Consider the following 57,671-nt stretch of genomic DNA (forward strand, 5'->3'; position numbering starts at 1 on the left):
ATGTCGTGGAACAGGCCGGCCAGCAACAGCAGCTCCGGCTTGCGCAGGCGCGGCCACACCTCGTGCGCCATGCTGAAGCGTTCGTCGGCGATGCCCGACGCGAAACGCGCCAGGTTGCGCAGCACCGCCAGCGTGTGCTGGTCGACCGTGAACACATGGAACAGGTCGAACTGCATGCGCCCGGACACCTTGGCGAACGCCGGAATCCAGCGTCCGAGCACGCCCAGCCTTGCCATGCGTTCGAGTGCGTGGACGGGATGCGGCCCGCGCAACAGCGACATGAAGCGGTCGCGCAACGGTTGCTCCGCCTGCTGGAAGGCCGGCACCCGCGACAACGACTCGGCCAGCGCGCGTGCCGTCTGCGAATGCAGCCCGCGCACGGCATCGTGCGAGGCCCACACCGCGAACAGCGCGAATACGTCGAATGCATCGCGCGGCCAGTTCGGGTCGCGCGCGGCCAGGTAATCGCGCCGCAGCTCGAAGGCATGGTCGATGGCGATCGGCGTCGCCTCGCCCTCGATCTGCTCCTCGAAACGCTGCAGCAGCCGCTCGCCGATGCGCAGCACCAGCGCGGCGCTGCGGTAGAAGCCCTGCATCATCTGCTCGACGGCCAGGTTGTCGGCGTTGTCGACGTGGCCCAGACGTTGTGCGAGCAGCTTCTGGTAGTCGAAGCGCAGGCGTTCCTCGCGCTTGCCGGCCACCAGGTGCAGGCCGAAACGAAGGCGCGACAGCGCGCGGCGTTCGCGTTCGAGCGTAGCCAGTTCGTCCGCGCCGAACTGGCCGATGGCCACCAGCGATTCCAGGTCGCCCGTGCCGACGATCCGCAACGCCATCCAGCGCAACGTCTGCACGTCGCGCAGGCCGCCCGGCCCTTCCTTGAGGTTGGGTTCCAGGTTGTCGGCGGTGTCCTCGTAGCGCGCGTGGCGCAGGCGCAGCTCCTCGCGCTTGGCGAGGAAGAACTCGCGTGCCGGCCACACCAGGCTGGGCGCGACGGCCGCCTGCAACGCATGCAGGTGCTCGACCTGCGCGATCAGCGGGCGTGCCTCCAGCATCGCGGTGAGCACGGTGATGTCCGATGCGGCTTCGGTGCATTGCACCGACGAGCGCACGGCGTGACCCACCGGCAGGCCGGCATCCCACAGCAAGGCGACGAACGCCGACAGCGCTTCCGCATGCGCGGCCTGTGCGTCGGGTTCGGCGAGGATCAGCAGGTCGATGTCGGACTGCGGGAAAAGCTCGGCGCGCCCGTAACCGCCGACGGCGAACAACGCGAGCGGCGCACCCGACGGAATGCAGGCGCTCCAGGCGTTGCGCACCTGGGCGTCGATCGCGCCGGCACGCGCCAGCAGCAGGCGGTCGATGTCGGCATTGGGGTCGGCGTCGAACGCCTTGGCCAGCCCCGCATCGACCGTGGCGATGGCTTCGCGGATCGCAGCCGCCCGCCCGGCACCGTCCTGCACCGCCGAAGCTTCATCGACGGCGGACGGAGGAGTCATAGGTCGTTGTCGTCGCCCGGCAGCCGCGTGAGGATTTCCACGCCGTCCTCGGTGACCGCCACGGTGTGTTCCCACTGCGCCGAGAGCTTGCGGTCCTTGGTCACCACGGTCCAACCGTCGGGCAACAGCTTGGTGTGGCGCGCGCCCTCGTTGATCATCGGCTCGATGGTGAAGGTCATGCCTGGCTTCAGCACCAAGCCCTCGCCGGCGCGGCCGTAATGCAGCACCTGCGGGTCCTCGTGGTAGATGCGGCCGATGCCGTGACCGCAGTACTCGCGCACAACGCTGAAGCGCTCGGCCTCGGCGTACTGCTGGATCGCATGGCCGATGTCGCCCAGGGTCGCGCCCGGCTTCACCGTGCGAATGCCGCGGAACATCGCCTCGCGCGTCACGTCTACCAGCCGTTTGGCCATCACCGAGGGCGTGCCGACCACGTACATGCGGCTGGTGTCGCCGTGCCAGCCGTCCTTGATGACGGTGACGTCGATGTTGATGATGTCGCCGTCCTTGAGGACCTTGCCGGGGCTCGGGATGCCGTGGCAGATCACGTTGTTGACCGAGGTGCACACGGTCTTGGGGAAGCCCTTGTAGCCCACGTTGGCCGGAATGGCCTGCTGCACGTTGACGATGTGGTCATGGCAGATGCGGTCCAGTTCCTCGGTCGTCACGCCCGCCTTGACGTGCGGGGCCACGACCTGGAGCACCTCGGCGGCCAGGCGGCCGGCGACGCGCATCTTCTCGATCTCTTCTGGGGTCTTGATGGTGATCGGCATCGGGCCATTATGGGCCAAGCCCGGCCCATTCAGCGTCCACGGGGCCCTCAGGTTGCCCGTAACGGTCTGTTGCGGCTACAATTCCGCGGCTCTGCGGCCGGCCCCGTGCCTGTCGCGCCGCCCACGCCAGGGCGAGAGCATCCGGCTCCCATGCCGGATGCAGGCGAATACACACCCGCAGCCACCCTCCGTGCCGGGGTGCCCATGCCGTCTGGAGCCAAGGCTCCATTACAAGAGACGGCGTCGGTTCGGTCACGGAAGCTGCGGGGAGGCCCAACCCCGGAACCACCGCCCCGGCCCCGCCGCGGCACCGCCATCACCTATCCGGCGGCCGGTTCCACTGCCTGGAGTTACAAGCAATGCCCCAGATCACCATGCGCCAGATGCTGGAAGCCGGCGTCCATTTCGGCCACCAGACCCGCTACTGGAACCCCAAGATGGGTCCGTACATCTTCGGCGCGCGCGGCAAGATCCACATCATCAACCTCGAGAAGACGGTTCCGCTGTTCAACGACGCGATGAACTTCATCTCGGGCATCGCCCAGAAGCGCGGCATGATCCTGTTCCTGGGCACCAAGCGCAGCGCGCGCGAGGCGATCAAGGAAGAGGCCGAGCGTTGCGGCATGCCGTACATGAACCAGCGTTGGCTGGGCGGCACCCTGACCAACTTCCGCACGGTCAAGCAGTCGGTGCAGCGCCTGAAGGAGCTGGAAGCCGCCGAGACCGACGGCACGTTCCAGAAGCTGGTCAAGCACGAAGTGCTGGGCCTGCGCCGTGAACGCGACAAGCTGGAAGCCTCGCTGGGCGGCATCAAGGACATGAACCGCCTGCCCGACGCCCTGTTCGTGATCGACATCGGCCACGAAGACATCGCGATCAAGGAAGCCAAGAAGCTGGGCATCCCGGTCATCGCCGTGGTCGACACCAACTACGATCCGGAGCTTGTGGACTACGCGATCCCGGGCAACGACGACGCCATCCGCGCCGTTCAGCTGTACGCCCGCGCCGCCGCCGACGCCGTGCTGGAAGGCAAGGCCGCTGCGCCGACGCCGGCTGGCGTGCGCGAAGAGGACTTCGCCGAGGCCGCCGAAGGCGAAGAGGCCGGCGACCGCAAGGGTCCGCGCCGCGCCCCGGCCAAGAAGGGCGCCCGCAAGGCCGAAGCGGCCGAGTAAGACCCGCGTCACGCGGCCGCGCCATGCTGCGTGCCCGCATCGACGTCCTGCGCGGGGCCTGTCCGCCCCGCGTCTCCGGAACAGCAAGGCGGGCCCGCGCCCGCCCTACACCATTCGAGGTACCCCATGGCAGAAATCACCGCTTCCCTGGTCAAGGAACTGCGCGAGCGCACCGGCGCCGGCATGATGGAGTGCAAGAAGGCTCTGACCGAAAACAACGGCGACATCGACGCCGCGGCCGAGTGGCTGCGCAAGTCGGGTCTGGCCAAGGCCGACAAGAAGGCCGACCGCGTGGCCGCCGAAGGCCGTATCGCGGTCGCCCAGAACGGCGGCAACGCCGTGCTGGTGGAGATCAACTCCGAGACCGACTTCGTCGCCAAGGACGAGAACTTCATCAAGTTCGCCAATACCGTCGCCGAGACTGCGCTGGCGTCCGGCGCCGCTGACGTCGAAGCCCTGAAGGCCGCCAAGCTGGCCTCCGGCGAGACTGTCGAGGAATCGCGCGCTGCCGCCATTGCCAAGCTCGGCGAGAACATCCAGATCCGTCGCCTCGCCCGCATCAGCAGCAACGACAACGTCGCTGCCTATGTGCATGGCGGCAAGATCGGCGTGCTGGTCGAGCTGAAGGGCGGCGACGCCGACCTGGCCCGCGGCATCGCGATGCACGTGGCCGCGATGAACCCGCCGTACGTCAAGGCGGCCGACGTTCCGGCTTCCTTCGTCGAGAAGGAAAAGGAAATCGAGCTGGCCAAGATGAGCGACAAGGACAAGGCCAAGCCGGCCGACATCCTCGAGAAGATCATCAGCGGCAAGATCAACAAGATCGTCAACGAAGTCACCCTGTACGGCCAGCCGTACGTGCTCAACACCGACCAGACCGTCGAGCAGGCCGCCAAGGCCGCTGGCGCCGAAGTGGTCGGCTTCACCCGCCTGGTGGTGGGCGAAGGCATCGAGAAGGTGGTCGAGGATTACGCCGCCGAGGTCATGAAGCAGGCGGGCCTGGCGTAAGCCACCCTCCCCTTCGCACCAAAGGAAAAGGCCGCGAGCGATCGCGGCCTTTTCGCTTTTTGGCGGCGCCGAGGATGGTGCGCCGCCTGGGGGAGGGTCTGGAGAAGCCGTCCGGGGCTTCTCCAGAATGGGTCGAGGCAGCAGGGTCTGCATCGATCCGGTCGGCAGGTCCCGTGGTTCCCGCCGCGAACGCACCGTCCTGGTACGTGTTCCTTGTGGGCCGATCCCTGGCCCCTTCCGGAAAGTGCGCCGTCCGTGGCGCGTGACCTTCCTTCCGGAAGTACATGGCTCATAACGCGGCCTTGCGGCCTCCCCCCTACCTCCAGAAAAACTTTTTTCCGACAGGCAGCCGCCGGCCGCCCCGGCCAGCCCTGGTCAGAGTGCGAAGTTCCGGTCGCGCTCGGTGCGCGCGTTTCAGAAGCGGTACGCGGCGCTGAGCAGGTAGTAGCGTCCGCGGGGATCGTCGTAGGCGATGTCGTAGCCGCCCTTGCCGACCGCGTAATTGACCGGCTCGTGGTCGGTCAGGTTGTTGACGTTCAGCGAGAGGCGCCAGTTGCGCAAGCCCGCGTAGGCCACGTACAGATCAGCGGTGGTGAACGACGGCGTCGTGCAGCGGCCGGCCTCGACGTTCCACACCGGACACGGCTGTCCGGGTGCGGCGACCTTCGCGGGCCCCAGCTCATGCAGGTTCAGTGCGGTCACCCACGGGCCCATGGCCCATTCCACCGAGCCCAGCACCGAGCGCTTCGGCGCGCCATGGCCCGCGAAGTCCAGCGCGGGGCTCTGCGCGTCCGCCTGGCGCTCCAGGCGGGACAGGTAGCTGGCCGCCAGGCGGAAGGTGAAACGCCCGGCGCTGCCGGCATCCAGCCGGTATTCGGACTGGAGCTCCCATCCCTCCACCTCGGTGCGGCCGACGTTGGTGAAGTAATCGTTGATGGCGACCAGCCGGCCCTGTTCGTCCCGCTCCCACGCGTCCGGGAAGGCCTCCGGGTCGGCGAAGGCATCGGTGGTGACGATCTCGTTGCGACGCCGGATGCGGAACCGGTCCAGGCTGACGTCGAAGTTCGACACCGGCGACCACACCACCCCCAGCGTGTAGCTGCGCGAGGTTTCAGGTTCCAGATCCGGATTCTCGACCGCGCCATGTTCGAGCAGGCAGTAGGTGATGCCGTTCTCGAGTGTGGCGGTGAACAGGCACGGCGTCATCGCCGGCGTCATTTCGACCGCATCGATCGCGCCGGACACGGTGGGACGGCGCAGTTCGAACAGCGACGGCGCGCGATAGCCCGTCGCGGCCGTGCCCCGCACGGTGAGCGACTGCGTGGGCATCCACTTCACGCCGAACATCGGTGAGTCGTCGCTGCCGTAGTCCTGGCGATGATCGATGCGCCACGCCGTGTCCACGTGCAGCCACGACGTCAACGGCATGGTCAGCTCGGCATAGAACGACGCACTGTTGCGGCGATCGTCGATGCGGCTCTTCTGTGCGCCCAGGGCAATGTCGCCATTGAGCATGCGTTCATCGGGATCGTTGCGCAACGCATCGGTCGACCACTCCATACCCAGCGCGACCTGGCTGTCGCCGCCCGGCAGCGTGAACCACGGACCGTTCACGTCCAGCGACAGCTGGTCCATGCTCGCTTCGCCTTCCGCCTCGACGCGCGGCGACAACGCGCGCAGCACGCTGGCCGGATTGTCAGGGGAATTGAAGCGGTAACTCTGGTCGGCCAACGCCTGCGACAGGGCGCTATTGCTCACCATGCCGTCGATCAGGTTGTCGACGCTGTTGCGATGGTGCGAGAGGTACGCGCGCCACTGCCACGCGCCGCGATACCCAGTCAGACCGACGCCTGCGTCCACACTGTCCGTGGTGCTGCGGCTGCGCACGGGCCCGATGTCGAAGAAGGCGTAGTCGAGCAGCGTGGGCACGCCGTTCACCACCAGATCGTCGGGATGTCCGAACGGCAACAGCACCGCGCCGTGGAATGGCGCGCCCTGCAACTGCTGCTTCACCTGGCCCAGGCGCAGCATGGCGTCGAGTTCCACCCCGGACGACACCGGCTGCAGCACGCGCGCATACAGCGCGCCACTTTCCATCTCCGGCTGCAGGCTCAGGTACTTCGGCGTATCCAGGTGACAGCCGCCGTCGACGTCGCGAACGTCGTCGGGACACACGTCGCGCACCAGCGACACGTCAAGCAGGCTGAAATACCCCAATGGCGTGCGCCAATCGCGGAGGCCGAAACGGCGCAGGTCCGCCGTTCGCCAGCTGCGATCCGCGCCCGACAGCGCGTCGCGATGCAGGTAGTCCGCCGCGAGGAACACGCTGCCGCCGCGCTCCGTCGTCATGCCGTAGCTCGCCGACAGCCGTTGCTGCTCTGCGTCGCCGCGCTCGGACAGGCCATAGCGCGCGATGACGTCCCCACCGTTCTGTTCGCGCTTGAGGATGATGTTGATCACACCCGCCATGGCGTCGGCGCCGTAGATCGCCGAGGCGCCGCCGCGCATGATCTCGATGCGATCGACCATGCTCAACGGGATGCCGTTGAGATCGGTCAGGCCACCCAGGTCCGCGGATGCCAGCCCGTAATTCGCCACGCGACGCCCGTCGACCAGGATCAGGGTGGCGCGCGGGCCCAGTCCGTACAGGCTGGTGGTAGCGGCCGCGGCGAAGGGCTGCTGCGACTGGAATCCGCCGTCGGTGGCCACGTCCACCGGATGATGGCTGATGACGCCCGGTTGGTGGCTGAGCAGTTCGAGCAGGGTCTCGTAGCCGCTGGCTTCGATCTGTGCGCGGTTGATGCGGGTCAGCGGCGCCGGCGTGACCACGTCGATCGACGCGCGCGGAATGTGCGTGCCGGTGACTTCCACGGAGGCCAGTTCGACAGGCTCTTCGCGCGGCTGCGTGGCTGCCGGCTGCGCCACGGTCGCGGCGGCTGCCGGCGCTGGCGCGCGCTCGATCAGATAAGTGTTGGCGTTGATCTGCACGGCGCGCAGGCCGGCGTCACGCAACACGAGTTCCAGCGCCTGCTCCGCCGACATGCGGGCCTGCAGGCCGGGCGAGCGGCGCTGTTCGACCAGTTCCGGGGCGTAGAGGATCTGCACGCGGCTCTGGGTCGCCAGCGCCTGCAGGGCGCGATCCAGAGAACCCGCCGGAATGGCGAAGCGAACCGAAGACGCGGGGGGTTCAGCCGCGCAGGCCGGGTGGGAAGACCAGGCCCAGCACAGTGCTCCGACGATGGCGAGGGTGTGGCGGAACGGCCTGGCCATTCGTGCGGCAATGTCGACCCGAGACGCTCACGATACGAGAGCGCGCAGTCGGCATGCAATGCACCCACGCCGCGCAAGGCGCGGCAGCTCGTCAGGATTAGCGTCCGCGCGGATGCAGCACGATTTCGTCTTCGCCGGTACGGATGGCGCGCACCGGCCAACCGCGTTCCAGCGCGGCGACCAGCGCTTCCTGGTCTCCGGCGTGGAACACGCCGCTGACGGTCAGGGCGCCCAGTTCCGGATCGGCCAACCGCACCTGCCTGGCGGAATAGCGGTTCATCTCGCTCAGCAGTTCGTCGAGCCGGCGCTGCCTGAAGACCAGGTCACCCTGCGGCCAGGCGCGCGCCGCGGCCACGTCCAGTGGCGCCCGCTCGCTGACCGTTCCGTCCGCGGCCACCGTGACCTGCTCACCGGGTGCGAGGGTCGTCGCCTGGCCCGTCGCCGGCGTGGACACGTCGACCCGCCCCTCGAGCAACCCGACGTTGACCAGCTCGCCGCGGCGGCTGACCTGGAACGTCGTGCCGATGTCGCGCACCAGGCTGTCTCCGGCACGCACGAGGAACGGCCGCGTCGGATCTTCGCCGACCACGAACTGCGCGCGGCCCTGGCGGAGTTCCACCAGCCGCTGCTCGCCGTCGAAGCGGGTGCTCAGCGTCGAACCGGTATCCAGGCGCACCACCGTGCCGTCCGGCAGAGTGACTTCGTGCTGCTCGCCCATCGCGGTCGCGAAATGCTCGACCGTCGCCGGTGCCTGCTGTACCTGCGGCCACCATTGAAGCGCGGCGACCGCGGCCACCAGCATCGCCGCGGCGGCCGGGATCCACACGCGCCACGGTCGGCGGGCGACGGCGGCCCCCTCGCGACGCGATGAGCGCGCGGCGGCCCGAAGCATCGGATCGCTGGCGACGGCGTGGGTCAGCGCCAGCATGCGTTCGACCTCCAGCCAGGCCTCGATGTGCTCGGGCGACTCGGCCAGCCAGTCCTCGAAGGCGGCACGTTCGGCCGGGCTGCAGTCCGGCGCCATCAGGCGAGCCATCCACGCCTCGGCCGCGCCATCTGCGGGCGGCGACATCCTTGTGTTCATGAGCGTTCCTCGCGGTCCAGGCCGCCTTCTTTCAGCTTCTGGCGCAGCAATGCCAGCGCCTTGCCTATGTGTTTCTCCACGGCCTTCACCGATATGTCGCAGTGCTGCGCGATCTGGCTGTAGCTCAGGCCTTCGATGCGGTTGAGCAGGTACACCTGCCGGCAACGGGTCGGCAGTTGCAGGATGGCCTGCCGGACCAGGCCGAGCTCCTGCTCGCGCTCGATGCGCAGGTCCTGCGACGGTTCCGAGGAAGGCAGCGCCGCGAAGTCCTCGTCCAGGCTGACGTGCAGGCCCGCCTGCCGGGTCGAATCGCGACGGCCGCGGTCGTGGATCACGTTGATGGCGATGCGGTACATCAGCGGCCGCAGCTGGTCGGCTGGCTGCGCGTGATAGCGCATCAGCCGCATGAAGGTTTCCTGGGCGATGTCCTGCGCATCGTCCTCGCCGACGCGGCGGCCCAGGAACGCCACCAGCGGCGCGCGATGCTCCCGCAGGAACCGGTTGAACCCGGAACCGTCCTGTCCGGAAAGGTCATCAGCCACGGGAGGCAGGGGTGTCATGCGCGCCAGGGGGTTCACGCGGTGCGACTCCGGCAGCTCGGCGTTCCGGCGACGGGTCGAAGGCTCCAATGCATGGCGGGGACCGGCGGCTCCTGCGCTCTTTGGGCTGCCGGCGCCTTCCGAGGGGCCGTCCGGAAGAAAGAGAGCAGATTCGGGGCCCGGTTCGCGCGGCAGTGGCAAGTTGTAGCACGCGCGCAGCGCGGATGCGTCGGCCGGCTCCCAGCCGCCCTGCTCCATAGCGATCGCGTGATACGTCCGCCCGTCCATGCCCTCATCAACGCACCGGGCGGACGCTCCCCCACCCGGCGCCTGAACGTCGGGTTCAGGGGTGCCAACGGGGTCACACCGCAGTGCCTCGTCCGGCGTGCCACGGTTCCGTGAGATGAGGCGCCGGCCAAAAAAAGGCCGCCCGGAGGCGGCCAGAGATACAGCACCTGGAGACGGACTTACCAGTTGTACTGGACCATGAAGCGAACCGCCCGCGGCGCCTGGTAGACGGTCGGGGTCAGGTAGGTGATGCCGCGCAGCGGGTTGCCCGTGCTGTCCTCGCCGAACTCGTCCACGGCCAGGTCTTCCTGGCGGTTGAAGACATTGAAGACGTCCATCTTCAGCACCAGGCGACCATCGGCGAACGACGGGCGATAGGCGACGTTGAGGTCGACGTTGTAGATGTTGGACGTGCGACCTGCCGAGCCGCGGTTGACGATGGTCGTGCCGTTGCTGCCCGTGTCCGGGTCCACCGGGCCGGCGTCGCACGAGAAGTAGCTCGCGCCATAGCCGGTTGGATCGTCGGCGTACACGCCGAAGCAGTTGATCGGGCGGCCGCTCTGGTAAAGGAAGTTCGCGCCCACCGACCACTGCTCGCTGAACTCGTAATTGCCGAACAGCTTCAACGTGTGGCGACGATCGTTCGGCGGGTAGCCGTCGGCACCGACCATCAGCTCGGGGTAGTCGAAGTCCTGCGTGACGCCGGTGTCGTCCTGGCCGATGTCGGACTTCACGCCACCTTCCGCGTTGCCCTTGTTCTTCGACCAGGTGTAGGAGCCCTGCAGGAAGAACTTGTCGGTGAGCTGCCCTTCGGCGAACACTTCGATGGCCTTGTACGTGCGTTTGGCCTTCGGACCGATCTTGTCGGCCGGGATGAAGACGCTCTCCAGCGTTCCATCGCCATCGATGTCGATCTCGACGTCCAGGTCGCTGCCGGGGTTGTAGATATGGCAATAAGTGAAGGCCGGGTTGTAGTCGTTGTAGTCGTACCCGTTATCTTCGGCCCACTCCATCAGCACATGGTAGTCGCACTGATCGTCGATGCCGCGCTTGAGGTCACGGTAGATGGCGCGGACGCCGCCGGCAAAGTTGTCCGTGATCTGCTTCTGGAAGCCCAGGATGTACTCGTCCTGGTACTGCGGATCGAGGTTCTTCGACGCTACCGTGCGCGGATCCTTGGCCGTTCCGAACTCGTTGTTGAGATAGACCAGGTCACTGGCAGCAGTAAGCCCCAACGGCACGCCAGTCACCGGATCGACACCGGTGAAGTCGAAGTACTGCTGGCTGTAGAGCGAGGGACTGGAACCGCGCACGGCCACATTGGCCGCAATCGGAAGCGCATAGCGACCGGCATTACCAAAGATCTTGAGCGAGGAATCGCCGTTGACGTCCCACGAGAAACCGAGCCGCGGGCCGAACTGGTCGTCCTGTTTGACGTACGTCTGGCCCAGGCCGTTCTTGTTCTCGAAGCTGTCCCAGCGCAGGCCGACGTAGGCTATGAAGTTGTCGGTGATGCTCCAGTTGTCCTCGACATAGAACGCTTCGGAATCGACTTCCACATCGGCGCCTGTCTGGAAGACGCGGCGGCGCACCTGGTCACGACCGTTGCGGACGACATAGCGCCACGCCACGCCGCCCTCGCTCGCCTCGCCATCGCGGGACTTGAAGGTATCCGTGTCGTAACCGAAGCGCAGCAGGTGATCGCCCAGTTGCCACTCGGCATCGATGCGGAACTGCTCGCGCTTGTCGCGTGCATCGGCCAGGCCGAGGTTGCGCGCCGAATCCGAGGAGCCGGTGAGGAACGCACACGAACTCGTATAGGCCGGAATGAGGCCGGCGACCGCATCCGGGCGCCCGTCCGTCACCACTGGGCAACCTGCTGCACCGATGATGCCCGTCGCGTTGTCCGGGCTCACGCGCCCGTCGTATGCCAGGCGCTCGCCGGCCGCGTTCACCGCGTAGTTGTTGCGCTTGTATTCGCCCATGCCGTACAGCGCGCTGAGCGTGAAGCTGTCGCTCAGATAGCCGGTGTACTTGAGCACATAGTTCTCGCCGCCGGTTTCGTCATGCACGGTGCCCAGGAAGTTCTGCCGCTCGCTAACGCCCTGCGGATTGGCGTACACGTCCCGCTCGCTCTCCTCCTTGTCGGAGAAGGCGGTGAACTCCAGCAGGTTGGCGTCGTTGATGTTCCAGTCCAGCTTGACCAGCCAGTTGGGATTCTTCGACGTAGTGCTGTCGTTGGCCACGCTGAGGTGGTTGCCGAAACTGCGCTCGCCGCTTTCGCGTCCGTACTGCACCAGCGCGTAACCGAACAGGGTGTCCTTCACCAGGGCGCCGCTGGCCCAGGCGGAGACGATGGTCTCGCTCGGGTCCTTGTCGCGCGAGTTGTCCTCGATCAACTAGCCGTCGGGCGAAACCCTGTCGCGTTCCGTCGCACGCAGGCTGCTCGCCGTATAGAAGATGTTTCCGCCCGCATGGAACTCGTTGGTGCCGCGCTTGGTGATCAGGTTGACCACGCCGCCCAGCGCGCGGCCGAATTCGGCACCGTAGCCACCGGTCTTGATCTGCTGCTCGCCGATGGCTTCGAACGGAATCGTCGCGAAGTTCAGGCCCTTGAACGAGTTGGTGATGTTGAAGCCGTTGACGAAGTAGGCGTTCTCGGCGACCGAGGCGCCACCGAACGAGGCCAGGTTGCCGAACGCCGCATCGCCCTTGACCGTGCCCGGCGCGAGCAGCGCCACGCTGGTGACATCACGGGGCACAGGGATCTTCGCGATCTGTTCTGCGGTCAGGATGGTGGTCGATTCCACCGACGACACGTCGATCGGATTCACCATCGCCGCAGCGGTGACCTGGACCGCGTCCAGCGTCGTCGCGGAGCCGCCCCCTGCGGCCGCGAAATTCACCGAGGTGCCGGTGCCCACGTTGACGGTGACGTTCTCCCTCACCGAACTGGTGCCATCGGCACGCTGCAACGTGACGCGGTAAGTGCCGGTCGGCAGCGCGGACGCACGGTACTGTCCGTCGCTGCCGACGCGGATCTCGCGTTTGAAACCGGTCGAAGGATTTTCGACCAATACGGTGTCGCCCGCCGCCGCCTGGCCGAAGACGGCACCGGCGGTGTTGGACTGGGCGTGGACGTTCGAGGCAAAACACAGGCCAAGCGCTACCGTCAGCGCACTGCGTCGCAGTGCGCGATTCATTGTTCTTGACACGTTGTAACCCCCAAAGTTGGTGGAATGCCCTTCCCCCCGAAGGGCAGCCCGAATATGACTTTCGTCATGGAGGGGGTTCAATGCAGGCGGCGTGAATTCGTCTCAATCGAGCAATACACGCCCATCGAAGAAAATTTTGAGGGCAAACAAAGCAAAGCTTTGAGGCGAATCCGGCAGAGTCGGCCCTTGCTCCTTTCGCCGGAGCTCGACTAGGCCCCGCCCACGAGCCTTCAGGATGGTGGCCGGGCCGCCCACGGGGCCGAGCGGCCCGATCCCGTACAATTCCGCCGTTTGCCCCGCCATCCACCACGAGGTCCACATGTCCCAGCTCGCCTATCGCCGTGTCCTGCTCAAACTGTCCGGCGAGGCGCTGATGGGGGATGAGGACTACGGCATCGATCCGAAGATGATCGGCCGCCTCGCCCGCGAGGTCATCGAGGCCCAGCAGGCCGGCGCCGAAGTGGCGCTGGTCATCGGCGGCGGCAACATCTTCCGCGGCGCCGGACTGGCCGCTGGCGGCATGGACCGGGTGACCGGCGACCAGATGGGCATGCTGGCCACCGTGATCAACGCGCTGGCGATGCAGGACGCGCTGGAGAAGCTCGGCGCCCGCTGCCGGGTGATGAGTGCCATCAAGATCAACGACGTGTGCGAGGACTACATCCGCCGTCGCGCCATCCGCCATCTGGAGAAAGGTCGCATCGCGATCTTTGCCGCCGGCACCGGCAACCCCTTCTTCACCACCGACTCGGGCGCGGCGCTGCGCGCGATCGAGATCGGCGCCGATCTGCTGCTCAAGGCGACCAAGGTCGACGGCGTGTACGACAAGGATCCAAAGAAGCACGCCGACGCGGTCCGCTTCGACAAGCTCAGCTACGACGAGGTCATCGCGCGAGACCTGCAGGTGATGGACACCGCGGCGTTCGCCCTGTGCCGCGACAGCGACCTGCCGCTGCGCATCTTCGACATGGGCCAGCCGGGCCAGCTGCTGCGGATCCTGCGCGGCGAGCCGATCGGCACGCTGGTCCAGGGCCGCAACGGCGGTTGATGCCACGCGGAGCGCGGCCCGGACGTAATAGTGTTCGCCGGAAGCCGCGTGAGACCATGCGGCGATGGGACACGGACACCATCACGGCCAGCTCAATACGACGCGAGCATTCGCCACGGTCACGCTGATCAACCTGGCGTACACCGCGCTGGAAGCGGGCTATGGCTTCGCCACCAATTCGCTGGCCCTTCTGTCCGACGCCCTGCACAACCTGGGCGACGTACTGGGCCTGGCGCTGGCCTGGGGCGCAGCGGCCTTGGCGCGTCGGCCGCCCACCGAGCGCCACACCTACGGCTGGCGCCGCGCCACCCTGCTCTCGCCGCTGGCCAACTCGCTGCTGCTGGTGGCCTTTTCCGGCGCTCTGGCGTGGGAAGCGGTGCGCCGCTTCAGTGCGCCGCCCGAGATTCCGGCGCTCCCCGTGATGCTGGTGGCCGCGCTGGGCATCGTGGTGAACCTGGGCGCGGCCTGGCTGGTGCGCGAAGGCCATGAGCACGACCTCAACCGGCGCGGCGCGTTCCTCCACCTGGTCGCGGATGCGGCCGTGTCCCTGGCCGCGGTTCTGGCCGGCGTGGGCATGTGGTGGCTGGGATGGGAGTGGCTGGACCCGGCCATCGCGTTGCTGATCGGCGTGGTCGTGGCGGTCGGCGCATTCGGCCTGCTTCGCGATGCGTTCAACGCGGCGATGGATGCGGTGCCGCGCAACATCGACCGCGCACAGGTGCAGGCCTTCCTGTCCGAACAGCCCGGCGTGCGCGCCGTGCACCACCTGCACATCTGGTCGCTGGGCGCGGGCGAGATCGCGATGACCGCGCACCTGGTGCGTCCGGACCACAGCGACCATGACGCCTTCATCGACCGGCTCAACCACGAACTCGACCACCGGTTCGGCATCAACCACCCGACCCTGCAGATCGAGCAGGGCCGCGCCTGCGAGCACGATCGCCACGACCGTGCGCCCCACGGCGGGCACCACCTGCACCGCCACGAGCATCCGCACTGAGCGGTTCGCCCGGGGCGGCCCCTGCCGGATACCACCGCCCGGCGCCGCGCGCCCGGAGCGGGGAAACACGGCCTGCCTATATAATCCCGCGATTACCGCAACAGGACCGGAGCCGGCGATGCTCAACGAGATCAAGAAAGACGCCCAGACCCGCATGGCCAAGAGCGTCGAAGCGTTTCGCCACGACCTGATCAAGATCCGCACCGGCCGCGCGTCGACCGCGCTGGTCGACCACCTCAAGGTGAACTACTACGGCTCGGACATGCCGCTGTCGCAGGTGGCCACCGTCGCCGTGTCCGACGCCCGCTCGTTGACCATCACGCCGTGGGAGAAGCAGATGGTCGGCGCGGTCGAGAAGGCGATCCTTGCCTCGGACCTGGGCCTGACGCCCAACACGGCCGGCACGGTGATCCGCCTCAACCTGCCGGCGCTGACCGAGGAGCGGCGCCGCGAGCTGTCTAAGCTGGTGCACTCCGAAAGCGAGAACGCCAAGGTCGCCATCCGCAACATCCGTCGCGATGCCAACCACCAGGTCAAGGAACTGCTCAAGGAAAAGCAGATCACCGAGGACGATGCCAGCCGCACGGAAACCGAGATCCAGAAGATCACGGACGCGGCCATCAAGGATGTCGACGAGGTGGTGAAGGCGAAAGAGCAGGAACTCATGGCGGTTTGACGGGTCCGACCGTCCCGTCATGCCGTCCGAACCTGCCATCGCCAGCCCGCGCCTGCCGCGCCACCTTGCCGTCATCATGGACGGCAATGGCCGCTGGGCCGAGCGCCGCCGCCGGCCGCGCGTCATCGGCCATCGCGCCGGCGCGCGGGCCGTCAACGTGTGCATCGACTTCTGCCTGGAGCGCGGCATCGAGGCGCTGACCCTGTTCGCGTTTTCCAGCGAGAACTGGGGCCGCCCGGAAGACGAAGTCGGCGCGTTGATGAAGCTGTTCCTTGGCGCGCTGGAGCGCGAGGTGGACGAGCTGGACCGCCGCGGCGTGCGCGTGCGCTTCATCGGCGAGCGCGAACGTTTCAGCGAGGCGATCCGCGCGCAGATGCAGTCCGCCGAGGACCGCACCCGCGCAAACAACGCCCTGCACCTGACCATCGCCGCCAGCTATGGCGGTCGCTGGGACATCGCCCAGGCGGCGCGTTCGCTCGCGCAGGACGTGGCGGCCGGGCATCTGGATCCCGAAGAGATCGACGAGCGCGCCATCGCCTCGCGGATCTGCCTGGCCGAACTGCCACCGCCGGACCTGTTCATCCGCACCGGCGGCGAGACCCGCATCAGCAACTTCCTGCTCTGGCAACTGGCCTACACCGAGCTGTGGTTCACCGACCTGTTGTGGCCCGAATTGGATGCCGCCACACTGCAGCGCGCCCTGGACGACTATGCCGGCCGCCAGCGCCGCTTCGGCCTGACCGGCGCCCAGGTGGCGCCGGCCCCGACCAACGAGATTCCTGAATGACCCAAACCCGCCTGCTTGCCGCGCTGGTCATGGCGCCGCTCGCGATCGTCGCGATCCTGCTGCTGCCTACGCCGTGGATGGTCGCGCTGGCCGCAGTGGTGTTCCTGGCCGGACTGTGGGAGTGGTTCGACCTGGCCGAGATCGAGGACACGCTGGCCCGCACGGTGCTGCTGGTGGCCAACCTCGCGGTGATGGTGGCGCTGGTCTGGGCCTCCCGCTCGAGCACGGGCTACAGCATGGTGCTGTTCCAGCTGGCATCGGTGATCGGCGTGGTCTGGTGGCTGCTCGCCTTGCTGTGGCTGGGCCGCTTCGACTTCGCCAGCGACCACAACACGCACGCGCGCATCTTCAAGCTCGCCGCAGGCGCGCTCAGCATGATTCCGGCGTGGTGCGCGCTGGCCTGGATCCACGCCAGCCAACCCGCGGGGCACCGCTGGCTGCTGACCGCACTCGCCATCGTCTGGGCTGCCGACACCGGCGCCTATTTCGCCGGCCGCAAGCTGGGCGGCCGCCTGTTCGGCCCGCGCAAGCTCGCGCCGCGCATCAGTCCCAACAAGACCTTGGAAGGCCTGGGTGGCGGCATGATTGCCGGCGTGATCGTCGGCGTGGTGTTCGCGCTGATCTCGGGCGCAACGCCGGCACAGCTGCCCGCCGTCGCGCTGGTTGCGCTGGTCACCGTGCTGTTCTCGGTCATCGGCGACCTGTTCGAGAGCCTGCTCAAGCGCCACGTGGGCGTGAAGGATTCGGGCAACCTGATCCCCGGCCACGGCGGCATCCTCGACCGAGTGGACGGCGTGCTCGCGGCACTGCCGGTGTTCGCGGTCGGCAAGGCGATGTTCGGGTTCTGACAATGCGTCGCGTCGCCGTACTGGGTGCCACGGGTTCGATCGGCGCATCGGCGCTGGACGTCGTCGCGCGTCATCCCGACCGCCTGCGCGCGAGCGTGCTCGCCGCGGGCAGCAATGTCGCTGCGCTGCTCGAACTGTGCCGCCGGCACACGCCGGATCATGCGGTGATCGCCGACATCAACGGGTTTGCCGCGCTGCGTGACGGATTGCGGGACGCCGGCTTGTCCACGCAGGCGCATTGCGGAGACGACGCGCTCGAAGCCTTGGTCTCCAGCGACGCCTGCGACACCGTCGTCGCCGCCATCGTCGGTGCGGCGGGACTGCCGTCCACGCTCGCGGCCGCGAATGCCGGCAAGCGCATCCTGCTGGCCAACAAGGAATCGCTGGTGCTTGCGGGCGAGCTGCTGATGCAGGCCGCGCACGCCAATGGCGCGACCATCGTGCCGGTCGACAGCGAGCACAATGCCATTTTCCAGTGTCTGCCCGATGCGCACGCCGTGGCAGGGCTCAAGCGCATCCTGCTGACGGCGTCGGGCGGCCCGTTTCGCGGTCGCCGGCGCGACGACCTGGCGGACGTCACGCCCGAGCAGGCCGTTGCCCATCCGAAGTGGTCGATGGGCCCGAAGATCTCGGTCGATTCAGCCACGCTGATGAACAAGGGCCTCGAGGTCATCGAGGCGCACCATCTGTTTGGCGTCGGCGCGGACCGCATCCAGGTACTGGTGCATCCGCAGAGCCTGGTGCATTCGCTGGTCGAATTCGTCGACGGTTCCACCCTCGCCCAGCTCGGCCTGCCGGACATGCGCACCGCGCTGGCCGTCGGCTTCGGCTGGCCGGAACGCATCGTTTCGGGAGTCGGCGGGCTCGACATGCTGGCGCACGGCCGACTGGATTTCGAGGCGCCGGATCTGGATGCCTTCCCCTGCCTGCGCTTGGCCTTCGAGGCCCTGGTCGCGGGCGGGACGGCACCGGCGGTGCTAAATGCCGCCAACGAAGTGGCGGTTTCAGCGTTTCTTCAGCGCCGCATCGGTTTCCTAGCGATACCCGCGCTGGTCGAGGACACCCTCGCCGCGTTCCCCACCACCCCGGCGACGTCGCTGGCGGCCCTGCGCGATGCCGATGTCCGGGCACGACGCCATGCCGACCAGTTCGTCGCTGCCCGCGCATGACCCGCCACCCGAGCCAATATCGTCATGAGTGAGATCCTCGGCTCCATCTGGTGGTTGATCGTCGCGCTGGGCGTGCTGGTCACCTTCCACGAGTTCGGCCATTACTGGGTCGCGCGCCGCTGCGGCGTCAAGGTGCTGCGCTTCTCTGTCGGCTTCGGCAAGCCACTGTGGATGCGCCGTGGCAAGGACGGCACAGAGTATGTCGTCGCAGCGATTCCGCTGGGCGGATACGTCAAGATGCTGGACGAGCGCGAAGGCGACGTTCCCGAGCATCTCGCAGCGCAGGCGTTCAATCGGCAGTCGGTGTGGAAGCGCATCGCGATCGTGATCGCCGGCCCGTTGGCCAACCTCTTCCTGTGCGTCGCGCTGTTCTGGGCGATGTTCGTGATCGGACGGCCGGACTTCGCTCCCGTCGTCGGCCATGTGCAGGGCGTCGCCGCGCAAGCCGGCCTGCATCCCGGCGACACGCTGTTGTCGGTCGGCGATCGCGAGACGCCGACCTGGAGCGAAGTGCAGTTGGCGCTGGTACCTGCCGCACTCGACCACGCCGACACGCCGCTGCGGGTGCGTACGGCCGCGGGCGACGAACTGACGCGCCGCCTGCCGCTGTCGCAGTTGCCGGAGGAGTTCGACGAACGACGCGCGGTCGAGATCATCGGCCTGACGCCACGACACCTGCTCGCTCCGGCGCAGGTAGGTTTCGTCGCCCCGGACTCGGCGGCGTGGGGCGTGCTGGCCGAAGGCGACCGCATCACCGCGATCGACGGCCTGCCGGTGACCGCGTGGGACGACATCCCGCCGCTCGTGCAGAAGCTCGGTGAGCGCGGCGGCAGCGGCATGGTGGAAGTGGAGCGCAAGGGCGATCGCCTGGCGCTGGAGATCACGCCGCGCCAGACGAAGGACACGCAGACCGGCGGCGACTACTGGGCGCTGGGCGTGCGCCCGGCCCGCGCGCAGGCGCCTGCGAAGGACGCCGTGCTGCGCCACGGCCCCATCGAGGCGGTACCCGCCGCCGTGCGCGAAAGCGTGCACCAGGCCAGCGAACTGTTCGCGATGATCGGGCGCGCCTTCAGCGGCCGCGTCTCGGTCAACAACACCGTCGCCGGCCCCATCACCATCGCGCGCGCGGCCAACGCTTATGCGCAGCATGGCGCCGCCTGGTTCCTGCAGATGCTGGCGCTGCTGTCGCTGAGCCTGGGCATCCTGAACCTGCTGCCGATCCCAATCTTGGACGGCGGTCACTTGCTGTATTACCTTATCGAGCTGGTCAAAGGCAGCCCGGTCAGCGAGCGCGCGATGGCGGCCGGGCAATACGTGGGCCTGGCACTGATCGCCGCCTTGATGGGGCTGGCGTTCTACAACGACATCATGAACAACCTGGTGCGCTGATGCCGGACCCCTGCTTGCGCAGACTCGCCTCCGCCTCGACCCGATGCCCGGCTCCGGGCCACAACGACCCTCAACCGGACGCAATGATGACGCGAACCCCTTCTCGCCGCCTGCTTGCCCTCGCCCTCGTCGCGGCAATGGGCACGACCACCCTGCCCGCGCTGGCGCAGTCGGTCGATCCGTTCGCGCTGGCGGGCGCACCCGAGACGGCGCCGGTGGGTTCGTTCACCGTGGGCGACATCCGCATCGACGGCCTGCAGCGCATTTCCGCCGGTACGGTGTTCACCTACCTCCCGATCGAACGCGGCGACACCATCGACGCCTCGCGCGTGGGCGAGGCGATCCGCGCGCTGTACAAGACCGGCTTCTTCGAAGACGTGAACATCGGCCGCCAGGGCAACATCCTGGTGGTGACCGTCGCCGAGCGTCCGGCGATCAACAAGCTCACCCTGACCGGCAACAAGGACATCAAGTCCGAGGACCTGCTCAAGGGCCTGAAGGAAGCCGGCCTGTCCGAAGGCGATACCTTCGACCGCCTCGCCCTGGACCGCGTGACCCAGGAACTGACCCGCCAGTACAACAACCGCGGCAAGTACAACGTCGAAATCAACCCGACGGTGTCGCGCCTGGACCGCAACCGCGTCGACGTCACCATCGCGATCAAGGAAGGCAAGGCGGCCAAGATCCGCCACGTCAACCTGATCGGCAACGAGAAGTTCCCCGAGGAAGACATCCTCGACACCTGGGAATCGCGCGAGCACAACTGGCTGAGCTGGTACCGTCGCGACGACCAGTACTCGCGCGAGAAGCTCTCGGGCGACCTGGAAAAGCTCAACTCCTGGTACCTGGATCGCGGTTACGTCGACTTCAGCGTCGATTCGACCCAGGTGGCGATCAGCCCCGACCGCCAGGACATGTTCATCACCGCAGGCGTGACCGAAGGCGACCAGTACAAGGTCTCCAGCGTGCAGGTCACCGGCGACACGGTGCTGCCGAAGGAGCAGATCGAGCGCCTGGTGCTGGTCAAGCCGGACCAGATCTTCTCGCGCCGCCTGCTGGAAATCAGCTCCGACGCCATCACCGCCACGCTCAGCAACGTCGGCTACGCGTTCGCGCAGGTCAATCCGATTCCGGACGTCAACCGCGAGGACAAGACGGTCGGCATCAACATGCAGGTCGTGCCGGGTCCGCGCGTCAACGTGCGCCGCATCACCTACAAGGGCAACAGCCGCACCAGCGACGAGGTGATCCGTCGCGAGATGCGCCAGTTCGAAGGTTCGTGGTATTCGCAGGCCGCGATCGACCGCTCGAAGATCCGCCTGCAACAGCTGGGCTACTTCGAGAGCGTCGACGTCGAGACCGTGCCGGTGCCCGGCACCAGCGACCAGGTCGACGTGGTCTACAACCTCAAGGAAACCACGTCCGGCAGCTTCGTGTTCGGCCTGGGCTTCTCGCAGTTGTCCGGCCTGACCGCGCAGATCCAGCTGTCGCAGAGCAACTTCCTGGGCAGCGGCAACCAGGTGTCGGTGCAGGCGCAGCGCAACGACTACATGCAGCGCTACGACTTCTCGTTCCGCAACCCGTACTTCACCGACAACGGACTGTCGCTGGGCTACAACCTGTGGTGGCGCGAACTCGACTACTCCGACTTCAACACCGCGCAGTACTCGACCAACAGCGGCGCGGCGCAGGCGGTGTTCGGTCTGCCCATCACCGAGTCCGACACGGTCACCGCGATGCTGGGCATCGACACCAACGAGATCCTGGTGTTCCCGGGCTCCACGCCGCAGAGCATCGTCGACTACATCCTGGCGCTGGACCAGCAGACCTTCCACGCCTGGCGCGCGGAAGTGGGCTGGGGTCGCAATTCGCTCGACAGCTTCCTGACGCCGACGCGCGGCATGCAGCAGCGCGTCTGGCTGGAAGCCACGCTGCCCGGCTCCACCGTCGAGTACTACAAGCTCAACTACAACATTTCCAAGTTCTGGCCGCTGTCGCGCCACCTGGTGCTCAACACGCGCGCCGAACTCGGTTACGGCGACAGCTACGGCGATTCGGTCACGCGCAACCTGTGCCGTACGCCGGGCAACTACGCCTGCCAGCCGGGTGATGCCGACTACCTGCGCACCATCACCGCCGACGGCCTGCCGTTCTTCGAGAACTTCTACGCCGGTGGCGTGCGCTCGGTGCGCGGCTTCACCGACAACACGCTGGGTCCGCGCGACGTGCCGTTCGCGGGCAGCACCTACTCGCAGCCGATCGGCGGCGCGTTCAAGACGGTGGGTTCGCTGGAAATGTATTTCCCGACCCTGCTCGACACGCCGGCCGCGCGTGTTTCGGCGTTCGTCGACGTGGGCAACGTCTACAAGGACTACGACTCGTTCGACGCCGGCGAACTGCGCGCCTCCACTGGTATCGCGCTGATGTGGCGCTCGCCGATGGGCCCGATCTCGATCAGCTACGCCTTCCCGATCAAGAAGGAAGACGCGATCCGCGACGCCAACGGCAATCTGATCCAGGAAGGCGACGAGCTCGAGCGTCTGCAGTTCACCTTCGGCGGCACGTTCTGATCCTGCGGCCGAGCGAATGACCGGCCCGCTCCACACCGCCGCCGAACTGGCCGAACGCTTCGCCCTGCGCCTGCAGGGCGATGGCGCCACGCGGGTGGAAGGCGTCGGTACGCTGGCGCGCGCGGGCAGTGGACAGCTCGCCTTCCTGGCCAATCCCAAATACCGTGCACAGCTGGCCGAGAGCCAGGCCTCGGTCGTGGTGATGCGCGAGGACGACGCGGCCGGCTACACCGGCACGGCGTTGATCGCCCGCGATCCCTACGCCGCATTCGCGAAGATCTCCGCGCTGTTCGAACCCAAGCCTGCCCGCGAGCCGGGCGTGCATGCGTCGGCCGTGATCGATCCAAGCGCCACGGTGGACCCGACCGCCTACGTCGGCCCCTTCGTCAGCATCGGCGCGCGCAGCCGTGTCGATGCCGGCGCGATCGTCGGTGCGGGCTGCATCATCGGCGACGACTGCGTGGTCGGCGCCGGTGCGGAGCTGATTTCCCGGGTGACGCTGGTCACCCGCGTGCGCCTCGGCCAGCGCGTGGTGATCCATCCGGGCGCAGTGCTCGGTGCCGCCGGCTTCGGCCTGGCGATGGAGGCCGGGCGCTGGCTCAACGTGCCGCAGCTGGGTGGCGTGGTGATCGGCGACGACTGCGAGATCGGTGCCAACACCTGCATCGACCGCGGCGCGATCGAGGACACGGTGCTGGAAGAGGACGTGCGCCTCGACAACCTGATCCAGATCGGCCACAACGTCGTCATCGGGGCACACACTGCCATCGCAGGCTGCGCAGCCGTCGCCGGAAGCGCGCGCATCGGCCGCTACTGCCTGATCGGCGGTGCCGCAGGCGTGGTCGGGCACCTGGAAATCTGCGACAAGGTGGTGGTCACGGCGATGAGCCTGGTGACCAGCTCGATTCGCGAGCCCGGCGAGTATTCTTCGGGCACGCCGCTGATGGACAACCGCAGCTGGCGCAAGAACGCCGCCCGCTTCAAGCAGCTGGACGCCCTTGCCCGCCGGATCGGCCGCGGCGAGTAGCCGTACTGCCCCGTCGGGGGCGCCGGAATCCCAGTCGCGGTACGATTCGGCAGATACAACGCGGGCATCGCCCGACACCGGAATGCCGCGCAGGAAGGGCGGCCGTCAAGCGCGTGGACGCGCAAGCCAGGACTTTCCATGAGCCACAACGTGCAACTGCCCCTCGACGTCACCACGATCCAGACCCTGCTGCCGCATCGCTATCCGTTCCTGCTGGTCGATCGCGTGGTCGAGTTCGAGCCGCACAAGCGCGTGCTGGCGTACAAGAACGTCACCTGCAACGAGCCCTATTTCCAGGGCCATTTCCCGGGCCATCCGGTGATGCCGGGCGTGCTGGTGGTCGAAGCCCTAGCGCAGGCCGGTGGCGTGCTGACCCAGCTGTCGAATCAGAGCACGGCCGATGGGCGCCTGTTCTACCTGGTGAAGATCGACAACGCGAAGTTCTCCAAGATGGTCGTGCCGGGCGATCGCCTGGACCTGGAAGTCACGCTCAAGCGCGTGATCCGCAACGTCGCGATCTACAGCGGCGTGGCCAGCGTCAACGGCGAGCAGGTCGCCTGCGCCGAGGTCGTCTGCGCCGAAGCGAAGGGCTGAGCCATGGGCGAGACCCGCATCCATCCCAGCGCCGTCGTCGAAGCCGGAGCCCGCCTGGGCGCAGGCGTGCAGGTGGGCGCGTTCTGCTACATCGGCGACGAAGTCGAAGTCGGCGATGGCACCGTGTTCGGCCCGCACTGCAGCGTGCACGGCCCCACGCGCATCGGCCGCGAGAACCGCTTCATCGGTCATTGCGCCATCGGCGGCGAACCGCAGGACAAGAAGTTCCGCGGCGAGCGCGTTGAGCTGGAAATCGGTGACCGCAACCTGTTCCGCGAGTTCACCACCATCAACCGCGGCACCGGCACCGGCGGCGGCATCACGCGCATCGGCGACGACAACTGGTTCCTGGCCTACACGCACGTCGCGCACGACTGCATGGTCGGCAACCACTGCGTGTTCTCCAACAACGCCACGCTGGCCGGCCATGTCGCCATCGGCGACCACGTGATCCTCAGCGGCTTTGCCGGCATCCACCAGTTCTGCCGGGTCGGCGCGCACGCCTTCGTGGGCATGGGCGCGCTGGTCAACGGCGACGTGCCACCGTTCGTGATGGTGGCGCAGGACGGTTACGGCCGCCCGCGCGGCATCAACAGCGAAGGCCTCAAGCGTCGCGGTTTCGATGCCGACCGGATCAGCGCGATCAAGCGCGCCTACCGTGCCCTGTATGTGTCCGGCACGTCGCTTGAGGAGTCGCGCGCCAAGCTGGCCGAACTGGCCGAGGGCAGCGACGACGTCCGCACCGTGCTCGAATTCATCGACGCCGGCGAGCGACCGTTGCTGCGCTGACGGTCGCGTTCATCCTGCCAAATCCCCGGACCTCGACCGCGCAGGCCTGCGGGCCTGCGACTGCCGACTGCTAAGCTTCCCGCGTGTCGACTCACCCTGACCAATCCGGACCGCGCATCGCGCTCTGCGCGGGCGAAGCCTCCGGCGACCTGCTCGGCGCCGGCCTGATCGCCGAGCTGCGCAAGCGCTACCCCGGTGCGCAGTTCGCCGGCATCGGTGGCGATCGCATGCGCGCCGCGGGACTCGATGCGTGGCACGACGCGTCCGAACTGGCGGTGATGGGGCTGGCCGAGGTGCTTCGCCATCTTCCGCGGCTGCTGCGGCTGCGCCGCGAATTCCGCGAGCGCCTGCTGCAGTGGCAGCCCGACGTCTACATTGGCATCGACGCGCCGGACTTCAACCTGGGCATGGAGAAGTGGCTGCGCGAGCGCGGCATGCGCACCGTGCACTACGTGAGTCCGTCGGTATGGGCCTGGCGCGAAAAGCGCGCCGAAAAGATCGGCCGTAGCGCGGATCGCGTGCTGTGCCTGTTTCCGATGGAGCCTGCGATCTACGCGAAACACGGTGTGGATGCGCGTTTCGTTGGGCATCCGCTGGCCGACGAGATGCCGCTGGATCCGGATCGAGAGGCCGCACGCACGCAGCTTGGGCTGGACGCGCATCGCAAGGTGCTGGCGTTGCTGCCGGGATCGCGCGTGGGCGAGATCGAGCGGCTGGGGCCGGATTTCCTCTCCACCGCGTCGCGGCTGCTGGCAGGCGACCCGACGCTGCAGATCGTCGTGCCGATGGCGAACGAGCACGCGCGCGAGGCGTTCCAGCGCGTGCTCGCCGCGCATCCGGACAGCGTGTCGCTGACTCCACGATTGCGCGTCATTGCCGGACAGGCGCGCACGCTGATGATCGCCAGCGACGTTATCCTGCTGGCCTCCGGCACCGCGACGCTGGAAGCGATGCTCGCCAAGCGTCCGATGGTGGTGGCCTACAAGGTCGCTCCGCTGACCTACACGCTGGTGAAAGGCCTGGGCCTGCTCAAGGTGGACACGTACTCGCTACCTAACGTGCTGGCCGGCGGGCGCGTGGTGCCGGAACTGATGCAGCACGACTGCACGCCGGAAAAGCTGGCCGATGCGGTCACGCGTTTCCTGCACGATCCCGGCGCGGCCGCCGAGCTGGAACCGAAATTCCGCGAACTGCACCTGCAACTGCGCCAGGACGCCTCCGCACGCGCGGCGGACGCCGTGGCCGAACTGCTGGAGTCGCATCATGGGACGTGACGTGCCGCAGATGCCGTTGGACCTGACGGCGCGCAGTGATCGCGCGCCGCTGCGCGTTGCGGGCGTGGACGAAGCCGGCCGCGGCCCGCTGGCCGGGCCGGTGGTGGTCGCGGCGGTGGTGTTCGCGCCGGGCCGCACGCCGATCAACGGCCTGGACGATTCGAAAGCACTGACGCCCGAGCGACGCGAAACACTGTACGAACGCATCATCGAGCGCGCGGTGGCGTGGCACGTCGAGTTCGTCTCGTCCGATGAAATCGACCGCATCAACATCTACCACGCGACGATGGCCGGCATGCAGCGCGCGATCACCTGCGTGAGCCACCTGATCGACGTCGCACGCGTGGACGGCAATGCCCTGCCCCGCAGCCTGCCCTGCCTGGCCGAGGCATGGATCGGCGGCGATGCACGCGACCGTTCGATCATGGCCGCCTCGATCCTGGCGAAGGTGTCGCGCGACCGCTACATGCGCCGGCTGCACGAGCAGTGGCCGCTGTACGGCTTCGACCAGCACAAGGGCTACAGCACGCCCGTGCACCTGGCCGCGCTGAGCCAGCACGGCCCCTGCCCCGAACACCGGCGCAGTTTCGAACCGGTGCGCATGGCGATACGGGCAGAAGACGGTCAACTGGAAGCCATGTTCACCTCCGCGCCGGCACCGTGATCCGGCCGGCGCGCAGATGGGTCGCGCCGCATCCGTGCCCTACTCCTCTTCTTCTTCCTCATCGGCCGGTCCGCTACCGCCCACCGACTGCTCCTTCCTGGGCTTCGTCCCGGTGCCGCCGCTGTCCGGCTTGAGCGGATCGGGTGGCTGCGCGCCAATGGGCTTCTTCTCTGTGCTGCTCATGTCACGTTCCTCATGGGTGCCCTGATCCATGGCGTCGGGCGGACGCCGGGGGACGCCGCCCCTGCCGCCGCAGCGGCTGCACCCCGCTACGTGCGCTCAGCGGGGCCATCCGTCATCTTCCGACTCCTTCGTCTCCACCAGCACCGTCTTCGGCGGCTTGGTGCCCGTCCCACCACTGAGGACGAAACCACCACCCTTACCCGAAGTACCGCTGTCGGCAGGCAGGTTCCATAGCGTCACCGACAGCACTTCGGGCACATAGGGCACGGAGATCCTGAGTTCGTTCTTGCTTGCGTCGAACTCGAACACGGGTTCCCGCGGCTTGCCGGTGTTTGTCTGCGGTTCGACATTCGTCTGCGTGTGTTGTTGCATCTCGCTCTCCTCGGGGGAATGTCCTCCGCACACAAGCGGCGGACGGACGCATGGCCGCGTTTTTACCGCCGGGTCACACCAGCCCGCCGCAGCACGAAATTGGTGTCGATGAGCGTGGCGCCGATGCCATTCGCGCTGGCGGTTTCCACGCTTTTCCGTGCTCGCGCAGCATCGCCAAGAACGGCATAGGTCTGTGCGTTGAACAACGCGACCTCGCCCTTGTTGGTCCCCAGCGCTTCCGCACGCCTGATCAGGCCGGGCACTTTTTCACGCTCGCCCAGATTGGTGAGGTACCAGGCAAGGGCGGCGTACGCCTTCGCGTCATCGGTCCGGATCGCGACGTAGCGGCGCGCGCGGTCGGCGGCCTCGCGGAAGGCGTCCCTGGCCTGGCCGGCAGCGGGATCGGCAAGCAATGCGTCGCCGAGGTAACCCCACGGATAAAAGTCGCCGGGGTCGAGTTGTGTCGCCTCCCGGTACAGCGTCGCCGCTGCCGCGTAGTCTCCGGCCTGGTATTTCAGCGTGCCCAGATTGGCGGTAGCGGCGTAGTTGGGCTCCAGTGCGTTTGAGCGCCGCAGCGCCTTCTCTGCCTCCGCGGTATCGCCCCTGTTGAGGTGGTAGAAGCCGAGAACGCCCCACAGCGCCTGGCGTTCCGGATGGATCGCGATCGCGCGCTTCGACGATGCGATCGCCGCGTCAAGGTCATCGTTAAGGTATTGCTCCCACGCCATCGTGCTGTACGCGTACGCGTTGCCGGGGCTCGCCTCCAGTGCCTTGCGGAACAATTCGATGGAACGGGCGTGATGGCCCTGCACCGACTCGATCTCGGCCAGGCCGACGAGTGCGTTGGAGCGCACCTCCGGATCGTCCTGCGCGCTGGCGTACAGCTCCGCCGCCTTGCGCAGTTCGCCGCGCACTCGGTACAGGTCGCCCAGCGCGAGTTTCACCTCGCCCATGGTCGGATCCATCTTCTGCGCACGCTGGCAGGCCAGGCGCGCGTTGTCGAAGGCGTCCGCGCCGCGCATGTTCTCGAACCGGTCGATCTCGGCCTGGCAAATGCCGGCCTGCGCACGCGCGAAGCCGCTATCGTCATTGAGCGCACTCCGGAACGACGCGATGGCGCTGTCGGACTCGCCGCCCAGCAGCGACTGCAGACCCCGCAGGTAGGAGTCGAACGCGGCGACGTTGCGGGTAGGTGTCAGGCGCCGGCGCAGCCCCTCGCCCGCATCGGGCAGAACGCCCATCAAGGCGGACACGACTTCCTGCGCGATATCGCTCTGCGTGGCGAAGACATCCGCCACGTCGTGTTCGTAGGTGCGGCTCCACAGGGTATAGCCGCTGCGCGTATCGGCGAGGCGCGCACTGATGCGCACACGGTCGCCCTCGCGCCGCACGCTGGCGTCCAGCACGGTCGCCACGCCGAGACGCTCGCCCAGCGCCTTTGCGTCTGCCCCGGCCACGGAGCCGGGTGGAAGCCAGGCCGCGACCTTCAGCCCGCGCACACCCGCCAGCGCGGAGTGCAGCTCTGTCGCCAGACCTTCCGCGAAGTAGCGGTCGTCACTGCGGTCGCTCAGGGTGGTGAACGGCAGCACCGCAATCGACGGCTCCACCGCGCCGGGCAGCGTTCCCCGGGGCGGCAGCCACCACGACACGAGGGCAAACACGCCCACGGCCACGGTCGCCGCGATCCAGTGCCAGACCCGACTGCGAGGACGCGCCACGCGTTTGCCGGGAATGAGCTCGTTGGCGGCCTCGTCGGCCGGAAGCGGGATGGTCGCTCCCTGCACGGGCAGCCGCGGACCGGCCGGTTCCGCGGTCGGAGGCTCCACCTTGGAGGCGTCGTCCGAAGCGGGCTGCGGCTCCGCGGGGGTGGCCGCGGACTCGGCCACGGGCGCTAGCTCGCCAATGAACCGGTACCCCAGCGCGTGCTGGGTCTGGATGTAGCGCGGGTGCTGGGAGTCATCGCCCAGGGCGGCGCGCAGCTGGGCGATGACCCGGGTCAGGACGCCCGGGGTGACATGGCGGTGGCCCCAGACCAGGTCCAGCAACTCGTCCCGGGCGACCAGTTCGCCAGCGCGGCGCAGCAGGATGAGCAACACGGCGAAGGCCTTCGGCTCCACCGTCTGGGCGGAGCCGCTTCGCGAAAGCGTGTGCGCGGCTGCGTCGACGACGATGTCGTCGAAACGGTAGCGCTCGGTCGTCGGCCCGCCCTGGCCTGCCATCCTGAGGGTGTCCATCGGCAAAACCTCATGGCGACCTCACCATCCGAAGCGGACGGTGAGGAAAGGCGCGCACGGCCATCATGACTCAAGCGGGAGGGCGGCGGAACCTGTCCCGGCACTGGAAAAAACGGTGCCAAGCCCTTCCGGAGACCGCCATGAACGCCCTGTTCTCAAGCCCCAGCCCGCTTCCGTCCATCCTGGCCGTGCCTTTCGCTGGCCCCACCCGTCGCCGCTGCATCAACGGCTTCCAGCTGAGCCTGCCCGAGGTCGACCGGTTCAACCGACTGCTCGAACGCATCGGCGCCCGCAAGGCAGTGGAAAGCGACCAGCTGGCCTCCGCCGGTCGTGAGCTGTCCCGGCCCGGGCGCAGCGAGGCCGCGGCGCCTTGCATCCGCCAGCGACTGCGCTGGATCGCCGCGGTGGAGCAGTTGCTCGGCGACCGCCACTGGCAGCCGGCGAATGAAACCGTCGACACCGCCGCGGCCATCGTCGAGTACGCCCGCAGCCATGACGACCTGATCCCCGACTGGCTGCCGCGCGTGGGTCGCCTGGACGACGCCATCGTGGTGGAGACCGCCTGGCCGAAACTGGCCGGCGAGGTGGCCGACTACCGCGACTACGTCCGGCTGCGCAGCCGCGAAGCCCGCCGCCGTGGCGTGGACGTGACCGGCTTCGCCTTCACGCGCTCGGACTGGGATGAAGTCCGCTACGAGGAGGCGGTGCTGGCGCAGCACGAACGCCGCATCCGCGAAAGCAGCTACCTGCCCACCGCGGCGCCGATGTTCCGCATCCATTGAGGCCATCGAGCATGGCCACCTGCGGGAGGCCGTCCCATCGGGACGGCCTCCCCCGCGTCTGGAGCATGAATACGCGCCTTGTCCGGCAAGACATTTCCGCAATGCAGGCGCATCATGGCATCACGTTCCGCAACGCCGGAGCGACCACGGCTCGCGCGCAGCGCCGGCCGCCGCGCGGGTCCGACCACACCGGCCGGCAAGCGAGGTGTGCCATGCGCATGTTCCATCCCACCCCCACTGCGCAACCGCTTCCCTTCGATCACATGTACAGCGGCATGGCCGCGCGCGACAGCGCCGGGTCGATCCCGCTGGCGGATGCGGCCGTGGTCCAGTTCGACCAGTTGCTGCACGAGATCCATGCCGACGCACCGCGCGTGGACGCCGACCGTCTGCAGCAACTGGCGGCGTGGCTGATCGCGCTGCCCAGCGGCGAGGCGCACGAGGTCATCGATACCCGCCTGCGCCGCGTGCAGGAGCTGCGCGCGATGCTCGCCGACGAGGATTGGGACATCGACGAAGCCGCGCGCGCCCGCATCGGCAAACTGCTGGCGTACATCGATCGCGAGGACGACCTGATCGCCGACCGCACGCCGCTGCTGGGGCAACTGGACGACGTGCTGCTGATCGAACTGGCCTGGCCGGCCTTCGCCGACGAGGCCGAGGACTATCGCGACTACTGCGCCTACCGCCAGATGCAGCATCCGGCCGGCGCCGCGCCGGAGCGGCGCGCGGCCTGGGTTCGCGACCGCATGGATGAACTGGCGCTGTGGCAGCACATGCTGTGGGTGCGCGAGCAGCATTACGCGCCGTGGAATCTGCCACGCACGCTGTTCCGGGTGTCCTGAAACCGCGGCTGTGGTTCGTGATCGTGATTCGGAAGGCGGGCTGCTTAGTGCCGTCATCCCCGCGCAGGCGGGGACCCATCTTCCCGGGTCCGGGTTTCCGGAGAGCAGGCCACGCCGGACAGATGGAGCCCCGCCTGCGCGGGGAGGACAGCTTCCCGGCATGGGCGTTCGCTCGCCAGGGCCGCGCGTCCCGGGTAGCTGTACCGCATAGCCCTCGATTCGCCCCCCGACCCCGGCGTCAAGACTGCATCGCGCGTCACCGGACTGTTACCCTGCCCTCCGCATGTCCGCAGTCCCTTTCGTCCACCTTCACCTGCACAGCGAATACTCGCTCGCCGACTCGACGATCCGCATCGGCGAGCTGGTGAAGCGCTGCGTGGCGCTTTCGCAGCCCGCGGTCGCGGTCACCGATCTCGACAACCTGTTCGCGACGGTGAAGTTCTACAAGGCGGCCGAAGGCGCCGGCATCAAGCCGATCATCGGCGCGGACATCGGGCTGGCCGACGGCAATGAAGCGGCGTCGCGCATGACGCTGCTGTGCCGCGACCGCAACGGCTACCTGACGCTGTCGCGGCTGCTCACGCGCGCGTGGATGGAAGGCCATCGCACCGAAGGCGTCGCGCTGCGGCCGGAATGGCTACGCGATGACAATGCAGGCCTGTTCGCGCTGGCCGGACGCCACAGCCTGGCCGGCCGCCTGGCCGTCGGCAATCGGCACGAACTCGCCGAAGCCTGGCTGATGGACTGGCGCGGTGTGTTCGGCGAGCGCCTGCACCTGGAGCTCACCCGCACCGGTCGCGACGGCGAGGAAGTATTCAATTCGTTCGCGCTGCACGCGGCGGCCGCGCGCTCGCTGCCGGTGATCGCCAGCAACGACGTGCGCTTCCTCGATGCCGAGGGCTTCGAAGCGCACGAGGCGCGCGTGTGCATCGCCTCCGGCCGCGTGCTGGACGATCCCAAGCGTCCGAAGGACTACAGCGCCGAGCAGTTCGTGAAGTCGTCCGAAGACATGCAGGCGCTGTTCGCGGACGTGCCCGACGCGATCGACAACGCCGTGTCGCTGGCGATGCGCTGCAACGTCGAGATGAAGCTCGGCGAATACGCGCTGCCGGCGTTCCCCGTTCCCAGCGAACACACCATCGAGAGCTGGCTGCGCGGCACGGCGCGCGAGGGCCTGGCCAAGCGGCTGGAAAAGAATCCGCTGGCGCCGGGCAAGACGCGCGAGGACTACGACGCGCGACTGGAAATCGAGCTGGACGTCATCATCAAGATGGGGTTCCCCGGTTACTTCCTGATCGTGGCGGACTTCATCAACTGGGCCAAGGACCACGACATCCCGGTCGGTCCTGGCCGTGGTTCGGGTGCGGGCTCGCTGGTGGCGTGGGCCCTGGGCATCACCGACCTGGACCCGCTGCCGTACGACCTGCTGTTCGAGCGGTTCCTCAATCCCGAACGCGTGTCGATGCCCGACTTCGACATCGACTTCTGCATGGACCGTCGCGACGAGGTCATCGACTACGTCGCGCGCAAGTACGGGCGCGACCGTGTCTCACAGATCATCACCTACGGCACCATGGCCGCGAAGGCCGTGGTGCGCGACTCCGGCCGCGTGCTGGGCCATCCGTACGGCTTCGTCGATGGCATCGCCAAGCTGATCCCCAACACGCTGGGCATCAGCCTGGACGACGCGCTGGGCGAATCGGACGCAGCGCGCAAGGACACCTCGCTCGCTTCACCCGAACTGATCCAGCGCTACCACGCCGAAGAGGACGTGCGCGATCTGCTGGACCTGGCGCGCAGCCTGGAAGACCTGACCCGAAACGCCGGCAAGCACGCCGGCGGCGTGGTGATCGCGCCGTCGCCGCTGTCGGACTTCTGCCCGCTGTTCGCCGAACACGATGGCGAAGGCCGCGGCCGCAACCCGGTCACGCAGTTCGACAAGGACGACGTCGAAGCCGTCGGCCTGGTGAAGTTCGACTTCCTGGGCCTGCGCACGCTCACGATCATCGACTGGGCGGTCAAGGCCATCAACAAGCGGCGACGCGCGAGCGGCGAGGCGCCGTTCGACATCACCGCACTGGCGCTGGACGACAAGCCCAGCTACGAGCTGTTCGCGCGCGGCGACACCGTCGCGGTGTTCCAGTTCGAATCGCGCGGCATGCGCGAGCTGCTCAAGCGCGCCAGGCCCGACACCTTCGAGGACATCATCGCGCTGGCCGCGCTGTTCCGTCCCGGCCCGCTGGGTTCGGGGATGGATCGCGAATGGGTCGATCGCAAGCACGGTCACACCGAAGTGACCTACCCGCATCCGTTGCTGGAACCCGTGCTGGCGCCGACCTATGGCGTCATCGTGTACCAGGAACAGGTGATGCAGATCGCGCAGGTGCTGGCCGGCTATTCGCTGGGCGGCGCCGACATGCTGCGTCGCGCGATGGGCAAGAAGAAGCCCGAGGAGATGGCGAAGGAACGCGCCAAGTTCGAGGCCGGCTGCGCAGAGCGCGGCATCGACGCGAAGCTGGCGACGGAAATCTTCGACTTGATGGAGAAGTTCGCCGAGTACGGCTTCAACAAGTCGCACTCGGCCGCCTATGCGCTGGTGGCCTACCAGACCGCATGGCTGAAGGTGCACTACCCGGCGGAGTTCATGGCGGCGACGTGTTCGTCGGACATGGACAACACCGACAAGGTGGTCAACTTCCTAGACGAATCGCGGGTGATGGGGCTGGACGTGCTGCCTCCGCACGTCAACCATTCGGTGTACATGTTCGAGGCGATCGCGCCGACGACCGTCCGCTATGGGCTGGGCGCGGTGAAGGGTGTCGGCCGCGGCGTGTGCGAGGCGATCGTCGAGGCGCGTCGCAGCGGTGGCGAGTTCGCCGACCTGCTGGATTTCTGCCGCCGCGTCGATGGCGGCAAGCTCAACCGTCGCGCGCTCGAGGCGCTGATCCAGGCCGGCGCGCTGGACGGGCTCGGCCGAAACCGCGCAAGCCTGATGCTGCAGGTGCCCGAGGTCATCAAGGCCACCGACCAGCTGGCCAAGGAGCGCGAGGCCGGCCAGGTGTCGCTGTTCGGCGGCTTCGAAACGGCGGCGCCTGCGCTGCACCTGGACCTGCCCGAGTCCGACGAGTGGCCGCTGACGCAGATCCTCAACGGCGAGCGCGAAACGCTGGGCCATTACCTCAGCGGCCACCCGTTCGATCCATATCGCGAGGAAGTGCGCGGCCTCATCGGCAACGATCTGTCCGGTCTGGAGAAGATCTGGGAGAACCGTCCGGAGCAGCGCGGCAGCTGGCGCCAGGAAGTGGAAACCGTGGTAGCCGGCCTGGTCGTCGGCCTGCGCAAGAAGGGCGACAGCCAGATGTTCGTGCAGATCGAGGACGGCCGCGGCCGCCTGGAGTGCGCGTTCTTCGCCGAGACCTACAACGACTACGCGCCGCTGCTGGTGCGCGACCGCCTGCTGGTGATCCAGGGCGGCCTGCGCGAGGACAGTTTCAGCGGCGGCTTCGCGTTGCGCGCATCGCGCTGCTGGAGCTACGAGCAGATCTGCGAGAAGCACGCGCAACGCCTGTCGTTGCGGCTGGACCTGCGCGAGCCCGGCACGATGCAGCGCGTGGATGCGCTGCTGGCCACGCACCGCCCCGGCCCCACGCCAATCCGGCTGGATCTGCTGGTCAAGCACGGCGCCGCCGGCTCGCTGGACCTCAACGGCACGCAGTCGATCCGGGCCGATGCGGAACTGCCGTCGCGCCTGCGCGCGATGCCGGGCGTGCGCAACGTGCGGCTGGCTTTGTCGAAGCCCTGGGCGAAGTGATTCCGCTTCGGTAGCCCGGGTAAGGCCGACGGCCGCACCTGGGATCGCCTATTCGCCAGCAAATCTGCTTCGCCCGGGTGCGCTTCGCTTACCCGGGCTACATGGCGTGTTCATCGCTGCACCCCCACACGCCAATCGCGCACAGCGTCGCGCACATCCAGCTTCAAAGTCTTCGTGGACGCATCGTGCGTCCAGCCTGCAACCGGCTTGCCATCCACCAGCACCGACGACGGCCGTTGCGGCACGCCGAACACAGTCACCTGGACCGAGTTCCACCACGGCACGAACCCATCGTGTTCGACGCGCGACGAGACCGAAGCAATTGAGCCGCCGACTTCGCACGCGTATGCCACGCGGAGGAACTTGCCGTCGCGATACCCGAAGCTCTCGCCATCATCCTGGTACAGCGAACCGCGGCAGCCATCGCTTCCAGCGTCCGGCAGGTACACCTGCAGCTCCAGCGGCCCCACCGGCACTTCGCCGGTGTGCTGCACCAGCGGCTGCATGGGCACGATCGCGCCGGCCCGCGCATACACCGGCGTGGACTGCGGCCGCGGATCGAGCTTCATCGGCTCCTTGGTCGCCACGTGCCGGCGCGACGTTCCGAACTCGTACCACGCGCCCGGCGGCAACGTCACGGCATGCGCATCCATACGTTCGTCCACGACCGGCGCGACGAACAGGTCCGCACCGAACAGGAAGTCGCGATCGTTCCCGTAGAACGATTCCGCCTGCGGATACTGCAGGAACACCGGACGCATGATCGGCAGGCCGTTGCGCGCGTTCTCCTCCGCCGCGGTGTACAGGTACGGCAGCAGTCGGTAGCGCAGCTCGATCGCCTCACGACGCAGCGCTTCATGCTGCGGACCGTCGACCCAGGCCTCGTGCGGCCGCGTGTCGGTGGCCGCGTGGTTGCGAAATACGGGGTTGAACGCGCCCAGCTGGAACCATCGCGTCAACAGGTCCGCTGGAGGCGAACCGATGAAACCGCCGACGTCGTCGCCAGCCAGCGCCATGCCGGACAGCCCCAGGCTCAGCAGGTTCGGCGTGCTCTGCGCGAGGTGATGCCAGCTGGCCGTGTTGTCGCCGGTCCACGTGGCCGCGTAGCGTTGCGTGCCCGCGTAGGCCGCGCGCGTGAGCACGAACGGCCGCTGCGCCGGCTGCAGCTTCAGCAACCCTTCGTACGTCGCGCGCGCATTGAGCATGCCGTACACGTTGTGGATCGCACGGTGATCGCGTGCGGTGCCGTCGTCCATGCGATGCACCGCATCCGGCGACATGGTGTTGCCCGGCACCTTGAACACCGACGGCTCGTTCATGTCGTTCCAGTAGCCGGCGGCGCCCATCGAGGCGAAGTCGCGATACAGCCCGCCCCACCAGTCGCGCACGCGGGACAGCGTGAAGTCCGGGAACACCGCATCGCCCGGCCAGACCTCGCCGATGTACAGCGAGCCGTCCGGGTTACGGATGAAGACGTCGTCGCGCATGCCCGAGTCGAACGCGGCGTAGCCGGTACCGGGCGCGTGCTTGATGTGCAGGTCGGTGATCAGCACCGTGCGCAGTCCCTGCTCGCGCAGGTCGTCGATCATCTGTTCGAAGTCGGGGAACTGAGCGCGATCCACCGTGAAAGGCGCGTAGCCCTGCTGGTAGTCGATGTCCAGGTAGATCGCATCGGCCGGGATGCGATGACTGCGCAGCATCGAGGCGATCTCGCGCACCTTCGCCTCGGGGTTGTAGCTGTACCGCGACTGCTGGAAGCCCAGCGACCACAGCGGCGGCAGCGGCGTACGGCCGGTCAGGCGTGTGTAGCGCTCCAGCACCTGCGCCGGCTGCGGACCCGCGATGAAGTAGTAATCCAGCTCTCCGCCTTCCGCGCCGAAGCTGAAGTACTCCTCGGACTCCTTGCCGAAGTCGAAGCTGCTGCGATGGGTGTTGTCGAAGAACAGCCCGTACGCGTTGCCCGCACGCACCCCGATGAAGAAGGGAATGGACTTGTAGAGCGGATCGCTGTGGCCCTGCCACGAGTACGCATCGGTGTTCCACATCGTGAAGGCGCGGCCGCGACGATCCATCGGTCCGGCCTTGTCGCCCAGCCCGTAGTAGTGCTCGTCGGCCGGCATGGACTTCCATGCGCGGACGCGCATGCCGTGCGCGGTGGGCATCCACGCCATCGGCAACGACGGATCATCGGCGAGCAGTGTGCGACCCGCGCGATCGGCGAAGCTCACCCGCAGCGGCCGCTTGTGCACCACTGCCACCGTGTCGCCCGCGGTGACCCGCACCGCGTCGCGGCCGTCTTCGATGGCAACCGTTGCCGGCGCAGCCGGCTCGACCACGGCCCAGGAGGCGTCCGCACTGAAGCGCCCTTCCGGTGCCAGGCGCACGCGGAACACGCCATCGCCCTGCACGCTAACCCGCAGCTTCGCCTGGCCGCTGGAAACCACGACACCATCGTCCAGGCGTTCGATTCGCCCGGCATCGCCGAGGTGCCGCCAGCCGGCTGCGCCTGCCGGCGACGCTACCGCGTACGCAAGCGCGATCCACAAGGCCCAGCCGATTGCCTTCATGCACGACTCCCCGATCGACGAGAGCCCGGATTCAAGCACGCGTGCGGGCATCCGGGACGCCGGGCCGCCATGAAGTCGTTTTCAGTCCGCTGGGCTGCCCCGATCGTCGTCGTCGTACCGGGCCGGCACGACGCGCGCCCGCCGTTCCATACCCCAAACACACCTCTCGGTACGGTCACTCGCCCTCGGCTAGACTGTCGCCCTTTCCGGCCACTGGCCCACGCATGAACCCGAATTACCTCGACTTCGAGCAGCCCATCGCCGACCTGGAAGCCAAGATCCAGGAGCTGCGCCATGCCAGCAACGGCCCGGCGGTTGACGTGGATGCCGAAGTGCATGCCCTGCAGGACAAGCTGCGGATCCGCACCGCCCAGATCTTCCGCGACCTGACCCCGTGGCAGGTCTCGCAGCTGGCCCGCCACCCGGCGCGGCCGTACACCAACGACTACATCCGCGTGATGTGCGACGAGTTCCAGGAGCTCGCCGGCGACCGCGCCTACGCGGACGACGCCGCCATCGTCGGCGGCCTGGGCCGCATCAACGGCCGCAGCGTGGTGATCATCGGCCACCAGAAGGGCCGCGACACCAAGAGCAAGATCAAGCGCAACTTCGGCATGCCGCGTCCGGAGGGCTACCGCAAGGCGCTGCGCCTGATGAAGCTGGCCGAGCGCTTCCGCCTGCCGCTGCTGACTTTCATCGACACGCCGGGTGCCTATCCGGGCGTCGGTGCCGAAGAGCGCGGCCAGTCCGAGGCCATCGCCCGCAACCTGCTGGAGATGAGCGAGCTGAAGGTCCCGGTGATCTGCACCGTGATCGGCGAAGGCGGCTCGGGCGGCGCGCTCGCCATCGGCGTCGGCGACCGCACGCTGATGCTCGAATACAGCACCTATTCGGTGATCTCGCCTGAAGGCTGCGCGTCCATCCTGTGGAAGGACGCCGCCAAGGCCAAGGACGCCGCCGAGCAGCTGGGCCTGACCGCCAAGCGCCTGCTGGGCCTGGGCCTGATCGACAAGATCGTCCGTGAGCCCATCGGCGGCGCGCACCGCAATCCCAAGCAGATGGCCACGCGCCTGAAGGCCGTGCTGCTCAACGAGCTGGACGCACTCGGCCAGTTGCCCGTCGAGGATCTGCTCGAACGTCGCTACCAGCGACTGCGCAGCTATGGGGCGTACGAAGCGGCGTGATGCGAAGACGCAGGCTGTTTTCGATTGCGGCCTGCCTCGCCGGACTGCTGCCGGGCATCGCGGCGGCCTGTACTTGCCCGGCCAGCACCGAGTACTGGTGGCAGGAAGCGACCCGTGTCGCACTGGTGCGCATCGAATCCGTTGGCTGGCGGACCGAGGACGGGTTTTCGCGCGCAACCTGCTCCATCGGTCCACGCTGCGTATCGAAACAGGTCGCGCGCTTCACTCAGATCGAGTCGTTCAAGGGATCGCTGAACGCTGTGCCGACGCTCGCGTCGGGCTACGGCGGCGGCGACTGCGGGATTCCCCTCGTCGCCGGCGCCTACTATGTTGTCTTTCTGCGCAAAGACGATAGCAACGTGGGGATCTGCAACGCGACGGGGCCGAACGTTTACCTCAAGCATATCGAGCCTTTCCTGCAATCGCTGCGGCTCGTCGCTCGCGATCCGAAGGCGAAGTTCGCGGCTCGTCCCCCTCGCCAGCCGCTGTAGCGACGTAGCCCGGGTAACGCCGCAGGCCGCACCGGGGGCTTGCTCACAGCAACGAACCCGAATGTGCTTCGCTTACCCGGACTCATGCTGTTGCCAGCCTGAGCAGGCCTCACCAGGCTCGCAAATACTGCTCCGGTGCATGCAATTCGCCTGACAGCTCCTTCGCGGCACGGCGTGGCAGGTAGGGATCGCGCAGCAGTTCCCGTGCGAACAGCACCACGTCGGCGTCGCCGTTCCCCACGATCGTTTCGGCCTGTTCCGGCTTCGTGATCAGGCCAACCGCCCCCGTCGCGACACCCGCCTCTTCGCGGATGCGCGCGGCGAACGGCACCTGGTAACCCGGCGCCAGCGGGATCTTCGTGCTGGGCACCAGTCCGCCGCTGGACACGTCGATCAGGTCGATGCCGCGATCCCTGACAATGCGCGCCAGCTCGACGCTCTGCTCGACGTCCCAACCGCCATCGGCCCAGTCGGTGGCGGAGATGCGCAGCCATAGCGGCAGCCGTTCAGGCCACACCTTGCGCACGGCTTCGATCACTTCCAGCAGCAGCCGGATGCGGTTTTCGAAGGATCCGCCGTATGCGTCGGTGCGATGGTTCGACAGCGGCGATAGGAACTGGTGCAGCAGATAGCCGTGCGCGGCGTGCAGCTCCACCAGCTGGAAACCCGCGGCCTGCGCGCGCCACGCTGCGCATGCGAAATCGTCCACCACGTTGCGCAATTCGCACTCGTCCAGCGCACGCGGAACCGGCGAGGTCTCGCTGAAGACGACTGCAGAAGGTGCCACCGGCGTCCATCCGCCATGTTCCGGTGTGACGGCGATGCCGCCCAGCCACGGCGGTGCGACGCTGGCCTTGCGCCCGGCGTGCGACAACTGGATGCCCGGCACCGCGCCCTGCGCACGTACGAAGCGCACGATGCGCGACCAGGCTTCGGCCTGGCGGTCGTTCCACAGGCCGGTGTCGGCCGGCGAGATGCGCCCTTCGGCCGAGATGGCGCTGGCCTCGGCGATGAGCGCGCCCGCGCCACCGACGGCGCGGCTGCCCAGGTGGACCAGATGCCAGTCGTTGGGCACGCCGTCGACCGCCGAGTACTGGCACATCGGCGCGACGACCAGGCGGTTGCGCAGGGTCAGCGAGCGTTGCGCGAAAGGCTCGAACAGGCGGGGCACGGCGAGGACTCCAGCAGAGGGGATGCCAACCATGGTGCGTCCATGCGGACCGCAGCACAGCCCCATCGATGGGTTGCTGCATTCCACGTCCGTGGCACCATCTCCGGATGTCCCGTTCACCCGCCCTTCCGCTTGCTCAGGCCCTCCATGACGGGCCTTTGGCGCCCTTGTGCGTAGGGTTCAGCGGTGGTCTGGACTCCACCGCGCTGCTGCACCTGCTGGCATCGCATCCGAATGGGACGGCATTGCGTGCCCTGCACGTGCATCACGGACTCCAGGCCGACGCCGACGAGTGGGCCCGGCATTGCGAACGGATCTGCGCATCGCTGCAGGTGCCGCTGCGCGTGGTGCGCGTCGAAGTAATCGATGCCGGCGAAGGACTGGAGGCCGCCGCGCGCGCGGCTCGCCACGCGGCGTTTGCGAACTCGCTCGCGCCGGGCGAGGTGCTGGTCCTGGCCCATCATCGCGACGATCAGGCGGAGACCTTCCTGCTGCGTGCGCTGCGAGCCTCCGGACCGGAAGGACTGGCGGCGATGCGTCGCTGGCGCCCGTTCGGTCCGGGACACCTGTGGCGTCCGCTGCTCGCGCACGGTCGTGACGAACTGCTCGCGTACGCGCAGGCGCATGGGCTGAAGTGGATCGAGGACCCGAGCAACGCCGATGCCCGTTTCGATCGCAATTACCTGCGCCGGTACGTGATGCCGCTGCTGCGGCAACGCTGGCCGCACGCCGACGCGGTGCTGGCCCGTTCTGCTGCGCTCTGCGCGGATGCCGTCGCTGCGCTGGACAGCTCCGATGCGCTGGACCTGGCCGGCGTCGCCACCGCCGACCCGCACTGCATCTCGCGGACGCGGTTGCTCGCGCTGCCTGAAATCCGGCGCGCGCGCGTGCTGCGGCGCTGGATCGCGACGCTGGAACTTCCACCGTTGCCGGGGCACGGTGTGGATCGCATCGAGGATGAACTGCTCGCGGCGCGGCCCGACGCACAAGCGACGTTCTGCTGGCACGGCGCGGCGGTGACCGCGTGGCGCGACGTGCTGCACGCGGCACCTGTCGTGACGGATCTGCCGCCCGACTGGCGCGTGCAATGGGACGGCACTGCGCCGCTGTCGCTGCCGGGCGGCGGCACGCTCGAACTGCAGGGCGCGCCCGCGTTCGACACGCCGCTCAACGTCCATGCCCGACAGGGGGGCGAACGCATCAGCCTGCCGGGTCGATCCCATTCGCACGCGCTCAAGCACGTGCTCCAGGACCTGGGCGTGCCCCCGTGGGAGCGCGCCCGCCTGCCGCTGCTGTCGGACGCGGAGGGACATCTGCTGGCCGCCGGCGACCTGATCCATTCCGCCGGCTTCGATGCCTGGCTGCGCCAGCGGGGTGCCCGCCTGCACTGGCGTCCTTGAGCTTCGCCACGGCGCGCAATTGACCGTGCCACGGGCGGGCCGCACACTTCGCCAATGTCTCGCAAAACCCCCAACGAAGACGCGCCGGTCGCATCGCCGGTCAGCGATTTCGAACGCTCGCTGGACGCGCTCGAGGAGCTGGTCGAGAAGATGGAACACGGCGAGATGAGCCTGGAAGACTCGCTGGCCGCGTACGAACGCGGCGTCGGCCTGTACCGTCGCTGCCAGGCGGCGCTGGAAGAGGCCGAACTGCGCGTGCGCCTGCTCAGCGATCCGCAGAATCCGGCCACCGCCGAGCCGTTCGCCGCGCCGCAGAACGGCGGCGATGTCTGATCTGCCCCGCTGGCGCGAACGCGCCGACGCGGCACTGCAACGAGCCCTGCCCGACGCGGACCAATCGCCCCGGCGACTGCACGCGGCGATGCGGCACGCCGTGCTGCTGGGCGGCAAGCGCATGCGCCCGCTGCTGGTGCATACTGCCGGCGCCGCATTCGGTGCGGACCCCGCGGCCCTGGACGCACCGGCGGTCGCGGTCGAACTGATCCACGCCTACTCGCTGGTACACGACGATCTGCCGGCGATGGACGACGACGCATTGCGACGCGGCCAGCCGACGGTGCACGTCGCCTTCGACGAGGCCACCGCAGTGCTGGCCGGCGACGCGCTGCAATCCCTGGCGTTCGAAGTGCTGGCCGACACGCCGGTGGCCGACGCCATCCGCGTGGAACTGCTGCGCACTCTGGCGTCGGCGGCGGGTGCGGCGGGCATGTGCGGCGGACAGGCGCTGGACCTGGACGCCACAGGCAACGGCACCGCCCTGTCGGTGGTGCAGCTCGAGCGCCTGCATTCGCTCAAGACCGGTGCGCTGATCCGCGCGGCGGTGCGCATGGGCGCGCTGTGCGGCGATGCCTCGCCCGACGAGCTGCAGCGACTGGACCGGTACGCCGCCGCCCTCGGCTTGGCCTTCCAGGTGCGCGACGACATCCTCGACATCGAGGGCGACAGCGCGACGCTGGGCAAGACGGCCGGCAAGGACGTCGCGCAGGACAAGGCGACGTTCCCCGCCCTCATCGGCCTGGACGCCTCGCGCGCACGTCTGCAGGAACTGCGTGCGGCGATGGACGACGCACTTGCGCCGTTCGGCGAACGTGCAAATGGACTGGCCGAATTGGGTCGCATGGCGATCGAGCGGGATCGCTGAACTGGATTTCGGACGCCCAAGGTTTCCGCTCATCTTCTTCGCGAGGCAAATCCGGAAGCTCTGCTTCGGTTTGGCCGTTGCTGGTGTTGTTGTTTTTGTCTTGACCTGCGACTTAAAGCGAGCCGAGCACCGGAGTCAAAGAGGGGGCGAAGAGTCGCCAACTGTTTGAGCGGAGCGTAGCGCAGCGAGTTTTTGGCGACGACCCCTCTTTGGCGAGGAGCGCAGGGGACCGCCGCGCAGCGGCGGCGAGTGTCAGGAGCGAACGGTTTTGGTTACTTTTGCCAAGACAAAAGTAACCCGCTCGCTTGCGAGCGGAAGCTTTTGCTCAGGGCTGTCAGCCGACGGCAGGAAATGGATTCCAGCTTTCGCTGGAATGACGGGACCGCCGAAATAAAGGCGCGCCCGGCCTCGCCGGAATGACTGGGGATCGCAAAACAAAACGCCCGCTTCGCTGAAGCGGGCGTCTGCCAAGGACGGTTGGATCGGTTTACTTCACCAGCCGCAACGAGAACGGATAGCGGTACGCGACGCCGTCGTTGGCCTTGATCGCGGCGATGATGGTGAACACCAGCCACGCGATGCCGATGACGAACCAGGCCGGGATCGCGATCACCAGGCCGATACCCAACGTGACGAACACCAGCACCCACAGCGCGAAGAACACGATCGCCACGGTGATGTTGAAGTTCAGCGCTTCCTTCGCCTGATCGTCGACGAAGGGCATGGTGTCCTTCTTGACCAGCCAGATGATCAGCGGGCCGAGGAAGGTGCCCCAGCCGCCCACACCGGACGTGAGGATTGCGCCGGCGATCGCCGACAGGTGCGCGAACATCGCCCACTGGCGCTGCTCGCTCTCGATGCCGCTGGGATGATGGCCGCCCGACGGCGGCGGCGGTGGCGAAGCGGGGTTCGGATCGACGGGGTTCTCGCTCATGACCACTTCACTCCTGAATGGACGGGATCACTTTCCGCCCGAGGGCATGACAGGTCAAGCAGGCGCCCCGCGCGGACTACTCGCCGGCGGTGTCGCCGGCCACGGTCATCCGTCCGACGAGGATCGAGCCGGTACGCACGTGCGAGCGCGGATCGACATCGCTCCCGACGGCTTCGATGGCAGAGAACATCGACTTCAGGTTGCCCGCGATGGTGATGCCGTCGACGGGATACTGTAGTTGGCCGTCCTCGACCCAGAAGCCGGCCGCGCCGCGCGAGTAATCGCCGGTGACGTTGTTGACGCCCTGCCCCATCAGCTCGGTCACCAGCAGGCCGCGGCCCATCCCACGCAGCATCGATTCGAAATCGCCCGCGTTGGCCTCGACCTGCAGGTTGTGCACGCCGCCGGCATTGGCGGTGGTCTGCAGGCCCAGCTTGCGCGCCGAATAGCTGCCCAGGATGTAGCGCTGCAGCACGCCGCCCTTCACCAGCGGCGCTTCGCGCGTGGCCACGCCTTCGGCGTCGAACGAGGCCGAACGGAAACCGCGCGGCAGGAACGGCAGCTCGTCCACCGCGAACCATGACGGGAACAGCTGCTTGCCGGCCGCATCCACCAGGAACGAAGCGCGGCGGTACAGCGCACCGCCGGATGCGGCACCCAGCAGGTGCCCGATGAGCGAGCGCGCCATCTCCGCGGCGAACAGGACCGGGTACTCGCCCGTGGCGATCTGGCGCGGCTCCAGTCGCGATGCGGCACGTTCCGCGGCCTTGCGGCCGACCGTCGCGGCCGATTCCAGATCGTCCGCCGACAGGCCGATCGTGTACCACCCATCGCGCTGCATGGCGTCGCCGCGCCCGGCGATCAGTGCGCAGCTCAGGCTGTGCTGCGTGCTGCGCTCGCGCCCGATGAAGCCATGCGAGTTGGCGTACACGCTGATGCTCTCGCCGGTACCGACCGAGGCACCGTCGGAGTTCTCGATGCGGGGATCGGAATCGCGGCCGGCCTGCTCGCTGGCCAGCGCCAGGTCGATGGCGCGGTCGGCGTCGATCATCCACGGATGCCACGAGTCGAACTCGCGCAGGTCGGTGGCCATCAGCTCCTTGTCGGCCAGCCCCGCCGCATCGTCGTCTTCGGTATGGCGCGCGATGGCGCAGGCCTGCTCGACGGTGGAATCGAGGCTTTCCTCGCGCAGGTCGGCCGTGCTGGCGCTGCCCTTGCGCTTGCCGAAATACACCGTGACGGAAATGCCGCGGTCGCGCGTGGACTCGACGGTTTCCACCTCGCCCATGCGCACGTTGACGCTCAGGCCGGATTCCTCCGAGCACGACACTTCCGCCTGCGTGGCGCCGCACGCGCGGGCGCGGTCGAGCAGGCGCTGCGACAGCTCCGACAGCGCATCCAGGCGCGCGTGGCTGTCGCCGAGCGAGGCGGCGTAGGCGGGCAGGTTCTGGGCGGCGATCTGGCTCAAGCGGGTGTCCTTGTCGGGTTTTGCGGGCGCGAACGGAGGCGGCTGGCGGCGGATAAAGCCCGTGTGAGTGCTTTATCGGCGCACATCCGCGAAAATCCGCGTCCGATGTCATTTTGTGCAGGTGCCCCATGCGAGGCAGGGATCCGGAATCCGGCGAATTTCTCAGCCCCAGCCGCAGCCAGAACCGGCGCGAGGCGCTGGAAGTGCTCGCGCTGGGCGAGAAGCTGGTGTCGTTGAGCGAAGCCCAGCTGGCCAAGCTGCCCGTGCCCGACTCGCTGCTGCCGCACATCCGCGACTGCAAGCGCATCACCGCGCACATCGCGCACAAGCGCCAGCTGGCGTACCTGGCCAAGCAGATGCGCCGCGAGGACGACGAGGTGCTCGAGGCCATCCGCGATGCTCTGGACGAACATGGCGAGACCGCGCGGCGCGAGGTTGCGGCCATGCATCGCGTCGAGGCCTGGCGCGAGCGCCTGCTCGACGACGGCGACGCGGCGCTGGCCCAGCTGCTCGACGAACACCCCACCGCGGACCGGCAGCACCTGCGCGCGCTGGTGCGCAACGCGCTGGACGAGCGCCACAAGAACAAGCCGCCGCGCGCGTTCCGCGAGCTTTACCGCGAACTGCGCGAGCTGATCCTGGGCGGTGCGGCGTCGGACGTCGATGCCGATGCGGTCGACATCGACGACACCGACGAACGCTAGCCCCTCTCCCTCCGGGAGAGGGGTTGGGGTGAGGATCGGAGAAACCGACACATCCGCGCGATTGGCGCATTGAAGCACCGCGCGGGCTTCCCGTTCCGCTCCGTTCGCCCTCATCCGCCCTACGGGCATCTCGTATCGAGTACGGGATAGGCTCTTCTCCCGCAGGGAGAAGGGAAAAACCATGGGCTTCACGCCTGCGTACCGCCCACCGTCAGCTGGTCGATCAGCAGCGAAGGCTGGCCCACGCCGACGGGCACGCTCTGTCCGTCCTTGCCGCACACGCCGACGCCTTCGTCCAGTTCGAGGTCGTGGCCGATCATCTTCACGCGCTGCATGGTTTCGGGACCGTTGCCGATCAGCGTGGCGCCCTTCACCGGCGCGGTGATCCTGCCGTCCTCGATCAGGTACGCCTCGGTTGCCGAGAACACGTACTTGCCGCTGGTGATGTCCACCTGCCCACCGCCGAAGTTCACGGCGTACAGGCCCTTCTTCACCGAGCGGATCATCTCTTCGGGATCGTGCTGGCCGGCCAGCATGTAGGTGTTGGTCATGCGCGGCATCGGCAGGTGCGCGAACGATTCGCGACGGCCGTTGCCGGTCGGCGCCATGCCCATCAGGCGCGCGTTGAGCGTGTCCTGCATGTAGCCCACCAGCACGCCGTCCTCGATCAGGGTGGTGCAGTTGGTCGGCGTGCCCTCGTCGTCGATGTTGAGCGAGCCGCGGCGCCCGGCCAGCGTGCCGTCGTCGACGATGGTCACGCCCGACGCGGCCACGCGCTGGCCCATGCGGCCGGCGTAGGTGGACGTGCCCTTGCGGTTGAAGTCGCCCTCCAGCCCGTGGCCGACCGCCTCGTGCAGCAGCACGCCCGGCCAGCCCGCGCCCAGCACCACCGGCATCACGCCGGCCGGCGCATCGATGGCCTCCAGGTTCACCAGCGCCTGACGCAGCGCCTCGCGCGCGAGCTTTTCGGGCTTGTCGCCATCAAGCAGTTCCGCATAGCTGTAACGTCCGCCGCCGCCGGCATAGCCGCTTTCGCGTCGGCCGTTCTGTTCGACGATCACCTGCACGTTCAGTCGCACCAGCGGGCGCACGTCCGCAGCCAGCACGCCGTCGCTGCGCGCGATCAGCACGGTATCGACGCCGCCGGACAGGCTCACCATCACCTGCTGCACGCGCGGATCGGCCGCTCGCAGCAGCTTGTCGACGCGGCGCAAGGCCTCGACCTTGGCTTCGTTCGCGTAACCGTCGATGGGGTCTTCGGCGACGTAGAGCTCGCGGCCACCGCCGCGCACCAGCGAATGCGGCGCCTGCACCGAGCCGTCGCGGGCGATGGCGCGCGCCGACTTCGCGGCCGCCAGCAGCGCCTGCGTGTTGATCTCGTCCGAATACGAAAAGCCGGTCTTCTCGCCGCTGATCGCGCGCACGCCGACGCCCTGCTCGATCGAGTGCGCGCCGTCCTTGACGATGCCGTCCTCCACGGTCCAGCTCTCGCGGCGCGAATGCTGGAAATACAGGTCGCCGAAGTCGACGCCCGGGCCCAGCAGCGTGCCGAACGTGCGTTCGAGGCCGCCCGTGTCCAGGCCGGCAGGCAGCAGCAGGCGGGTTTCGGCGATCTGGAGGGGAAGGGTCATGCGGTGCTCTCGACGGTGAGTGCATTCCGGATGCGGCGACCGCCTGCTGTTCGGAGCAGGCCTGCGCTGCGGGAATGAGGGAGACGGCGGAAAACCGCCCAAAGGACAGATGGTGGCACAACCGGCGAATCCAACGGCCTTCACGCGCGGTCCGGCCCCGGCCAAGGCACGATTCAGCCCGAGGGGGGCTCCGCTTCAGCCTCGGCCCGCCCCTGCTCGCTGCCGACCACCTCGACCTTGGGCTCCTTCCAGGGCCCGGTGACGCGGTAGGTGCGCGAGGTGATCTGCCCCAGTGGACGCTGCAGCACCGCATTCGCCGCGGCGCCGATGGCCGCGCCGACCGGCCCGGCGGCGATCGCGCCGGCCACGGTCAGCAAGTTGCCGGCCTTGGGGCGCACTTCAATGGTCTGGTCGAAGGTCTGGACGCGCAGGTTCGCGCTGCCGCGGATGCCGATGGACGCGGCCGGGCCGTCGATCACCAGGTCGTCGCTGCGCGCGGTACCGTCGGCGAAGCGCACCTTGCCGCCCGCCTGGTTGAAGGCGAAACCCTTGTAGAAGAAATCACGGAAATCGAGCATCAGCCGGCGTGGCAGCTGGGCCAGGCTGAGCAGGCCAAGCACGCGGCCGGCACCGGGCTCCACTTCCAGCAGGCGGCCATCGCGGATGTCCGCCTCCAGCGTGCCGTCGAGCGTGGCCAGGTTGAAGGCGGCCGGGCTCCCGGCCCAGCCCGCAGCGAAATGCATGCTGCCGGTCCCGCCCGCGAGCTGCCGGCCCATGCCGAAGCCCGCCAGCAGCTCGCCCAGGTCTTCGCTGCCGATCCGCACGTCCAGTCGTGTGCGCGCGCTCGCGCCGCGCCCATCCCAGTCGCCGCTGACGTCGATGCGCTGCTCGTCGCCGCGCGTCTGTATCTGCTCGATGCGCATGCCGGTGGCGGTCGGCCGGGTGCGCAATTTCGCTTCGCCCAGGTGCGCGTCGGATACGCGCAGGTCGGCGATGTCGATGGTCAGCGGCGGGATGCCGGCGGGATTGAACGGGTCCTGCGTCGGCGCGGACGCTGCGGCATCGGCCGGCGTGCCAGCTGCTCGCCTGGGCGCTCGCCAGTACAGCCGCTCGAACCGGCCCGCAATCGTCGCGTTCTGCGCGGACGGAATCAGCAGCGCGCCCTGGAGCGCAGCGCCTTCGGCCTGCACCGCCGTCGCGCCCTGCGCCGCAGGCACGACCACCAAATGTGTTTCCGGGAACACGCCGCCGAGCAGGTTCAAACGCTGCGCGGTCACGTCGATGCGCTGCAGCGGCAGGCCGCCGCCACTGCCACCGCCCTGCAGCAGCGCGATCCAATCGATCGCATCGAGATCGGCGGCACGCCCGGTGGCAATCAATCCTCGCGCGGGCGGCACGTCATCTACGCGACTGCTGCCCAGCACCAGTCGCACGCCGGTGCGGCTCGCGCCGGTCGAATCGCTCTGGGTGCGTGCGCGCACCGCGATCACGTTGCCCAGGTTCACGCGCACGTCGCCGCTGCCCATCGGCAATGGCGTCTCCACGCTGGCGGCGAGCGCGTGGTCCGCGTCCTTGCGCAACGGCGCAGGCAGCGTGAGCGCAGTGCCGACGAGGTTGCTCTGCAACTGCAGCAGCGTCGTCGCGGGCTGGCCCTGCGCTGTCTTCGGGATGGCGATGCCGATGGTCCACGCGGAACGCCCGGTTACGTGCGGCTTCAGCCACGCCATTTCCGGCGCGCGATCGAGCAGGGCGGCCGCGTCCATCTGCACGTCGAGCCCGCCCTCGAACACGTGATCGCGATTGCGCACGAAGTCGGCGCCTGCGCGCAGCGACAGCGAGCCGGGCTGGCCTTCGTGGCGCACCTTCAATCCCTCGGCGCGGAAGCCGCCGCGCGCGTATTCGGCACGGCCGTTGACCTGATCGAACGAGAGCTTCCAGCGCGGATCGGCCAGCTTGGCGTCCTTCAGTTCGACCGTTCCGCCGATGGCGGTGACGGACCCGGGCCGCAGCGGCATGTTCATGTCGAACGTGACGCCGGCAGGTCCGCTGGCGACCACGTTCTTCAGCGTATCCGCGTGTTCCTTCTGCAGCGGACTCTCGCGCAGTAGCCGCAGCAGTTGCGCGGCATCGGCGGCGCCCTGCGCCTGCACCGTCAGCGCGCCATCGCGGTAATGGTCGATGCCGGCGCGGATCTGCGGAATCTCGACGCCGTGCAGACGGCCCTTGCCAGCGACGGTAAAGCCATCCGCGATGAACGCGACGTCGGCGTTGAGCCCTTCGACCGCGGGCCAGTCCGGCTGGAACTTGATCACCGTGTCCTGCAGTTGCGCGCGCGCTTCGAACAGGCCGTTGCGGTCACGGAAGGGCCAGTCGTCCAGATCACCGGAGACCACCGCGCGACCGTTGCGCACGTAGCCGTCCACCAGCGCCGCATCCAGCCATTGCACGACGCGTTGCGGCATCCGATGGCGGATCCAGAAACCCTTGGCCGCCGGCACGCGAGCCTCGTCGATGTCGGCCGCGATATCGATCCACGGCCGCGAACCATCGCCCTGCCACCACAGCCCGCCGCGCGCGTCGACGCCGAAGCCTTCGCCACGCACCTGCAATGCCGGTGTACCGATGCGCCAGCCCGCGCCTTCGCGCCAGCCGGCGACCATGCCGCGCAGCGAAACGGTGTGGGCCACGCCGAAGCCCCGCGGCCAGTCGAACCGCATCGGCGAAAGCGGGTCGAGTTTCAGGCTGAAACCATCCGCGTCGCCGTCGAACTCGCCGGCCAGTCCGCTCATGCCCGGCGAGTTGCCCACTGCGTCGAATCCGAACGCCGAGATGCGCGCGTGCGCACGCATCGCACCGCCGCGCACGCCGGCGACTTCGATGCGTTGCAGCGACAGGCGCGGACGCGTGTTCTGCAGCCAGGTGCGGACGCCGGGCGTGAGGCGATCGCTGAGTGCGGCCGCGGCTAGCAGCGGGCCGGCGTCGATGCGGTCGGCGAGCAGCGCGAAGGTACGCCCGCCGGCCACCGCCAGCCCATCGAGCTTCTGCGCCTGGCCGATGCTGTCGAGCCGCAGCGTCGGCGCATCCACACGCCAACCGCCGTCGGTGAGCTGCCAACGCGCCAGCGCCGCGACGCGCGCGAATTCCACGCGAGGTACCGCACCGCCCTGCAGCGGGGCGCCGCGCAGGCCGACGCGATCCAGCGCCACGTCGGCGATGACACGCGTGATGCGATGTCCGTCGAGATCGGCCCAGGCTTCCGCACGCCCGTGGCCGGATTCGCCGCTGATGCCCGCCACCTGCAGCGTCGGCGCCCACGCGGCCAGGTCGGCGCGACGCGCGCCGACGTAGGCGCGTCCGTCACCCTGCTTGCGGTCGAAGTCGAGTACCGCGTCCAGCGGCGAAGACGGCGCGCCTGGCACGCCCATGTTCGGCCAGGCCCGCACGCCCACCCGCACGCGGGGCCCATCCACGCGCAGCCGCAGGTTGATGCGCGGAATGCGCGCGTCGATACCCATGCGCGGCGCGATCACCGCGAGCTTGCCGTCGATGACCTGCAGTTCGCCAAGCCCTTCCAGCGCGGCGAACGGATCGCGCGCAGGCTCGCCCTGCCCCGGCAATCCACGCACCTTCCAACGACCGTCGTCGGCACGTTCCAGCGTCAGGTCCAAGCCGCGCAAACGCAGTTCGGAGAATGCGTGCCCGGGCAGCAGACCCGCATACACCGACACCAGCATCTCGGTGTCGCCGACCGTGAAGGCCTGATCGCCTGCGCCCACGCGCAGGTTGTCCAGCCGCAGCAGCGGGCCGCGGCGGGTCCATTGCGTTTCGACGCGATCGAAACTGACCGGGCGGCCGGCGCGCTCGCTCAGCCATGCCGCGATGCGCTGCGGATTGCGCTCGGCCAGCGGCAGGACCTGGCTGGCCACCGCCAGCACCAGCGCCACCAGCACCAAGGCGAGCGCAACGGTATACCCCACCCCGCGGCGGGCCATGCGCAGGCGGCGGCGCAGAGGCGTGGGCATATCAGTACGGCTGGTCCGAAAACGCTGTCAGGTGACGAGATGCGTGATGCACGATCGCGGCGCATCGCGACCGCGCCGACACCGTGCACCGGGATTGCGCATTCTCCCGCGCAGGGCGACAACGTCGCGTTACCACCACACCAGATGCCGCTGGTTCGTCGTTCGCGTTTCGTTCAGAGCAGCACGACATCGAACTGCTCCTGCGCGTACTGGTCGTCCTGCTGGAAGCGGATCGACTTGCCCAGGAATTCCTCCAGTTCAGCCACTGCCGCCGACTCCTCGTCGGTGATGCGCGCCACCACTTTCGGCGAGGCGATCACCAGCAGGCGCTGCGCATCGAACTGGCGCACCTGGCGGACGATGTCGCGGAAGATCTCGTAGGTGACCGTCTCGGGCGTCTTCAGCGTGCCGCGGCCGCCGCATTCGTGGCATGGCTCGCACAGCTGGCGCTCCAGGCTTTCGGTGGTGCGCTTGCGGGTCATTTCCACCAGGCCCAGCGGCGAGAAGTCGTACACCGTGGTCTTGGCGTGGTCGCGCGCGAGCGACTTCTCCAGCTGCCGCAGCACCTGGCGCTTGTGCTCGGCATCGGTCATGTCGATGAAGTCGATGATGATGATGCCGCCCAGGTTGCGCAGGCGCAGCTGGCGCGCGACCGACTGCGCCGCCTCCAGGTTGGTGCGGTACACCGTTTCCTCGAGGTTGCGCTGGCCCAGGAACGAACCGGTGTTGATGTCCACCGTCGTCATCGCTTCGGTCTGGTCGATGACCAGGTAGCCGCCGGACTTGAGCGGCACTTCCTTGTCGAGCGCCCGCTGGATCTCATCCTCGACGCCGTACAGGTCGAAGATGGGGCGCGCGCCCGTGTAGTGCTCGATCTTTTCGTCGAGGCCCGGCATGTACTGCGCAGCGAACACACGCAGGCGCTCGCAGGTCTCGCGCGAATCCACGCGTACCTTCTCCACGTCCTTGCGCATCAGGTCGCGTACGGCGCGCATGGGCAGGTTGAGGTCTTCGTACACGCGTTCGCCGACGCGTGCGTTGCGCGATCGCTCCTCGATCAGGCCCCACACGCGGCCCAGGTAAGCCACGTCCTCGGCCAGCTGTTCTTCAGGCTGGCCTTCGGCATTGGTGCGCACGATGTAACCGTGGCTTTCGCCGGCCGGTGCGGTTGCCACGATGTGCGCCTTCAGGCGTGCGCGCTCGGCTTCGTCCTCGATGCGCGCCGACACGCCGACCACGCGCGTGCGCGGCAGCAGCACCAGGTATCGCGATGGAATGCTCAGCTGCGTGGTCAGGCGCGCGCCCTTGCTGCCGATGGGGTCCTTGACCACCTGCACGATGATGTCCTGACCCTCGCGCAGCAGCTCGGCGATCGGCCGCGTCGGCGTGGGCGGCAGCGGTGCTTCCTCGCCGGCGTTCTCGCCTTCCGCGACCGGCACCGGCTTGACGATGTCGGCCGCGTGCAGGAACGCCGCGCGCTCCAGTCCGATGTCGACGAAGGCCGCCTGCATGCCCGGCATCACCCGCTGCACCTTGCCCTTGTAGATGTTGCCCACCACGCCGCGACGCCAGCCGCGCTCGATGTGCAACTCCTGCAGCATTCCGTTCTCGACCACGGCCACGCGCGTTTCGCGCGGCGTGACGTTGACCAGGATCTCCTCGCTCATCGTGCGCAGCCCCCGATGAAGACAGGGGCTTTCGACGCGGATGAGCGCAGATCGACACGGAGGAAGCCGATCGCGTGAGCCATGAAGTTGTTTCCCGAGCCGAGTGAGCGGTCCTGCACCATCACATCCTCCGCCCTCATCCGTGGTCGCCCGCGTTGGTCTGTGTCGAAGAACCATCCTTCAGCAGCCCAAACTCCCGCAGCAGCGTGGCGGTCTCGTACAGTGGCAGGCCCATCACGCCCGAGTAGCTCCCCGACAGGCGCGTGGTGAACGCTTCAGCCAGGCCCTGGATGGCGTACGCACCGGCACGGCCATGCGGTTCGCCGCTGGCGACATAGGCATCGATCAGCGCCGGTGTGAGTTCGGCGAAGGTCACTTCCGACACCGACACGGCCTGCAGCTCCCGTGAGGGCGAGACCATCGAGACCGCGGAAATGACCTGGTGCGTCCGGCCGGACAGGCGGCGCAGCATGGCCACGGCATCGGCGTCGTCGGCCGGCTTGCCGAAGACCTCGCCGTCCAGCACGACCTCGGTATCCGAGCCGAGCACGACCGCCCTGGGGTTGCCCATCACTTTCAGCAAACCCGCGCCCGCCTTCTCGCGGGCGACCCGGCGGACGTACTGCTCGGGCGGCTCTCCGGGCTGCGGATGCTCGGGAATATCGATGTCCAGGATGCCGAATTCGGCACCGGGCCGACCCGACAGCAGGCGGCCCAGCAATTCGTGACGGCGTGGGGATTTGGAGGCGAGATACAGCATCGGCGAAGCATAACCCGGGCTGACTGGAGGCCAGAGCAGGCATCATCTGTAACCCCGACCGGGCTCACGAATCGTTCACCGGATCGCCAAGACCCTGAGTCCATCGGAGTCGGTGGCCTCTCACCCACAAGGAGTCGTACATGCCCCAGCTGTCGTTTCGCCCCGCCCTGCGTCCCCTGGTCCTTGCCGCTGCCCTCGCCTTCGGAGCCCTGCCCGCCGTGACCTCCGCCCAGACCACGCCCTACGTCGCCACCGATGGCACGCTGCTGTCCGTGTCGGCCCAGGCCGAGGCGCGCCGCGCGCCGGACATCGCCACGCTTTCGACCGGCGTGGTCACGCAGGCCGCGGACGCCAACGCCGCCATGCGCGCCAATGCCGAGCAGATGGCCAAGGTGGTCGCCGCGATCAAGGCCGCGGGCATTGCCGAGCGCGACGTGCAGACCAGTGGCGTAAATCTCAACCCGCAGTACAGGTACGCCGAGAACCAGCCGCCCACCATCACCGGCTACCAGGCGATCAACAACGTCAACATCGTCGTGCGCGACATCGCCAAGCTCGGGAAGATCATGGACGCCCTGGTCGCCACCGGCGCCAACCAGATCAACGGCCCGACCTTCGACCTGGACGATGCGAAGAAGGAGTCCGCCTACGACGAAGCGCGCCGCGCGGCGGTCGAGAAGGCCCAGGCCCGCGCCGAGATGTACGCCAAGACGCTGGGCAAGAAGGTGCGCCGCATCGTCAGCATCAGCGAAGGCGGCAGCTTCGCCCCGCCGCGCCCGATGCCGATGATGGCGATGAAGGCCATGGACCGCATGGAGTCCACGCCGATCTCACCGGGCGAAAACACCCTGTCGGTCAATCTGGACGTGGTGTTCGAACTCGGAAACTGACATGACCCGCTCCGGAAAGACCGCTCCGCCCGCACCCGATCCCCGCCCCGGCCACAACCCGGGCTATTCCGAACCCCGGCCGCGCGACCGCGAGGATGCGCACTACCCGCCGCGGCGCGAGAAGCCCAACCCCGACGAAGGCGGAATGGATCGCGAGCCGGAGACCGGACCGGAGCCGAACTGACGGCAACGCACTAGGCAACAGAAGGCCCGCTTCGGCGGGCCTTCCTTGTTTTAAAGCTTCAACCCCGACGGCCGCATCCGCACGTTCGTCGTCATGGCACACCACAGGAGGTCGCCATGGCACACGCGAGCACATTTCTCGCACCGCTCCACGCCCGTCGCGAACCGCTCGACGGCCACCGCATCGCCGCCAACGCGGGCACGATCGTCATCAACGCCGGACTGATACTGCTGTTGCTGGTGCCGCTGGCAAGCCGCACACCGCCCACGCGGCCCGAGCGGGACGATGCGATACAGATCGTCGACATCCACAAGCCCGAGCCGAAGATCGAGCCGGTGCAGATAGTCCAGCAGCCGCGTCCAACACCACGTCCCATCCTGCCGACACCGCTGTCGCAGATCGCGCCGACGGTCGAACCGGTGGTCGACGCACAGCCGGGCGACATCGCCATCGAGCCCGCGGAAGTCGTCGCCGACGCAGGCGCCTCTCTCGATCCGATCCCGCCGGCGGGCGGTGCGCAGTTGCAGGCCGTGCTGGCTCCACCACCGCCCTATCCCGCCCAGGCCATCCGCGATGGCATCGGCGGCGTGGTCGAACTGGAAATCCTCGTCGACATCGACGGCCAGCCGCTTGAGGCACGCGTCGTACGCAGCAGCGGCCATCGCCTGCTAGACCAGTCCGCACGCCGCACGGTGCTCACGCGCTGGAAGTTCCGGCCCGCCATGCGCAACGGCCAGCCGGTTCAAGCTCTGGGCCGCGTGCCGATCGAGTTCAAGCTGTCGAACTGAAAAACTGGCGTCTGTCCAACGGCCCGGATTTCCGGGCCGTTTTTTTGTTCGGCAGGGCAAGTCCGCGACCCGGAATGTCGCGATGGAAGAATGAATCTCGGCCTGTTTCGGACAGTTCCGATTCGAGCCTTCCTGGTGGATTCACAGACTGGCGGGTCAGCCCGTTGGGCTGACATCGGCCCGCATTGGCCAACGAGCAAGCGCCATCGGGAGCGATGGCGCTCAGTCCGACCACCAGGAAGATCCTTCATGAGCAACAACAAACCCCGATTCCATCCACTTGCACTTTCCGTGGCCACGGCCATGGCCACGCCGGCGCTGGTTCATGCCCAGCAGTTGATCGTCACCGACGGCTCTTCGCAGACCGCAGTGGGAAGCTATGCCACTACCGCTGTTGGATTTCCTGATGGCGTTGCGCTCGGCGTGCAAAACGATGGCAGCCTCATCGATGGCGACGGCGTAACTGCGTCGAGCAGTGGCGACGCGGCCGTTACCGTTTTCGCAGGGCGAGCCGGCAGCATCGCACTGACCAACTCCCAGATCGGCGCGAGCGGCACGGATGCCTCCGCCGTGTGGGCGGAGGCCGATGGGCATATCACGCTGACCGATAGCGACGTGATCGCCACCGGCACTTCCGCCAACGGCGTGGTCGCGGCTGACGGCCAGATACTGATGACGGGTGGATCGATCCGCACCGGTGCGAACGGTGGACCTGCCATCGTCTCCTCGGGCGCGAATGGACTCGTGCAGTCCATCGGCCAGCAGATCGCCGGAGATGGCGCCGGAAGCGAAGTGGTCCGCTCCGAGGCCGGTGGCCACGTCGAACTGACTGGCAGTTCCGTCACGGCGCAAGGGGTCGATAACTGGGGCTTGTTTGCCATCGGCGATGGAAGCCAGATCGAAGCCACCGACGTCGAGGTCACGGTTCATGGGGATTCGAGCCGCACCGTGGCGGCCGCGGAAGGTGGACGGATCCGGCTGGACAACGCGCGCCTTCATGCGGACGGCATGTTCGACGCAGGCATCTCGGCCATTGGCGAAGGCAGCTATGTCAACGCGAGCCAGACCGAAATCATCGGCACCGGATTCGGCAGTGCAGGCGCCTGGGCGGACGATGGTGCGACCGTGCGACTCGGGGAAGGCACCACGATCACGACATCAGGCGAGGGCGTAGCTGCAAGAGGCGCTGGCAGCGAGCTCATCGCCAATGGCGTGTCCATCACCACGTATGGAGACACGGCGACCGGTGCATTGGCGGCGCGAGGCGCACGCGTGCAATTGCAGGACACCTCGGTGGATACGTCGGGCGTCGGCGCATATGGCCTCGTTGCAGCCGACACCGGTACTTCGTTGTGGACCGAAAACGTAACGGTCCGGACGACAGGGAGCCTCGCCCCGGCCACGGTCGCGATCGATGGTGCATTGCTTTCCCTGGGACAAGGCACTGAAGTCAATGCGCAGGGCGCCATGTCCAACGCGACCGAAGTGCTGGGAGCTGGCACCCGGTTCCAGGCCGACGGTGCCAGGCTGTCGAGCGCCGAAGCAACCGGCATCGTGATGTCCAACGGCGCCAGCGCGGTTCTCGACAGCACCGAAGTTGCAGGCGTGCATGCAATCGGATTCATGCGGGACGCCGCTGCGGCAGGTGACGTCACCGAGGCCGTCATTTCGGGCGGTCGCCTGACTTCCCGGCAAGCGGCAC

Annotated in this window: 46 protein-coding genes (2 of these 46 only partly in view); 28 read left to right on the forward strand and 18 right to left on the reverse strand. The window is 67.9% G+C overall.

The features are described 5' to 3' along the window. A protein-coding gene (gene glnD / locus VFE83_RS16395; RefSeq protein WP_324908109.1) for a [protein-PII] uridylyltransferase crosses the window boundary here: on the reverse strand, positions 1-1,496 show its 5' portion. It extends 1,138 nt beyond the left edge of the window; 1,496 of the gene's 2,634 nt are visible here — the first part of the coding sequence; it begins with the start codon at positions 1,494-1,496; the stop codon falls past the left edge of the window. Continuing rightward, positions 1,493-2,269 (reverse strand): type I methionyl aminopeptidase, encoded by a 777-nt coding sequence (gene map, locus VFE83_RS16400; protein ID WP_324908111.1) that lies wholly within the window; start codon positions 2,267-2,269, stop codon positions 1,493-1,495. The genes glnD and map overlap by 4 nt, the downstream gene beginning before the upstream one ends. Positions 2,270-2,628: 359 nt before the next feature. Between map and rpsB the strand changes: the two genes are divergently transcribed. Further along, positions 2,629-3,441: a 30S ribosomal protein S2 gene (gene rpsB / locus VFE83_RS16405; RefSeq protein WP_324908113.1), complete on the forward strand. Its 813-nt coding sequence runs from the start codon at positions 2,629-2,631 to the stop codon at positions 3,439-3,441. A gap of 126 nt (positions 3,442-3,567) precedes the next feature. After that, positions 3,568-4,449: a translation elongation factor Ts gene (gene tsf, locus VFE83_RS16410; RefSeq protein ID WP_324908115.1), complete on the forward strand. Its 882-nt coding sequence runs from the start codon at positions 3,568-3,570 to the stop codon at positions 4,447-4,449. A 414-nt stretch (positions 4,450-4,863) separates the two neighbouring features. Here tsf and VFE83_RS16415 read toward each other — a convergent pair whose 3' ends face one another. The 5 genes from VFE83_RS16415 to VFE83_RS16435 all read right to left on the reverse strand — a co-directional run bounded on the left by VFE83_RS16415 (position 4,864) and on the right by VFE83_RS16435 (position 12,833). Next, positions 4,864-7,719 carry a TonB-dependent receptor gene (locus VFE83_RS16415; protein WP_324908117.1) on the reverse strand — a complete coding sequence of 952 codons (2,856 nt, stop codon included), beginning with the start codon at positions 7,717-7,719 and terminating at the stop codon, positions 4,864-4,866. 97 nt (positions 7,720-7,816) lie between these two features. Further along, positions 7,817-8,803 (reverse strand): FecR family protein, encoded by a 987-nt coding sequence (locus VFE83_RS16420; RefSeq protein ID WP_324908119.1) that lies wholly within the window; start codon positions 8,801-8,803, stop codon positions 7,817-7,819. After that, complete coding sequence (locus tag VFE83_RS16425; RefSeq protein ID WP_324908121.1) at positions 8,800-9,345, reverse strand: RNA polymerase sigma factor; 546 nt, start codon at positions 9,343-9,345, stop codon at positions 8,800-8,802. Before VFE83_RS16425 ends, VFE83_RS16420 begins: the two co-directional genes overlap by 4 nt. A gap of 464 nt (positions 9,346-9,809) precedes the next feature. Further along, positions 9,810-12,029 (reverse strand): TonB-dependent receptor plug domain-containing protein, encoded by a 2,220-nt coding sequence (locus VFE83_RS16430; RefSeq protein ID WP_324908123.1) that lies wholly within the window; start codon positions 12,027-12,029, stop codon positions 9,810-9,812. Further along, the gene (locus VFE83_RS16435) at positions 12,030-12,833 is read right to left on the reverse strand and encodes a TonB-dependent receptor (RefSeq protein WP_324908125.1); all 804 of its coding nucleotides are present in this window, start codon (positions 12,831-12,833) and stop codon (positions 12,030-12,032) included. It abuts the gene before it with no gap. Between the two features lie 331 nt (positions 12,834-13,164). Here VFE83_RS16435 and pyrH point away from each other — a divergent pair, with 331 nt between their 5' ends. The 13 genes from pyrH (at position 13,165) to VFE83_RS16500 (ending at position 26,680) form a co-directional block, all read left to right on the forward strand. Continuing rightward, on the forward strand, positions 13,165-13,893 hold the full coding sequence (gene pyrH, locus VFE83_RS16440; protein ID WP_324908127.1) for a UMP kinase: 729 nt from the start codon (positions 13,165-13,167) through the stop codon (positions 13,891-13,893). Positions 13,894-13,957: 64 nt separating this feature from the next. Further along, entirely contained in the window at positions 13,958-14,893 is a 936-nt protein-coding gene (locus tag VFE83_RS16445) for a cation diffusion facilitator family transporter (RefSeq protein WP_324908129.1), read from the forward strand. Positions 14,894-15,011: 118 nt separating this feature from the next. After that, positions 15,012-15,569, forward strand: coding sequence for a ribosome recycling factor (gene frr / locus VFE83_RS16450; RefSeq protein WP_324908131.1), 558 nt, complete (start codon positions 15,012-15,014; stop codon positions 15,567-15,569). A 19-nt stretch (positions 15,570-15,588) separates the two neighbouring features. Next, entirely contained in the window at positions 15,589-16,356 is a 768-nt protein-coding gene (uppS, locus tag VFE83_RS16455) for a polyprenyl diphosphate synthase (protein WP_324908133.1), read from the forward strand. Then, positions 16,353-17,204 (forward strand): phosphatidate cytidylyltransferase, encoded by an 852-nt coding sequence (locus tag VFE83_RS16460; protein ID WP_324908135.1) that lies wholly within the window; start codon positions 16,353-16,355, stop codon positions 17,202-17,204. Before uppS ends, VFE83_RS16460 begins: the two co-directional genes overlap by 4 nt. Before the next feature lie 2 nt (positions 17,205-17,206). Next, positions 17,207-18,373: a 1-deoxy-D-xylulose-5-phosphate reductoisomerase gene (locus tag VFE83_RS16465; RefSeq protein ID WP_324908137.1), complete on the forward strand. Its 1,167-nt coding sequence runs from the start codon at positions 17,207-17,209 to the stop codon at positions 18,371-18,373. Positions 18,374-18,397: 24 nt separating this feature from the next. Then, positions 18,398-19,762, forward strand: coding sequence for an RIP metalloprotease RseP (rseP, locus tag VFE83_RS16470; protein ID WP_324908139.1), 1,365 nt, complete (start codon positions 18,398-18,400; stop codon positions 19,760-19,762). An 86-nt stretch (positions 19,763-19,848) separates the two neighbouring features. Then, a complete protein-coding gene (bamA, locus tag VFE83_RS16475; RefSeq protein ID WP_324908141.1) occupies positions 19,849-22,332 on the forward strand; it encodes an outer membrane protein assembly factor BamA in 2,484 nt (827 codons plus the stop codon). Between the two features lie 16 nt (positions 22,333-22,348). Further along, positions 22,349-23,359, forward strand: a complete 1,011-nt coding sequence (lpxD, locus tag VFE83_RS16480; protein ID WP_324908143.1) for a UDP-3-O-(3-hydroxymyristoyl)glucosamine N-acyltransferase — start codon at positions 22,349-22,351, stop codon at positions 23,357-23,359. Positions 23,360-23,497: 138 nt separating this feature from the next. After that, a complete protein-coding gene (gene fabZ / locus VFE83_RS16485; RefSeq protein WP_324908145.1) occupies positions 23,498-23,953 on the forward strand; it encodes a 3-hydroxyacyl-ACP dehydratase FabZ in 456 nt (151 codons plus the stop codon). A 3-nt stretch (positions 23,954-23,956) separates the two neighbouring features. Beyond that, positions 23,957-24,742, forward strand: coding sequence for an acyl-ACP--UDP-N-acetylglucosamine O-acyltransferase (gene lpxA / locus VFE83_RS16490; RefSeq protein ID WP_324908147.1), 786 nt, complete (start codon positions 23,957-23,959; stop codon positions 24,740-24,742). Positions 24,743-24,825: 83 nt separating this feature from the next. After that, on the forward strand, positions 24,826-26,016 hold the full coding sequence (lpxB, locus tag VFE83_RS16495; protein ID WP_324908149.1) for a lipid-A-disaccharide synthase: 1,191 nt from the start codon (positions 24,826-24,828) through the stop codon (positions 26,014-26,016). Positions 26,017-26,026: 10 nt separating this feature from the next. Continuing rightward, positions 26,027-26,680 (forward strand): ribonuclease HII, encoded by a 654-nt coding sequence (locus tag VFE83_RS16500; protein ID WP_324908252.1) that lies wholly within the window; start codon positions 26,027-26,029, stop codon positions 26,678-26,680. A gap of 39 nt (positions 26,681-26,719) precedes the next feature. Here the strand turns inward: VFE83_RS16500 and VFE83_RS16505 are convergent, their stop codons facing one another. From VFE83_RS16505 to VFE83_RS16515, 3 genes are all read right to left on the reverse strand, one after another. Next, on the reverse strand, positions 26,720-26,863 hold the full coding sequence (locus VFE83_RS16505) for a hypothetical protein (RefSeq protein WP_324908151.1): 144 nt from the start codon (positions 26,861-26,863) through the stop codon (positions 26,720-26,722). 96 nt (positions 26,864-26,959) lie between these two features. Continuing rightward, positions 26,960-27,235: a hypothetical protein gene (locus VFE83_RS16510; protein WP_324908153.1), complete on the reverse strand. Its 276-nt coding sequence runs from the start codon at positions 27,233-27,235 to the stop codon at positions 26,960-26,962. 62 nt (positions 27,236-27,297) lie between these two features. Next, positions 27,298-29,469, reverse strand: a complete 2,172-nt coding sequence (locus tag VFE83_RS16515; RefSeq protein WP_324908254.1) for a winged helix-turn-helix domain-containing protein — start codon at positions 29,467-29,469, stop codon at positions 27,298-27,300. A gap of 140 nt (positions 29,470-29,609) precedes the next feature. On the opposite strand from VFE83_RS16515, the gene VFE83_RS16520 reads away from it, so the two are divergent. The 3 genes from VFE83_RS16520 (at position 29,610) to dnaE (ending at position 34,907) form a co-directional block, all read left to right on the forward strand. Further along, a complete protein-coding gene (locus VFE83_RS16520) occupies positions 29,610-30,251 on the forward strand; it encodes a YkvA family protein (protein WP_324908155.1) in 642 nt (213 codons plus the stop codon). A gap of 218 nt (positions 30,252-30,469) precedes the next feature. Further along, entirely contained in the window at positions 30,470-31,096 is a 627-nt protein-coding gene (locus tag VFE83_RS16525; protein WP_324908157.1) for a hypothetical protein, read from the forward strand. Positions 31,097-31,379: 283 nt separating this feature from the next. Continuing rightward, positions 31,380-34,907, forward strand: a complete 3,528-nt coding sequence (gene dnaE / locus VFE83_RS16530) for a DNA polymerase III subunit alpha (protein WP_324908159.1) — start codon at positions 31,380-31,382, stop codon at positions 34,905-34,907. Positions 34,908-35,017: 110 nt separating this feature from the next. On the opposite strand, the gene VFE83_RS16535 is transcribed toward dnaE, so the two are convergent. Continuing rightward, complete coding sequence (locus VFE83_RS16535; protein WP_324908161.1) at positions 35,018-37,474, reverse strand: glycoside hydrolase family 31 protein; 2,457 nt, start codon at positions 37,472-37,474, stop codon at positions 35,018-35,020. A 224-nt stretch (positions 37,475-37,698) separates the two neighbouring features. On the opposite strand from VFE83_RS16535, the gene VFE83_RS16540 reads away from it, so the two are divergent. Further along, on the forward strand, positions 37,699-38,658 hold the full coding sequence (locus VFE83_RS16540) for an acetyl-CoA carboxylase carboxyltransferase subunit alpha (RefSeq protein WP_324908163.1): 960 nt from the start codon (positions 37,699-37,701) through the stop codon (positions 38,656-38,658). Continuing rightward, a complete protein-coding gene (locus tag VFE83_RS16545; protein ID WP_324908165.1) occupies positions 38,658-39,149 on the forward strand; it encodes a hypothetical protein in 492 nt (163 codons plus the stop codon). Before VFE83_RS16540 ends, VFE83_RS16545 begins: the two co-directional genes overlap by 1 nt. Before the next feature lie 109 nt (positions 39,150-39,258). Here VFE83_RS16545 and VFE83_RS16550 read toward each other — a convergent pair whose 3' ends face one another. Beyond that, the gene (locus tag VFE83_RS16550) at positions 39,259-40,353 is read right to left on the reverse strand and encodes an NADH:flavin oxidoreductase/NADH oxidase (protein WP_324908167.1); all 1,095 of its coding nucleotides are present in this window, start codon (positions 40,351-40,353) and stop codon (positions 39,259-39,261) included. Between the two features lie 74 nt (positions 40,354-40,427). Here VFE83_RS16550 and tilS point away from each other — a divergent pair, with 74 nt between their 5' ends. From tilS to VFE83_RS16565, 3 genes are read left to right on the forward strand one after another with little or no spacing between them, the layout of a single operon-like run. Further along, positions 40,428-41,720 carry a tRNA lysidine(34) synthetase TilS gene (gene tilS, locus VFE83_RS16555; RefSeq protein ID WP_324908169.1) on the forward strand — a complete coding sequence of 431 codons (1,293 nt, stop codon included), beginning with the start codon at positions 40,428-40,430 and terminating at the stop codon, positions 41,718-41,720. Positions 41,721-41,774: 54 nt separating this feature from the next. Next, on the forward strand, positions 41,775-42,053 hold the full coding sequence (locus VFE83_RS16560) for an exodeoxyribonuclease VII small subunit (protein ID WP_324908171.1): 279 nt from the start codon (positions 41,775-41,777) through the stop codon (positions 42,051-42,053). Further along, positions 42,046-42,921, forward strand: a complete 876-nt coding sequence (locus tag VFE83_RS16565; RefSeq protein WP_324908173.1) for a farnesyl diphosphate synthase — start codon at positions 42,046-42,048, stop codon at positions 42,919-42,921. Before VFE83_RS16560 ends, VFE83_RS16565 begins: the two co-directional genes overlap by 8 nt. A 487-nt stretch (positions 42,922-43,408) precedes the next feature. Here the strand turns inward: VFE83_RS16565 and VFE83_RS16570 are convergent, their stop codons facing one another. Further along, positions 43,409-43,855, reverse strand: a complete 447-nt coding sequence (locus VFE83_RS16570) for a DUF4870 domain-containing protein (protein ID WP_324908175.1) — start codon at positions 43,853-43,855, stop codon at positions 43,409-43,411. Between the two features lie 76 nt (positions 43,856-43,931). After that, a complete protein-coding gene (gene pmbA / locus VFE83_RS16575; protein ID WP_324908257.1) occupies positions 43,932-45,299 on the reverse strand; it encodes a metalloprotease PmbA in 1,368 nt (455 codons plus the stop codon). 152 nt (positions 45,300-45,451) lie between these two features. Here pmbA and yjgA point away from each other — a divergent pair, with 152 nt between their 5' ends. Then, positions 45,452-46,027, forward strand: coding sequence for a ribosome biogenesis factor YjgA (gene yjgA, locus VFE83_RS16580; RefSeq protein ID WP_324908177.1), 576 nt, complete (start codon positions 45,452-45,454; stop codon positions 46,025-46,027). A gap of 188 nt (positions 46,028-46,215) precedes the next feature. Here the strand turns inward: yjgA and tldD are convergent, their stop codons facing one another. The 4 genes from tldD to VFE83_RS16600 all read right to left on the reverse strand — a co-directional run bounded on the left by tldD (position 46,216) and on the right by VFE83_RS16600 (position 54,107). Then, positions 46,216-47,658, reverse strand: coding sequence for a metalloprotease TldD (tldD, locus tag VFE83_RS16585; RefSeq protein WP_324908179.1), 1,443 nt, complete (start codon positions 47,656-47,658; stop codon positions 46,216-46,218). 173 nt (positions 47,659-47,831) lie between these two features. After that, on the reverse strand, positions 47,832-51,680 hold the full coding sequence (locus VFE83_RS16590) for a YhdP family protein (protein ID WP_324908181.1): 3,849 nt from the start codon (positions 51,678-51,680) through the stop codon (positions 47,832-47,834). A 173-nt stretch (positions 51,681-51,853) separates the two neighbouring features. Beyond that, positions 51,854-53,347: a ribonuclease G gene (gene rng, locus VFE83_RS16595; protein WP_324908183.1), complete on the reverse strand. Its 1,494-nt coding sequence runs from the start codon at positions 53,345-53,347 to the stop codon at positions 51,854-51,856. A 136-nt stretch (positions 53,348-53,483) separates the two neighbouring features. Beyond that, positions 53,484-54,107, reverse strand: a complete 624-nt coding sequence (locus VFE83_RS16600; RefSeq protein ID WP_324908185.1) for a Maf family protein — start codon at positions 54,105-54,107, stop codon at positions 53,484-53,486. A 140-nt stretch (positions 54,108-54,247) separates the two neighbouring features. Here VFE83_RS16600 and VFE83_RS16605 point away from each other — a divergent pair, with 140 nt between their 5' ends. From VFE83_RS16605 to VFE83_RS16620, 4 genes are all read left to right on the forward strand, one after another. Next, entirely contained in the window at positions 54,248-54,997 is a 750-nt protein-coding gene (locus tag VFE83_RS16605; RefSeq protein ID WP_324908187.1) for an SIMPL domain-containing protein, read from the forward strand. Between the two features lies 1 nt (position 54,998). Continuing rightward, positions 54,999-55,181, forward strand: a complete 183-nt coding sequence (locus VFE83_RS16610) for a hypothetical protein (RefSeq protein ID WP_324908189.1) — start codon at positions 54,999-55,001, stop codon at positions 55,179-55,181. 116 nt (positions 55,182-55,297) lie between these two features. Then, positions 55,298-55,969, forward strand: a complete 672-nt coding sequence (locus tag VFE83_RS16615) for a TonB family protein (protein ID WP_324908191.1) — start codon at positions 55,298-55,300, stop codon at positions 55,967-55,969. A gap of 249 nt (positions 55,970-56,218) precedes the next feature. Continuing rightward, positions 56,219-57,671 carry the 5' end (the start) of an autotransporter outer membrane beta-barrel domain-containing protein gene (locus VFE83_RS16620; RefSeq protein ID WP_324908193.1) on the forward strand. The gene runs 1,667 nt beyond the window's last position, so only the first 1,453 of its 3,120 coding nucleotides appear in the window; its start codon is at positions 56,219-56,221; its stop codon lies beyond the right edge, outside the window.

Origin of the sequence: Lysobacter sp., assembly GCF_035655815.1 — a bacterium.
In the GTDB taxonomy this organism is placed as follows: Bacteria; Pseudomonadota; Gammaproteobacteria; order Xanthomonadales; family Xanthomonadaceae; genus Lysobacter_J.

What these genes read in the sequence shown, in the direction of transcription:
- uppS (WP_324908133.1), top strand. Translation starts at nt 15,589, where the DNA reads ATGCCGTCCGAACCTGCCATCGCCAGCCCGCGCCTGCCGCGCCACCTT.
- dnaE (WP_324908159.1), top strand. Translation starts at nt 31,380, where the DNA reads ATGTCCGCAGTCCCTTTCGTCCACCTTCACCTGCACAGCGAATACTCG.
- VFE83_RS16515 (WP_324908254.1), bottom strand. Translation starts at nt 29,469, where the DNA reads ATGGACACCCTCAGGATGGCAGGCCAGGGCGGGCCGACGACCGAGCGC.
- VFE83_RS16445 (WP_324908129.1), top strand. Translation starts at nt 13,958, where the DNA reads ATGGGACACGGACACCATCACGGCCAGCTCAATACGACGCGAGCATTC.
- VFE83_RS16550 (WP_324908167.1), bottom strand. Translation starts at nt 40,353, where the DNA reads ATGGTTGGCATCCCCTCTGCTGGAGTCCTCGCCGTGCCCCGCCTGTTC.
- VFE83_RS16610 (WP_324908189.1), top strand. Translation starts at nt 54,999, where the DNA reads ATGACCCGCTCCGGAAAGACCGCTCCGCCCGCACCCGATCCCCGCCCC.
- VFE83_RS16520 (WP_324908155.1), top strand. Translation starts at nt 29,610, where the DNA reads ATGAACGCCCTGTTCTCAAGCCCCAGCCCGCTTCCGTCCATCCTGGCC.
- rng (WP_324908183.1), bottom strand. Translation starts at nt 53,347, where the DNA reads ATGAGCGAGGAGATCCTGGTCAACGTCACGCCGCGCGAAACGCGCGTG.
- VFE83_RS16615 (WP_324908191.1), top strand. Translation starts at nt 55,298, where the DNA reads ATGGCACACGCGAGCACATTTCTCGCACCGCTCCACGCCCGTCGCGAA.
- VFE83_RS16465 (WP_324908137.1), top strand. Translation starts at nt 17,207, where the DNA reads ATGCGTCGCGTCGCCGTACTGGGTGCCACGGGTTCGATCGGCGCATCG.
- lpxA (WP_324908147.1), top strand. Translation starts at nt 23,957, where the DNA reads ATGGGCGAGACCCGCATCCATCCCAGCGCCGTCGTCGAAGCCGGAGCC.
- lpxD (WP_324908143.1), top strand. Translation starts at nt 22,349, where the DNA reads ATGACCGGCCCGCTCCACACCGCCGCCGAACTGGCCGAACGCTTCGCC.
- VFE83_RS16460 (WP_324908135.1), top strand. Translation starts at nt 16,353, where the DNA reads ATGACCCAAACCCGCCTGCTTGCCGCGCTGGTCATGGCGCCGCTCGCG.
- VFE83_RS16535 (WP_324908161.1), bottom strand. Translation starts at nt 37,474, where the DNA reads ATGAAGGCAATCGGCTGGGCCTTGTGGATCGCGCTTGCGTACGCGGTA.
- VFE83_RS16525 (WP_324908157.1), top strand. Translation starts at nt 30,470, where the DNA reads ATGTTCCATCCCACCCCCACTGCGCAACCGCTTCCCTTCGATCACATG.
- rpsB (WP_324908113.1), top strand. Translation starts at nt 2,629, where the DNA reads ATGCCCCAGATCACCATGCGCCAGATGCTGGAAGCCGGCGTCCATTTC.
- VFE83_RS16570 (WP_324908175.1), bottom strand. Translation starts at nt 43,855, where the DNA reads ATGAGCGAGAACCCCGTCGATCCGAACCCCGCTTCGCCACCGCCGCCG.
- VFE83_RS16605 (WP_324908187.1), top strand. Translation starts at nt 54,248, where the DNA reads ATGCCCCAGCTGTCGTTTCGCCCCGCCCTGCGTCCCCTGGTCCTTGCC.
- VFE83_RS16505 (WP_324908151.1), bottom strand. Translation starts at nt 26,863, where the DNA reads ATGAGCAGCACAGAGAAGAAGCCCATTGGCGCGCAGCCACCCGATCCG.
- VFE83_RS16600 (WP_324908185.1), bottom strand. Translation starts at nt 54,107, where the DNA reads ATGCTGTATCTCGCCTCCAAATCCCCACGCCGTCACGAATTGCTGGGC.
- VFE83_RS16420 (WP_324908119.1), bottom strand. Translation starts at nt 8,803, where the DNA reads ATGAACACAAGGATGTCGCCGCCCGCAGATGGCGCGGCCGAGGCGTGG.
- tilS (WP_324908169.1), top strand. Translation starts at nt 40,428, where the DNA reads ATGTCCCGTTCACCCGCCCTTCCGCTTGCTCAGGCCCTCCATGACGGG.
- VFE83_RS16560 (WP_324908171.1), top strand. Translation starts at nt 41,775, where the DNA reads ATGTCTCGCAAAACCCCCAACGAAGACGCGCCGGTCGCATCGCCGGTC.
- VFE83_RS16500 (WP_324908252.1), top strand. Translation starts at nt 26,027, where the DNA reads ATGCCGTTGGACCTGACGGCGCGCAGTGATCGCGCGCCGCTGCGCGTT.
- bamA (WP_324908141.1), top strand. Translation starts at nt 19,849, where the DNA reads ATGACGCGAACCCCTTCTCGCCGCCTGCTTGCCCTCGCCCTCGTCGCG.
- map (WP_324908111.1), bottom strand. Translation starts at nt 2,269, where the DNA reads ATGCCGATCACCATCAAGACCCCAGAAGAGATCGAGAAGATGCGCGTC.
- frr (WP_324908131.1), top strand. Translation starts at nt 15,012, where the DNA reads ATGCTCAACGAGATCAAGAAAGACGCCCAGACCCGCATGGCCAAGAGC.
- VFE83_RS16565 (WP_324908173.1), top strand. Translation starts at nt 42,046, where the DNA reads ATGTCTGATCTGCCCCGCTGGCGCGAACGCGCCGACGCGGCACTGCAA.
- pyrH (WP_324908127.1), top strand. Translation starts at nt 13,165, where the DNA reads ATGTCCCAGCTCGCCTATCGCCGTGTCCTGCTCAAACTGTCCGGCGAG.
- VFE83_RS16415 (WP_324908117.1), bottom strand. Translation starts at nt 7,719, where the DNA reads ATGGCCAGGCCGTTCCGCCACACCCTCGCCATCGTCGGAGCACTGTGC.
- rseP (WP_324908139.1), top strand. Translation starts at nt 18,398, where the DNA reads ATGAGTGAGATCCTCGGCTCCATCTGGTGGTTGATCGTCGCGCTGGGC.
- tldD (WP_324908179.1), bottom strand. Translation starts at nt 47,658, where the DNA reads ATGACCCTTCCCCTCCAGATCGCCGAAACCCGCCTGCTGCTGCCTGCC.
- VFE83_RS16545 (WP_324908165.1), top strand. Translation starts at nt 38,658, where the DNA reads ATGCGAAGACGCAGGCTGTTTTCGATTGCGGCCTGCCTCGCCGGACTG.
- VFE83_RS16435 (WP_324908125.1), bottom strand. Translation starts at nt 12,833, where the DNA reads ATGAATCGCGCACTGCGACGCAGTGCGCTGACGGTAGCGCTTGGCCTG.
- VFE83_RS16510 (WP_324908153.1), bottom strand. Translation starts at nt 27,235, where the DNA reads ATGCAACAACACACGCAGACGAATGTCGAACCGCAGACAAACACCGGC.
- VFE83_RS16590 (WP_324908181.1), bottom strand. Translation starts at nt 51,680, where the DNA reads ATGCCCACGCCTCTGCGCCGCCGCCTGCGCATGGCCCGCCGCGGGGTG.
- tsf (WP_324908115.1), top strand. Translation starts at nt 3,568, where the DNA reads ATGGCAGAAATCACCGCTTCCCTGGTCAAGGAACTGCGCGAGCGCACC.
- fabZ (WP_324908145.1), top strand. Translation starts at nt 23,498, where the DNA reads ATGAGCCACAACGTGCAACTGCCCCTCGACGTCACCACGATCCAGACC.
- VFE83_RS16540 (WP_324908163.1), top strand. Translation starts at nt 37,699, where the DNA reads ATGAACCCGAATTACCTCGACTTCGAGCAGCCCATCGCCGACCTGGAA.
- yjgA (WP_324908177.1), top strand. Translation starts at nt 45,452, where the DNA reads ATGCGAGGCAGGGATCCGGAATCCGGCGAATTTCTCAGCCCCAGCCGC.